The organism is Bacillus sp. RC251 (assembly GCF_044908765.1).
Lineage (GTDB): Bacteria > Bacillota > Bacilli > Bacillales > Bacillaceae_G > Bacillus_A > Bacillus_A wiedmannii.
The window spans coordinates 1-57,671 of sequence record NZ_JBIYDP010000015.1; the positions used below are offsets into that span (position 1 = coordinate 1).

Here is a 57,671-nt window from a genome sequence, read left to right on the forward strand (position 1 = left end):
CCATGATAAGGCTATGTGGTTTCAAGTAAGAGTTTATAGCCATGATAAGGCTATGTGGTTTCAAGTAAGAGTTTATAGCCATGATAAGGCTATGTAGTTTCAAATAAGAAGCAGCTGGGGTATTTAAGTTGTGACTTAAAGTAACAAGTTTTCTAGGCTTTAAGTAAAAAATCAGTGTGTTTAACTAATTTACTTTTTAAAATTGAAATTGTATTGTAAAGTAGTGATTTTACAAATAGAAGCAGTTTTATATAATTAAAGACAAGTAAAGAGGATTTAAATGATCCACAATAAAACGAGTAAAAACCAACAATTGTGCGGATTATTCAGATAACATTTCAACTTAAAGGTTATGTGGTTTTTCATCTAAATGGGAAAAATAAACGCATTTTGATTCAGTCATTCGTTTAAAGTGAACTTCCATCAGTGGGAGTCTTATAGCCTGCGAATTGTGTTATGAAAAATGGACTAAGAATTTAATCTTAGTCCATTTCTTATTTTATATCCATTTTGTATGGAATGTACCTTCTTTATCTACTCGTTTATACGTATGCGCTCCAAAATAATCGCGCTGCGCTTGTAACAAGTTTGCAGGTAGTTTGGCAGTACGATAGCTGTCATAATAAGAAATTGCTGCTGAAAATGCAGGTATCGGAATGCCCTGTTGTACCGCCATTGAGATAATTTGGCGTAATCCGCCTTGATATGACTCTACAATCTCTTTAAAGTATGGATCAAGTAAAAGGTTCGGTAGATCAGTGTTTGTCTCATAAGCCTCTTTAATGTTCTGTAAAAAGGCAGCACGGATAATACATCCGCCTCTCCAAAGCATAGAAATGCTGCCAAAATCAAGGTTCCAATCATATTCTTCAGAAGCTGCCTTCAATTGCGTGAATCCTTGTGCATAAGAACAAATTTTACTCATATATAAAGCTTGGCGCACTGCTTCGATTAATTCAGCTTTTTCAACTCCAATTGCTGTTTTATCTTTAGGGCCAGATAAAACTTTGCTTGCGTTCACACGCTCCTCTTTTAAAGCAGAAATGCAACGTGCAAATACAGATTCCGTGATAATAGGGAGAGAGATACCTAAATCAAGTGCGCTTTGGCTTGTCCATTTCCCTGTACCCTTTTGTCCTGCAGTATCAAGAATAACATCCACTAATGGCTTACCAGTTTCTTCATCTTTCTTCTTGAAGATATCGGCTGTAATCTCGATTAGATAGCTATTCAGTTCACCTTTATTCCATTCAGCAAATATTTCATGGAATTCTTCTGCAGTCAAATCAAGTGTTTGTTTCAAGAAGAAATATGCTTCACAAATTAATTGCATATCGCCATACTCAATACCGTTGTGAACCATCTTTACATAGTGGCCTGCCCCATTAGGTCCGATATAAGAACAGCAAGGCTCGTTATTCACTTTTGCAGAGATGTTTTCAAGCATATCCTTTACTTTTTCGTATGCATCCTTCTGTCCGCCTGGCATAATAGATGGTCCCTTCAATGCACCCTCTTCGCCGCCTGACACACCTGCACCTATGAAATTGATTCCTTCTTCGGCAAGACGTTTGTTTCGGCGAATTGTATCGACAAAGTATGTATTACCACCGTCAATTAAAATATCACCTTTATCGAGGTAAGGGACTAGAGAATCAATCGCCTTATCTGTAATTTCCCCTGCATTAACCATTAATAAAATCTTTCTAGGTGATTCAAGTGAGTTAACAAACTCTTCAACTATATGAGTACCTACTAAGTTTTTACCACGGTTTTCCTCAATGATTTCATCAACTTTTTCCTTTGAAATATCATATAGGGCAACAGAATACCCTTTGCTCTCAAAGTTAAGTGCGAGGCTTTTTCCCATAACGCCCACACCAACAACTCCAATTTGTAACTTTGCCATATTCCATCGTTCCTTTCCATGTATGTTACTCTGTATTATAGTATATATACCTAAAATAACACTTTAATCAAATAATCAATCTTTTTCATTTCAATAGGCTCCGCCAGTATTCGTGCGAAAGGTTATAGGGACACGGCACATCACTATCAAGTTAAAAAATAAAGAGAAATTTTCATCCTTACTAATCAATCATGAAAAATTACATTAAACAGCTTCCGTATCCCTTGTATTGTTTAGAAAGATCTATACAAATAAACTTAATAATAAAGTAAATCCTAATCCAGCTACAGAAACGATAGTCTCAAGTAAAGTCCATGTTGCAAATGTTTCTTTCATACTTAAACCAAAGTACTCTTTAAACATCCAGAAACCAGCATCGTTTACGTGTGAAGCAATTAAACTACCAGCCCCTGTTGCAAGGACAACTAAAGCAAGGTTAACATCAGATTGACCTAACATCGGAATCACTAAACCGACAGTTGTTAATGCAGCAACCGTAGCAGACCCCAATGAAATACGTAAGATGGCAGCGATAATCCATGCGAGCAAGATCGGTGATAATGAAGTTCCTTTGAATAATTCGGCTACATAGTTACCAACGCCGCCATCAATTAATACTTGTTTGAAAGCTCCGCCTCCACCAATAATTAAGAGCATCATCCCAATATTTGAAATCGCTGTTGTACAAGATTCCATCACGCTTTTGATTGGAATATTTCTTGCCAATCCCATTGTATAGATCGCAACTAGTAAGGATATCAACATGGCTGTATCCGCATTCCCAATAAACTCGATTGCTGCTAGTAAACTATTATCTGTAAATCCCATTGTTTTTTGCAGTAAAGTAATAATTGTAGCGACTGCCATTAAAAGAACAGGCAGTAAAGCGGTAAAAACGCTGATTCCAAAGCCAGGAGTTTCTTCAAGTTTAAATACTTTCTGCTCACCTAAAGATTTGATATTACCGGTTTTTGTGAATGCCTCAGGTACTAGTTTTTTTGCAAGTTTAGTAAATACAGGTCCAGCTAATACAACTGTTGGAACCGCTATCATAAAACCGTAAAGTAATACTTCACCGATGTTTGCATGCAATTCACCTGCGATAGCAGTTGGCCCTGGGTGTGGCGGTAAAAATCCGTGTGTTACAGATAAAGCTGCTGCCATCGAAATACCGAGATATAAGATAGAAACTTTTAATTCTCTTGAAATCGCAAATACAATCGGAATTAATAATACTAATCCTACTTCAAAAAATAATGCAATACCGATAATAAATGAGGCAGTCACAACAGCCCATTGAATGTTCTTTTCACCGAATTTTTTCACAAGGGTCATGGCAATACGTTGTGCGCCCCCAGAATCTGAAAGCAACTTACCTAACATCGCACCAAGTCCAAAAACGAGTGCTAAATGACCAAGTGTTCCGCCTAATCCTGCTTCAATGGTTTTAAAAATTTTTTCTGGTGGCATTCCAAGTGATAAAGCAACCCCGACCGATACAATGATTAATGAAATAAAGGTATTTAATTTAAAGCGCATAATCAGTAAAAGTAATGCTAAAATCCCAATTGCTACAATGACTAATGGCATCGTAGTTCCCCCCTAATCTTAGCTGTATTTGTATTTCTCCCGCTATTCGTGGGCAGTAAGGCCCCCACCTCGAGATTTAGATAGAATCGAGGCGTGGGGATCACTGATGAAAGTTTTACTTTATTAAATTTCTTTGATAATTTGCAATTCGTGTATAATCATCTTCTAGCGCCCTTGATAGGTTAATAAATATCGGCAGTAATTGTCTGTATTCTTTTGTTGCTTCTTCTTTCGGTGTATGTTTGTAGGTACTGCCAACCATTTCGGAAACGATTTCAAAAGAATCAATTTTTCCTGTGGCATAGAGACCTAAAATACATGCACCTAGACAAGAGCTTTCGTAACTCTTTGGAACAACGACTTCAGATGCGAAAATATCGGACATCATCTGTCGCCAAACGTCAGACCTTGCGAAGCCGCCTGTTGCTTGAATACGGGTTACAGGACCATCCATGCATTCGGTTAACGCTAAGAATACAGTGTACAAATTATATATAACGCCTTCTAAAGCTGCACGAATCATATGTTCCTTCTTATGTGACATCGTTAAACCGAAGAAGGAGCCACGTACATCTGGATTCCATAATGGTGCACGTTCACCTGCGAGGTATGGATGGAATAATAATCCGTCTGCACCAGGTCTCACGCGTTCAGCTATTTTAGTTAATACATCGTATGGATCAATTCCTAGTCTTTTCGCAGTTTCTACTTCTGATGAAGCAAGTTCATCACGAATCCAACGAAGGACCATTCCGCCATTGTTTACCGGTCCACCAATTACCCAATGCTTTTCAGTTAAGGCATAACAAAATATTCTTCCTTTTTTATCTGTTTGTGGCTTGTCAATGATGGTCCGAATAGCACCACTTGTCCCAATTGTGACAGCAATCTCACCTTTTCGAATTGCATTCACACCTAGATTAGAAAGCACCCCATCACTGGCACCAATGACAAACGGTGTTTGTGAATCGATACCAATCTTTTGGGCTAAATCTGGATTGCAGTTGCCAAATATTTGGGTGGTTGGTACGAGTTCAGATAATTGAGCTGGTGTTATACCAGCAATTTTTAAAGCTTCCTCATCCCAATCTAGTGTTTTTAAGTTCATCATACCCATGCACGAGGCGATGGAATGATCAACAACATATTGATCAAAGAATTGTTTGAAGATATATTCTTTGATTCCAATATATTTTTTCGTTCTAATAGCAATTTCCGGATGATCATTCACAATCCATGTAATTTTACTTAATGGTGACATTGGGTGAATAGGTGTTCCTGTTCGTCTATAAACTTCATGGCCATTCAGTTCATCTTTGATTTTATGTGCCCATGCCTCACTACGATTATCTGCCCAAGTGATACAAGGTGTCAGCGGATGATCATTTTCATCCATAGCAATGACACTATGCATAGCACTGCTAAATGAAATAAACGATGGTTTTTTATCTGAATGCTGTTTCGTTATATTTGATATCGCTTGTAAAACAGCTTGGAAAATCTCTTCTGGATCTTGTTCCGCTGTGGATATATCCGGTGTGCGAAGTGGGTAACCAATATTCTCGGTTTGGATGACTTCGCCTTTTTCAGTAAATAAAACTGCTTTCGTACTTGTTGTACCGATATCCATACCTAACATATAGCTACTCATGTCCTTGCTCTACTCCTTTAGATAACATTTGTTGTGACATCCAGAGATCTTCAACTTTCCCTTGAACATCATCAAAGTTTTGATGTAAGGCCTCAATCATGAGGGCCCGATCTTTTGATTCGATTGCTTTTATATAAAGCTCATGATTTTTAATAACCCGTTCAAAGTCTTCGTACTTTTCCTTGAAACGATTACGCATTGATAAAAGGATTAAGCTTTCCATAACAGGCTTTAAATTATTCCAAATCATCAGGATGTAGGAATGCTCAATGGTTCGAATAATCGTTTCATGGAATAAGAGATCTTGATAAGAAAACTCATCAGCATCATTATACTTAATGGCGATTTTCATCATCTCCATTATTTTATTTAGTTCTCTTACTAAATCATTTGTGTCCATCTTTACAAGTCGCTCAAAGATAAACGTTTCTATAAGTAAACGAACATCATATATTTCTTCGATTTCTTTCTCGGTTAAACCAATGACAACTGCGCCCATTCTTTCTAAGCGAATAATATTTTCAGAAGCTAGTACTTTTAATGCTTCACGAACGGGTGACCGACTTACAGAAAAATCGGCAGCTAATTTATTTTCCGATAGGATGGTACCGCTTTCAATTCCGCCTGCAATAATGCGCATTCTCAGTTCGCTCGCAACACGATCACCTGCAGAAGCTTTTGAAAGCCATTTTTCAGGATAAAGAAATTCCATTGATTTCGTCATAAAATCACCTCGTGTTAATCAAGTATACTTGTATACAAGTATTATAACTCGGATTTTTAATTATGCAAGCGCTTTTATTGTTTGCTTTGGTTGTTTTAGAGGAAAGTCCCATAATTATCAAGCTAACAAATCGAGTCGCCCCAAAAACTACTATTGTTGATGAAGAAAATTTAGGGAATGGAAAACTGAAGAATACGATATCCAAGGACTTACCTCAACAAATTTAGCACTCGGGTTTACAACTTTTTGAATCAAAAATATAGATGTTAAAAATGTAACAGTAACTGAATTTGAGCATTAAAAGCTTTTAAAAATTGAAATTGTATTGTAAAGTATTGATTTTACAAATAGAGACAGTTTTATATAATTAAAGACAAGTAAAGAGAATTTAAATGATCCACAATAAAAAGAGTAAAAATCAACAATTGCGCGGATTATTCAGATAACATTTCAACTTAAAGGTTATGTAGCCATCATATAGCTATGAGGTTTCATAGTGTTAGGATTTATATTATATTGGTTATTAACATTGTTAGGAGGTACTTAAATATGGAGAAAGTATTAGTATTGTTCAGTGATGCCCTCCTACTTGCTGCTCCAATCTATGAAGAAAATAAGCAGTTATGGGCCAAATGGCAAAAATATTATAACGAAGTACAAGAGAATCACGATAAATTAGTAACATCAGCTAATATATCCCCTTCATTCTCAACACTTGTTTCTTGGCTGGGGCAGAAACAAGAACAAGGAATATCGTTGTTGAACATTTATGCGAATCTAGATAAATATAAAATTGAGATTCAAAATGTATTAGATAAAATCATTGAACAAGAGTTTGGAGAAAAGTTTGAAGCAGTTGAACCAACTCAAATTTTAAATCCTGAACATGGTCATATAAAAGAGTATATAGCAGATATACCTGAAGAATATTATCCTGTATCAAATGACGCAATGTACTATCAATTACGTGATGGAATAGCAAAAAATCAGTTTGAAGAAGATGAAGCAGCAGCAAAAACGGTACTACCATTAGAAACAAAAAATTCAAGCGGAGTTGCACAACTATCTTCACATAAAGATGAGGATTTGAGATTAGTGAATACAAATGAAGCAGAAAGATGGTCTATATTGGTTGATGGAGTAATTAGTAATATGGATGATCTTACAGCAGACTGTTTGGATACCATTACAATACAATGGTTAAATCAAGCTAAATCTCCAGATGAATTCATAGATTTTAGCTATGAAAATGTATTGGAATTATGTAATATGCCAAAAGCATCAGCAAACGGTGTAGAGTATTATCGTGCAGAAGATAAGATAAAGGTAGCGCAACGTATTGCAGCGTTAGCAAGCATCTTTATTTATTTGAATGATGATAATGAAGTTGTAGTATTGAACGATCAAGCTGAAACTGGGGAACAATTTGAGGTAAAACGTGAAGTAATCAAAAGACTATTCGTACTGGACTCTGTAGTGTTATGGAGAGATAAGAATACTAATGAATATATGGGGATAGAATCCTGTAAGATTAAACCAGGTAGTTTCTTATCAGGCTATTTGTATGGATCTAATAGCACAACTGCTTTATTATCGAAAAAAGCATTAGAGTATAATAGCTATAGACACAAGTTTCATAAACGTTTAATACGTTATTTATCCTGGCAGTGGCGAATCCGTCAACAATACAGTACTTTAAAAAGACCATACTCCATTGGTGGAGAAAAAGGGCTACTATCTGTAATGGGTATTACAACCACAAAGGGTCGCCCAACTCGAATTCGTGAACAACTAGAAAGTGTTTTAATTGATTTAGAAAAAGAAAAAGTAATTTCACATTGGGCGTATGCAGAGGAATTGGATGAAACAAAGATAGGAGAACGTAATTGGTTTAAGAATTACTATTCCAAATTAGGAATCATTATCTTACCACCAAAAGAATTGATGAATAATATAGATAGTATGGTAAAGAAAAAAGTAATAGGTATGCAAGAGAAGCAGGAGGACCATTATATTGCAGAGACAGTAAAACAAACTCCTGAAGGATCAGAAGATGTGATACGAGAAAAAATTATGTATCAGCATATGCATCAAAATAAAACAATGCGTGAGATAGCAGATGAAATAGGCTTATCCCCTGCTACACTATCAAGATTCTGTAATAACAAAATGAAGCGTATTTCAAAAAGTGTTAATGAAAAGCTAAACAAGTGGTATGAAAGACAAATGATTATAGAGTCTATGTAAAAAGAAGCAGTTACCTTTAACTGGAGAGGTACCTGCTTCTTTTTAGTTTGTTCATATTCTGCTTTTGCTTTGAAATAAACTTTGTCACAATATGTTTCACTAATTATTCTCAAGAACGTCGTGTAACCTCTCAGCAAACTTTTTATAATGCACTGTGTTGTATCCCGTATGGTGTCCGGGAAACTCAGCAAACTCTGTTCCGAGTTGTTTTGCTAAGTTGACTGCGCAATGGTAAGGAAAAAATTCTTGTGAAACACTTCCGCCGGCTGGAAGTACTTGTATCAATACAGATTTTAATGGAGTCTTTAATGCATCGATATTTAAAGTATATTTGAGAATTCCTGGGATTTCATACTCAGTGAAATACGTCGAATTATCGAGTAGCCGCTTTGTTAGTACATCTTTCGATAATCTGAAATTGGTATCATCAATATTTGACAATAACTTCATAACCTCACTTCGATGATTTTTCTTAAGGTCTTCCATGAATTTTATAGCTTGATTGAACTCATTTTCAGGTAAAAGTTGTAATAAAACTGGTTCGTGTGAGATTAGTAACTGTATCTGCTCAGGATGGCGTATGCACAGATCAAGTCCGATGACAGCACCAGAACTACTTCCGAATACATAAGCTGGTTCATCGGTCAGATTGGCTAGCAGTCGGTGAGCGTCTTCACTATGTGTGTTCACATGATAATCCTCAGTCTTATTCGCGAGATTGCTACGTGAATGACCACGACGATCGTAAGTAACAACTGTATACCAATTAGCAAGATGGTCGGCGATACTATGGAACTTATCGGCATCACCACCCCCACCATGGATCAAAAGAAGAATTGGACCTGAGCCACGCACCTCATAGTAGATGCTTGCTGCAAGTACTTGCAATGTTCCGTTTTTTACTATCCTCATTTGTACATCCTTCCTTTCTTCTGTCATTTCCCTTAACATTACACAATTGGCGAATGATATAAAATGCAGGAAATGACTAAGAAACAAATTCGCCATAAGAAAAAACAATGAGCATCATTTCATAAGTGTATCCTTTTTATTTATTTAGAGTAGACAATTTTTTGATTGTTTCAATGGAGAGGTGATATTCATCAGCTATTTGATTAATCGTTCTACCTTTTAATAGAAGCATTTCTGTCATCGATCAGCTTTCTTGTCCCAGATCGTATCCCCGTCTCTGATGAGGGGTTTTAGGTTTAGGAATATATATTGTTTCTCCTGGAACATACTTTTGAATTTCTAATATCAGCTTTTTAGGTAAAATAGCCGTTGTTTTTAAATAGCCCCTTTCTGCCAACTTCATACCTGTCCGTATTAATCCATAAACGCACTCGATTACTCGGTGGATATCATGTGTACTTTTGTACATAATAAGGTTGGCAAATGTTAAAGTCAGGAGGGTTTGTATGCAACATGATAAAAAAGATATAGAAACGTCTGGTTCTATTATGAAACCAAATTTTGCAGAAACTGATGCACAAAAAGTGAAACAAGAAATTCAAAATGATGTAAGAGAAGGACAAGGCGCAATGACTTCCCGAGAAGCAGGTGCAATGCGGGATTAAGAAACCACTCCTTACTGTTTTTTATTTAGTGAATGTTTTAAACAGTAAGGAGATAACCCATTAACGGCTTTTGTTTCTTAAAAAATCGTTTTTACTTTCATATAAAGTTTATTTCACGAAGTATCCCCATTAGAAATAATCTATATTTTGTTTGACTTTTTCAAAAAGAAGTTTAACTTGCCGTGATATAAGGAATTCCAAAATTGTCTATTGTAGTTATCATCATTTATTAATATGTTAGTATCAAACTCCACTAATTTGTTCTTCAAATCATGAAAAGTCCTTATTAGATTACAATCTTTGTAGTGCCCCTGCTCTACTAGCTGAACCCAATACTTTTTAAAGTAATTGAAGCAGGAATGCATTTTCTCTATAGAAGAATTAACAAAATATCTTTCTACTCTTTCCGTAATTTCATGTTCTAGCTCATATATTTCTCCTGTGGGCTGGTAGATAGTAATTAGATTACCTGAATCCATATTACTCCCGATAACAAGGTATGGTTTAAACTTCTCTAAACTCGCTAAAAATGCTTTAGTATATTCTTTATCCAATATCGATAAAGAAAAATCATTTTGTTTTGTCCATTCCACTACATCTAAAAGAAAACCATTTGAATAGGTGTAAAATTCTACATTGAGACATTCGAATTCATTTCCTTTAATTTGATGATTAAGTAAAAAGTGCATACTATCCATGGGCAAATTTAATTTGGCAATCTCCACTGTCATTCCTCCAACCCTTATTATGTAATCCATTTTCTGGTTCTTCACAAACTTAATTAAATTTTAGCATAAAGAAATGGTCTCCTTGGGGGAAGTTACATATGAAATAATAAAAAGGTATGAGTTTACGACCCACACCTTTTTACTAGTAGAAATATTCGTTATATGCTTAATGTATCAATCATGATTAATGTCACCTTCGATATATTGACTGAGTTTATCCTTAATTGCCGCACTTTCTGGAGTTACTTCTGCTACTTTACGATTGTGAAGACGAGAGCCCCCTTCCATTTCATCTAAAGGAAATGTATTTTCTTCTTCTTGAGGAACAGTGGCAGCCATTTGTTGTAACCATTGCATTGTTAAGTTAGATGTTGTATTTTTACCATTGATTTCTGCAGTTCGTTGAATTTCCTGTTCCTGCTGATTATGGGTAACAGTTGATGTGTAAGCAGGTTCTCTATATTGTGGTGTATGCTTCGCCCTTGGCACTTCTATTGGAGTTTCAGTAATAACTGATGCTTTTTTGTTAAGTTCAATAGGTTCTCTATGTTTACTTGTATTTGGTACATTTTCTTTATGAACATCGATTACTTCATTAATTTTTGCCGGTTCTTTTTTATTAGAAGTAGCAATTGGTGCTGTAATGCTTTCCTCTTCTAGTTTAGGAGCAGAATTTCTTGAGTAATCTTGCACAGACTGACTATTTGTTAACTCTCCTTCATTGTCAGTATCATCTTCATTAGTATAAAAATCGTAAGTATCAGGATTTAACGTTTGTAACCAGCCTTCTATTGCAGTAGGTGCTGTTTTAGGTGCACTCAATTCCTCAATTACAGCTTCTTCACTATCAACATTTGTATCTGTGACATAATCATTATACTTAATTTCCACATTCAATGACTCTTCACGAATTTTTAACCAATAAGCAGCTGCTTCTGCATCAACTTCAATCTTAGCTGTTTTAAACTCAGAGGCAGGAACAAAGTTAGCATTTACTTGTATTCCTCCTTGTGGAGCATTATCTTTTACGATTTTAGCGGCACACTGGAATGCTTTTTGAATTAAGATATCATTTTCAGAAAGAATGGGTACCTCTAGTTTGGAATAAGAGTAGGATGTTCTACGTGTACTTTGAGTTTTCGTTTCTGCTGTTACCATATCAATTTCTTGATCACCTTCACGTGCTTCATAAATTGTTTTCGTACCCATTAGCTTACTAAACAATTTAGCATCTTCATTTGTAACATCACCATAAACAAGTTTATTACGAAATGTTCCTAACAGGATATCCATGAATCTTGGGCCATGTTCAATTGCTAATTGACTAATTGTTTGTGCAATAACAATTAAAGGTGCTTTATATTTACGTGATTGAGCAGGAAAACTTTTAAATGCTTTATAAATATAATCCGCAAACTCATCGACTAAAACGGGATGGTAAGGAGATACGTTAGGCTTACGACGAAAAACAGCATTCTGTACGGCATATAAACACAATTTACCGAATACATCAGATAGATCAGAAAGTTCCCCTTTTGCTGTATTGACTAACAGAATACCTCCAAATTCCAAATGCTTCTCAAAATCGAAATCCGACGGACCGCATAAAACACGACGGAGCAGAGGTTGAGCAGAAATATCATTTAATGTGTTTCGTAATCCACGAACAAAGGTTGCTTGTTTATCAATAATCTTTGGTTGACCATAGTATTTCCCTTCAGTATGATAAACAACTTCCCCTCCCCCACGGCCACCAGAAATTTCAGGAACATAATTTAAATCAAACCATTCATCTGCTTGTTTCATTATGCGGAAATGGTTTCGTTCATCCCTATCTGGAATGGATTCAATATCATTCGGAAGTCGTTCTTTTAATTTGAGATGCATCTCAAACACGAGATTAGCATCATTATACATATCAATTAAATGCTCAAATCTAGCTTCAAAGTTAGAATCATGGAGTTTTAACAAATAAATATGTTGTTTAAGATGAGAACGCTCAGATTGAACGAAGAACGGATTCCCTGCTCCATTATCAGAGAGACCCGTTAATACTGAACATAACATCTCAGCAACTTTATCGACTGGACCACGTACAAAATTTATTGAAGGGGTATCAGGATTTGTTGGATCTAAATAGAAAATAACACTTTCGGGAATTCTGTGTGCTAATACCAAGTTATATACTTTTTCGCAGAAGTCATTAGATGGCTCGATAACTGTAAGACCATTAACTTGCGTTCCTTTTACATCCTCTGAATGATAATCTTTTCTTGCATATAAGGTTTTAAAGTTATTAATCATTGAAGCCATATAGTCAAGAATTTGATTGGCAATTGGCAAACCTAGTGCAGCTGATTTACCTGTACCAATGTTACCGATGATCATAATATTAAGCGTTAGAGACTTGCCCTGTATAACTGCCATTTCCCGTGTCGCACTATTAGGACCAAGAAAGATATCAGGGTCTGGCAATTTTGATGGATTTTTTTCAGTGAAAAACTTGTGTAATGAAGTAGCAAGTTTTCGTTGACGATCATCATTCAAAAAGGAAAGCATCCAACCAGGTATTTTAAATACGTATTCCCATTTTCCGAATTCATCTAAAAGCTCTTTTTTATGTTCGTAAAAAATCTTAAAGAGCCATAAGAGTACGAGAATAATAATAATTACAGGTATAGCAAATACAAGGTGCATGATATTACTAAAATTTGAAAGTATAGTATCCTCTAATCCTTTGTCATTTAGTGAAACTTCTCCAGCTTTCGAATGTAAGAATGGAATAAATATCTTAGCTAATGGAACGCTAAACGCCCATAAGTACTGGGCAACTATACCAATTAACATCATCGAAAAAACAAACCATCTACGCTTTATCTCCTGATAGGTCTTAACCTTGGTTGATAGTTGCCAAGTATAAATTAAAATCCAAAAGCTAAAAAAGGTTTCAATGTAATAATTAGTTTCGAACGGATTACCGAAGATACTTAAAGTAGGTAATGGAGCCCCCATTTGTATTGACCAGAAAGAAGCGTATTTATAAATTCCTCTAAACGCAAAATACCAAGCTAGCAGAAGTAGTAATGTCACAACATAGTAAGATGAGCGGGCTGCTAAACGATATTTCCAGCTTTTTGTAAGATCGATTGTAACTGTATAGGAATTTTTTTTGTTCTTTCCGGCTTTGGGATCCTCCCCATTACCTGGTGCATTATTGAGTTCAGCATTCTTTTGAACTGCATTCTCCAAATTCTTGTTTCACCCTCTCTTTTAACGAATAAAAAGCAGCGGTGAAATTAAGCAATTCAGCAGAAGTAGCCAATAATATATTCTCTGGTGCTATGGAATTGTGATACAGATCAGTAAAAATGGCTTGCTGCCCATGCTCTAATTCATCCGCTTCATATATCCCCAAAATTTTAATTGGGTTTAGTGTTCGGTGTTGATTTTGCATGGCCAACAATCCTGATAATTGTTGTAATTTTAAGTGTGTGTTAACCTCCCCTACCTTAAGTATTGTTAATATACACAATATTTCTAAGTAATCTAAAGATTTTTTTTCTTCATCAGGTGCTTTTTTTCGTAATACCAAAATGTCTTCTGTTAGCTCAAGTAGTTTAGAATGCTGAATCCCTTTCGCTTGCATTTCGTTTTTATTAGATATCCACTCTACCGAATAAGGGAAAGAAGAATTTATGTTCAAACGTTCTGTGATTTTTTTGAGCAGATGACTTTTGCTTAAACTATTAATTTCGCGAATTTCTTGAAGAATATTGTTTATTACAAGTTCCGATCCACCCATGTTGCATACGTAAACATCTAGGTTATTCACTACACTTAAACGTGGTATATTGCTGAAAGCTTTTTTTAAATTTGTTACACGTGTAGTCCTTTTTTTGTAGGTAGAAATTGTGTGATAAGAATCATCGATTACTGAAAATAACACGTAAAACTGTTTAGACGGATTAGAAGCAGCGATATCAAGATATTTTTTCAGTTTGTTTTCTAGAAATGGAATGTTTTCTGTTCCTGTATCAACTTCAATATTGATAATAGAATTGTTACATGTAAGAACCCAATCAGGAATGATTAATGGATTTCCCTTTGAGTCTGGATAAAACTCTTTAGATGGACGAAATGAATAAACGAGTTGAGGTAAATCTTGTTGGAAGGAAACGGTTTGAAGTTCTGGCTGAAACATTTCGCGATACTCTTCATCTTCGTATAAGAAGTAAACATCATTTGAATCGGAATACATTAGGTTGGGTAAATGTAAGTTTTGCTTCACAATTGAGTTTAATGGAAAAAGATAATCGCCATTACCACCTACAATTGCACCGGTATGTTCATTTTGGGATTCTGCTTCAAGTAGATTTAGCACAAATTGTGTAATAGCTATATTGTGTTCATAGTGCCTTTTGGTAACAAACGAGGTATTGCAATCAGTAATTAATTTTAAACGATGTAATATTTCTGCTCCTTTTGAAGCAATAGAAACGAAATCCAATGTAAAGCCGCGCTTCTTTCTCACACTTATATTTTCTTTTTTTATTAATTTCATTTTTGCCCACTTTGTTAACTTGGATGAAAATGTGGTTCGACTTATAGGTCCTCCACTTATCAATTCGTAAAATTTTCGTAATTGAATTTGAGATACTGTTCGTTGTTCATATAAAAATAAGACTGTAAAAATGTCAGAACGATTAAAATAAACTCCACGATCATTCTCTCCAACGATATATTTAACGGCATGATCAAATGATTTTTTCAATTTTAAACACTCCCTTGGAATGGAAATAATATACGGAAATCTGCATAAAATCGGGTGCAATTGTCATGAAATAAAAGTAATTAATGTTGGATAAATTAAGCAGTTCAGAACATAAAAATGATTAGTGTATATTTTAACTGAAATTTGCAAAAAAGTAACCCATTATCCCCTATGAACTCTTGGTTTAAAGATACATATTATTTCGTCAGGTGTGAGTAATAAAATCTAATGTTATCAAGTGAGAATTTGCTATTAGAGTTCGTCATATGTATTTCGACAGTGATAAGAGGACATATGACGAACTCTAATGATAAAAAAAGGGTTCGTCATATGTATTCCGTCATATGTGTTTAGAGTATCAAAAATAGATAAAATGTACAGTGAATATACTTTTGCATAGATGAAACAATCTATTACACATACTTACATTTAATTCTGTTGCGGTATGTGTTAAACAGAAGGAAAATTCACATCATAAAAGAAATAAGTAAATAAACATAATAAAGTAAATGAAAATTGTGTATATTTCATATTTTGCATGTTACAATTTGATGTAAGGGGTGAAAAAATGCGGAATTGGAACACAGAATATGGGTTAATAACAAAGATAATACAAAGTGAATTTGAAACGGACTTTCTTTATAATAAAGTAACTAACACGTTAAGTAACGAACATGAGATTATTCCAACAAGGTTTGCAGCTCTAGATCCTTATAAAACGTATAATACCGCACAAGTTAGTAGAATTTTGAGGATAAAATCTAATCAATTAAGGTATTTAATTAACAGATACGGTGAATACATCCAATTAAGAAAAAAAAGAACTAAATATATTATTTCATTTAAAGCTGTATATAGGATATATTTAGTGCATCTATGCTCAACAAAGAAATTAATTAGTTCATCTGAGTTTAATCGCTTCATGACCTTACATGTTAGTTATAGTGATTATATTGATATGAAATTGACAAGTTATACTGACAAGTTTGTAGAACTTAATTTCAAAGAGAATCAAATGAATGAAAATGAATCACAATTTTATGTGCTATTCCTACAAATCTCAGAAATAACTTCCGAATTAATAAAAGAAATAACTACATATAACATGACATTGACATCCCCTTTCCTTTCTGTAGACAACCAACAGAAAAATGAGTTATTAAAAAAGAAGCGGGATCATAAAGATCTGTTTAATAAACTAAGGGTTTTATATAAAACTATATAGTTAAAAGAGTAATACTCAAGAAGTATTACTCTTTTTTTAGGGTTATATACACGTTTTATTTATAAGTCTTTTATATAAGTCTTTCAAATAGGATGTATGAAATTTATTGGTGATATTTTATTGACATGAAATTAATATGAAAGTATATAAAGCCTTTAATGATAAGTGTTTTTATACACATCTTATATGTAGTTCGTATATATAAGACGTATAAATCTAATGACCATGATAATAGAATGTTATTTTAGAAGTATTATATATCGGAATTATAATTCTAGATAAAAATATACATAAATACTGCACCCATATTTATAATTTAATAGTTATTGTTAGTTATATGAAACCTGATATTAACATGTTTTGTTCACCGCTTATATAAACGACTTTCATGTACGTCTTATATAATTGTTATTGGTATATAAGACATTAGTTCAATTTTACATTTTGTGAATCTTATATAAGCCTTATATATAACAACTTGATATAAGTCTTATATATAATGACTTGATATACGTCTTGCAATGATGTAATATATTTTTAGGAATAATTAACCAACGTTTTAAGGGGGGAACAACTTGAACGAGGTATTAAGTGAAAAATATAAACAAAACAAATTTACTGAAGAAGTTGTGGAAATGTTTGCAGACATTATTGAAGAAGACGAAATACTCTACAATGTATTTCATTACATAGGATCTCAAGTAAACAAACAATACCAAGAAACAAAATATATGAGAGGTATTTCAATAAATGAGATAGTAGAAAGTGTTGTTATTGATAGGAGAGTAAAGAAACCTAAGGGTAAATCCTATTCATTAGAACTTGAAAGAACTAACATTTCAAGAAGATCAGCGGAAGGTAGTGTTGCTACTTTAGCTTCAATGTCATTAATAACAGAAAAAATTATGCATCCGTATAAGTTTTTAATTTCAACTATTAGGGGGCAGCAAGTATTAGTTGAATTAAGCAAACGTAAAAAAAGTAATGAGAATAAGGGAGAGATAAAATAATGGCAAAAAACTTTCTGAAAAACGAAGTAGCAGTGAAAATGACTATGGTTGGTTTTGGTCAAGCTGGAACTAGAATGGTAGATAAGTTTGCTGAGTATAAGCATACAGACGGTACAGCAGTTTATAATTGCCTAGCATTGAATAGTAATGATGGGGATTTAGCAGAACTGAAAAACGTGCCAAAAAGCAACCAAGTTTCACTAAAATTAGGTGGTTTGGGTAAGAATCCTGAGCGTGCTGTAAAGGTGTTAGAATCTAATGAAGAAGCTAAGGATAAACTAAAAGAATTTATAACGGAACGTGTCAGACCAACTGATGAGTTAGTGCTATTTTTTGCAGGTTTAGGGGGTGGTACAGGTACATCTACAATTATTCAAGCAATTGAAGAATTCACTGCTTTTCATAATAAACCTGTAATTGCTGAAGAACTGAAAAGTATGGCAATGAAAATTCCTAGAGAAGAATTAATCAAAAATCAACAAAAGTATGCAAGAATTGCTTTCAATAATGCAATTGAACGTAAAGATTTTATTAAAATGGGTATTGTGGTTACACTTCCAGTTAGAGCAGATGGGCCGGATGTACTAAGACAGGTGAATAAATTTTCACAAGAAATTTGGAAGTTAGCTAATGATCCAGCGAAAGGCGTTGCATTTGTTGTATTTGCAGACAACCAACATTTCTATGATGAGTTTAAGGGATTAAACGAGAATGAGAAAAAAGGCATCGGAAACTCACGAGACTATGCAAATCAGCGTATTGGAGATATTATTCATGAGTTAAATACAGCTGCAAACGGTTCAGGAACATCAGTAATTCTAGATTCTCAGGACTTTAAACGAATTTTACTAGAAAGAACAGGTTGTTTAGTAATTAATAAGGTTTCACGTAATATGAATCAAATTGAAAACAGTAAAGAAATTGTAGATATGTTCTCAGAATCATTGAAAGGAAGCTCATTCCATCACCCTATTGACCTGATGAAGACAAATGAAAATGGAGATTTAGAGGCATCAAAGGTACATCATTTTGGGATGTTAGCAATTTTAGATGAACAGAAGAACCTTGATGATTCATTTATGGATGATGCAAAAGTAGAAGTAACAAATAAACTACCAATCAATGGAACTGTTTTTAATGGTTATTTAGTTAGTAAAAATGACTTTATGGGTAGCGTGTATACTTTCTATAAGACAGATGCACTACCATCTCGATTATCTAAAGGATTAGTAGAAGAATATAATGAATTTAAGGAAAAACAAAGTCAAATTCAATATACAAAGTCTCAAATTACTACTATTGAAGCGCAAGACTCGGACGATGATTTCAATATTAACTTTGGTGATTACTTTGAATTAGAACCAGAGAAAGATGAAGAACCGCAAAAGCTAAATGATGAAGAATTAGCGGCATTTATGGATCCTGATAAGATGTTCGGAACAAAATAAAAAATAAGCCTGGAATTTTCCAGGCTTATTTTTCTGTTTTCATTACATTTTGCATGTATTCAATCATGTTCTCATCAATATAGCTTTCTATGAAAAGTTGTTTTCTCGCAAGATCTTCCTCTTTTTTAAACCAACCCACTTTTTTAATACGAGTTTCTTCTGGCTGTGTATTCCATTCTTTTTCAGCTTGTTTTCTTAACTCTGTACGCGCTCTATGTTGAATAATTATATTATCTAGTCTTTCTTGTCTTTGGCGCTCTTTTAACCTCTCAGGGTCTTCTGGTTCAGGTAGCACCGCACGTATAGCATCTTCGAACTTTCCTTGATACTCTAATTCAATGTTTTGTAAATGCATTTGAATTTTTTGTTCTACTATTTTTTCAATAGTCGCTGCAGCTTCCTGCATGTTTAATTGGGATGAGACTTCACTGGTTTGATTTTCTGGAGAAACAGGTCTTAGTTCAAATTGATGTGGTAAAAGCTCAATAATTGCATCTAGCGACCACTTTTCATCCCTTTTTAGTTTGATAAATAAAGCTATGTCTAAATCCAGTGTGTTATATAACTTTTCGTTTGTATTATTGGTTCTTAATGTTCCGTGTAACCCCTTTTCTTCTAGGATATTGAACCAATTGTATACAGTGTTATGATGTCGACCTACTAATTTAGAAAACTCTGTTATTCGCCAAGCTTTTTCAAAAGTATCTTCATGACTAGAGTTTGTATTATTGGACTCCATATGTTCAGTTGTATTTTTGTTATCTTGTTCAATCATCGTTATACCTCCTTGAAATATAATGGCCATAGCAAAATGTAATTAACATATAAAATGAGATTAACATGTTAAGTATCTTTCGGCGATATAAACCTCAACACCTTTGTTGATTGACATTCACATGAAATGTGTCATTGATATATAAAGCATCACTTGTTAACATGAAGTTGATAAATCAGATTTTGAATTAAATATTGTTAATGTCCTGTTGATAATCCGTTAGTTATTAATGATTATTGTTGCTGCTATGAAATTAACAAATTAGTCTACAATATATTAATGATAAGAAAATATTAGTGATTTGTAAATAAATTATAAGGAAATAGCATTAAACTTAAAGACTTAAAAGCTAAAAAGTATGTATAAATGTAGAACAAAAAGCCCATACTAATAATAAAGAAAGGGCTATATTTATTATAATTCATGATAATCGGTAGTAGAAAGCTAAGAAATGTATAGTTTATTGGCTTCAGTAGGTCTTTAGAATGCACATGAAGGTTATTGAATTACTTTAATATAAACTCATTTTTTATAGGAGGCACCGCCCTTTACAAGAGATCTCTATATAATCAAAATTGATTCATACAATTGGTACTTTTAGATCGGAAGTAATAAAAAGCGATTTATTATTTTTGGCTACTATCAAAATGCCTTCAAGAATGATATCCTCCCGACTTATCCAGGGGATTTTTAATAGACATAGAATCTAAAACTCTATTTGTATGTATATTCTCAACGTTAGAATCAACAATTGTTAATGTTATGTCAATATGCGTTAATGATAAATTGATAGGACACTAGCATTAACAGACAACAAACTCTATTAACATGTCAATCTCAGGTTATATATCAATGATAAATAAAGAGAAAACTGTTTTTTTTTGATGCTAATAAGAAACTATTGATTGTATGAAGTTCTTGCTATAACTATAGTACTTTTAGAGTGTTTTTTGATATTTCGATAGAAATCAGTTGTGGCAGATAAATTTTAACTAATGCAGATTTTGAAATCCTCAGATCTGCTTCTATGCGCGCTTTAACTTTTTAATTGTTAATGTCATATTAATATTAAACGAAAATTGTTGATATAACATTAACAATTTAGATGGCATTTCTCTCTACGCTTAACTTTATAGACTATATGTCAATGATAAACAAAGGATGAAAAACATTGAATTGCTGTCGTCATGTATTATTACGATTAGATTTTAACTTTTTTTGATAGTGTGAAAACATTTTCTAGGATAGATCATCACTAGATTCACTTCGAGCAAACCACCACAGAAGAAAATTCTCACCAATATAGATTTTGAAATCTTGAAGACCATAAATACTTCTTCTTTTTGGACGCCTTATTGTTAATGTCATATCAATATCAATTAGAATAATATTGACAACAAAAGGAAATAGGTACTTAACATGTTAATCTCAGGTTACATGTTAATGATAAATAAAGGGAAAACTATTGATTTTTTGGGTGTTACTAATAAGAAACTATCAATTATATGGAATTTTTGTTAGTTCCTTATCACGATTATAGTACTTTTAGAGTGTTTTTTGATATTTCGATAGAAATCTGTTGTGGTAGATAAATTTTTAACCAATATAGATCTTGGGTCTTCGAGATCTGTATTTTTGCGTATTTCAACTACTTAATTGTTAATGTTAAATGTAAATTGTTGATATAAGATTAACAATACAGATAGTATTCCTTTCTATGTGTTGTTTTTTAACTATATGTCAATGATAAATAAAGGATGAAAATCATTGAATTGCTGTCATCATTTATTACCCAATTGAATTTTTAGCTATGTTTTGATAGTGTCAATTCATCCTAGAAAATGTTTCGACACTAGATTCACTTAGAGAAAACTACCACAGAAGACAAAATCCAGCCGATATAGACTTTGAAATCTTGAAATAAATAAACATTCCTTCTTTTTAACACCATATTGTTAATGTCATGTCAACCTTAATCAGAATGGTGTTGATAACAAAAGGAAATAATCACTTAACATGTTAATCTTAGTCGACATGTTAATAACAAACATGGGATAAAAAATCAGTTATCTTTTCAGCGGTATCAACATGAGATTGATAGTTTTATGTTGTTTCTTTTTATATCTTACTAGCATTGAAATATTTTCAATGCTAGTTTATTAATTAACATACTTCCGTAAAATCTGTTTCAATGGACTAATGTTCAACTAATATAGATTTTGAAGTTTAGATAGGTATAAACATTTTTGATAAGTATCCGCTTGTTAATGTTAATCGGTGAATACTAGTGATAAAGTTGGCACGCTTCATTTAACATGTTAATCTCACTTGATATGTCAATGTCAAATATGGAGAAGATGTATTGATTTTCTGTGGATATTGACATGAGATTGATAATTATATGGTTGTTTACAAAAAAACATTATGGTAAACAGTAATGCGTTTAATAGCGCAATTAATTGGTTAGTAGGGAATATACTGTATCAAAAAAATTCAGCAGAGAAACATTAATCAACCGTTAATAACGGGGATCCTTATAGCTTGGTAAATATAGATTGCTAAAATAGCATCTGATTCTGAAGAAGTTCTCGCTTCAAAGAGCCCAAAAGGGGTTAAGGAGTGAGATGCTCATGTATAATTATGGTGTGAAGTTTAATAAAATCTGGAAATTATTTGATTAAATTGATAATTTTTAGTATATTCTTATTATAGCTTGTAAATTTTTTTATTTTCTAGTGATTACATAAAGCCCTTCGGGTTACGGATTAAATTACACGTTTGTGTGGTATTTAACCTCCGTATCCCAAAGGGCTTTTTTATTTGATTAAGGAAAAAGGAGATATGTGATGTCAATTGAAAGGTTAGCAGCAAGTAGAGTATTAAGACCAGTGAGAAGCATGAATAAGGGGCGTAATGAGAGATGGTTTGAATATTATAGAACAACATGCCCTATATGTGGTAAGCAAGGATGGTGCATGGTTAATGATTCTGAAACCAAAATAATATGCGGACGAATTTCATCAGAAACAAAATTCGGGGAAGCAGGCTATTTACATATAGTAGCTGAAGATCAAAAAAGGGGATATGACTTTTCTCAAGATCAGATGATTAAGGAACATAGGAAGAAAAATGATTACACCCTTGATATTATTTACACTTTATTCCTAGAATTTCTAGACGTGCGAGATGAACATATTAAAATGTTAAGGGGATCAAAACGCAGGATTACAAGAGAAGTTATAAATGTTAGAAATTACAAAAGTTTTCCTCTTAAACCTTGGGATACTACGAAAGAGCTAATAAAAAAAGTAGGGGGGAAAACAAGCTATATTTTTGGAATTCCAGGATTTTATGCAAATGAAACAAAGGATGGAAGATATTTCACGTTTGCAGGAAGGAGAGATTCTTTATTAATACCGCAGAGAAATATATATAATCAGATATGCGGTTTTCAATGTAGAATTGATAATCCTGAATATATGACAGTTGTAAAAAATCATAATCCAAGCTTTAAGGCAGAAGTTATTGAGCGACCCAATACCATAGAGGTGACCTATAAAATCAATGGGAAGATAGAGTCTATATTTAAAGGTAAAATCGATGTTAAAGAATGGTATGAAATTAATTATGAGGGTGAAAAATTAGGTGAAGTACAATTAAAGTTAGAAAGTAAATATATTTGGATCAGCTCAGGTGGAAAATTCCATGGAACAGGAGTTGGGAACCCATTGCCAATACATGTAGCAGTACCTAGTCGAGAGTTGAAAAATTGGGAACGTGGAGAATTAATAAAAAAGAATAATGTATGGATTTCAGAAGGGAGTCTAAAGTCTGATATTGCTGCAGAAAACTTAGACGAGCTTCTAACAAATGAGGAAAAAGTAATGTATGGTACCACAGTTGTATCAATACCTGGGGTTAAAGTATGGAGAATATTAATTGAACCATTAAAAAAAATGGGAGTTAAACAGGCGACGTTCGCTTTAGATATGGATATGATTACAAATTCAGATGTTCAGCGGTCGTTATTAGAATGTGCGCAAGCGCTTTATCAAGAAGGGATAAGTATTAATTATGCAAGTTGGGATATTAATCTTGGAAAGGGGCTAGATGATTTATTGTTAAACGATTATATTCCAGCAATAGAGAAAGTGAGATAAACGCTATTTAAATTATAATAAGTTAAAAAACATATTAATAAGCGATAGAAATGATTAATTACTTTTTTACACCATAACTAGAATGATTGTTTTTTTATAGGTAAATTTATTTTTTACTCTTTCTAAACGGATGTTTTGTATAGAAGAATACAAAACATCCATCATTTTATACGTGTTCTTGATAATCATTAGGATTTAATTTGTATATATAATTAGTTTAATCATAAGGAAATGATGGATATTTTAATATATCGGTAATTTTTTTAAATTTTTAGAATAATTTATTTTACATTTTGTTATAATCCTATATCATATACATACAGGATAAATTTGGAAGAGTTTTAGGGACGAAGTTTCGTATCTATGTAATATCGATAGTAGTTTTTAATTACTAAATAATACTATTCATGTATACGAGGTGAAACAAATGGGGAGACGGGTAAGCGAGAAGAAAACGAAAGAGCAGTTTTTATATGAAAGAAGAAGACAATTAGAAATAATGGAAGGCATTGGTAGCATCTGCAAAGGATGCGATATTTATATAGAATTGAGAAAAACGAAAGCACATAAAGAAGTGGCCAATACATGCGCAAGGAATTGTAAGTTGATTAGTAACGTACAAAAGGAGACAAAGATGTTTTTAGAAACCATTCGTTAAAAATGAGAAGGGAGGAATAGGTATGAAACAATCATATAGCAGCTTGAATCGCGATGATTCATTAAATAAAACTATAACACAAGGTTCTACTGCAAGAAGTATTAAGCCAATGGCTAATCTAGAAGGAAACACTTTTGAAATTAAGGGAATTGGGAATTATAAGGTACTATCAAAACAAGAAAGTTTAAAATTATTTCAGCGGTACAAACATGGTGAAAAGGATCTACGTGATTATTTGTTTCATGTGAATGTAGGACTAGTATTATCTATTGCAAGAAAGTACAAAAACAAGCACCCTGATATAGAGTTTGATGATCTGGTTCAAGAAGGTAATGAGGGAATGTTACGGGCAATGGAAGATTTTAATCCGGCTTTAGGTTATTGCTTTTCCACGTACGCTTTTTGGTGGATACAAAAAAGCATGTTAGGAATTATATGTAAAAAAAAGTCTGGGCCTTTTAAAATCCCTAATTCTGTGAATCAATTTAATTTAAGATATGTCGAGTTAGAAGATAAATATCTACAAATGTACAACAGAACCCCTTCAGTGGAAGAAGTAGTAAAAGAGTTAAATGTAACTAGCGAAACAGTCATTAGGCACAACGTATATTATAAGCGAGCTACTACTATGACTTTGGATATAGATACAATAAATGAAGATATAGGTATATCAAATCCATTCTATGATGATAGTTCAGCAATTCCGTCAACAAATGAGATGGTAATTGAGGACTTAAATTACGAGATATGGTTAATATTTGATGAAGTATTAAACCCAAAGCAAAAGATGGTACTAAATCTATGTTTTGGTCTTCTAGATGGTAAAGTGTATTTGCATAAAGAAATTGCAAAAGCACTTATGATAACAACTGAAAGAGTGTCACAAATAAAGGATGAAGCAATTAAAAAATTGAAGAAATGTGACTATAAAGATGAAATTTTTAATCTACTACATGAAAAGTTGAAAGTAATGGATGAACTTAATATGGCGTGAAAATATATATTCGTATTTATCGGAATATACAGTATAATGAGCGGGTTGTATCTTTTTCTATCTAAAATCTGGATACAAAGTGATGTATTAAGGGTATAACATGCACTTCGAACTTCTCACCACTTAACGTCCTTACGGACTGTTTGAAGTGGGAGATTCCTGCGAACACCGATGTATCCACCGGTTATCTTAGCATGCTCTGCCCGTAGTCCCTACAGTGAAAACATAAGTATCTTGTACGTTGACTTACCACGTTTCCTACTTTAGCTTGGTTTTCGCAAATTCGGCAAACGTGGGGCGCAAGAACGTTGAAGATATGAGGTTGGTTGCAACATTTTTCTGCAACCAACCTCATATCTTCAGTTTTCAAAGAGCAATCTGTACAAGTATATGGTAGTAAACATGTTGGCTTATGCCAAGCGACATTCATCTCCCGCCTAAAATTGGTGTTTCATACTCTCACATTTTAAGGAAGGAGTTTTCTGCCGGAAAACGATAAACTCAATAGATGATAAATAAAAAAGGATAAATGGGTGCTACCTATTTATCCTTTTTTTATTTATCATGCTTAAAAAAATAATATTATCTCTAATTTTCCTTAGTTTTTCTGTAGAAATATCTCATGATTAATTATGAAGGATGAATAATTTAATTACTCTCATTAATGAGGTACCGATAGAAAGGAGGCCATTGTTGTTATATGCAAAATAATAGAAAAAGAAACGTAATTAAGGAAAGGATTAGACAAGAAAAAGAACGACGAGAACGATTACTAGCAGAGGAAGAAGAACAATATGAAGATATCTATAAAGATCCAATAAGTGAGCAAATACAAAAAGAGTATTTAGAACAACCGCAGAACCAACGTGAAGAAAGTGTAAATGTAAATTTACCTAAAAATGAATCTTCAAATAGTAACCCAGCTCTTGATTGGATTACTACAATTCAAAAACAGGCAGGCACTTCTGAAAATGATTTAAAAATAGAAGAAACGGAGGAAGAAGCAAGGGAACTTGAAGAAGCGGAAGCCCGTAGAAAAGCAGAAGAAGAAGCGAGAAAACAGGCAGAAGCGGAAGCCCGTAGAAAAGTAGAGGCAGAAGCAAGGAAACTTGAAGAAGTAGAAGCCCGTAGAAAGGAAGAGGAAGAAGCAAGAAAACAGGCAGAAGTAGAAGCCCGTAGAAAAGCAGAGGAAGAAGCAAGGAAGCGTGAAGAAGCGGAAGCGCGTAGAAAAGCGGAGGAAGAAGCAAGAAAACGTGAAGAAGTAGAAGCGCGTAGAAAAGCGGAGGAAGAAGCAAGAAAACGTGAAGAAGTAGAAGTACGTAGAAAGGCAGAGGAAGAAGCAAGGAAGCGTGAAGAAGCGGAAGCGCGTAGAAAAGCGGAGGAAGAAGCAAGAAAACGAGCAGAAGCGGAAGCCCGTAGAAAGGAAGAGGAAGAAGCAAGGAAGCGTGAAGAAGCGGAAGCGCGTAGAAAAGCGGAGGAAGAAGCAAGAAAACGAGCAGAAGCGGAAGCGCGTAGAAAAGCAGAGGAAGAAGCAAGAAAACGAGCAGAAGCGGAAGCGCGTAGAAAAGCAGAGGAAGAAGCAAGGAAACAGGTAGAAGCACAACGGAAGGAAGAAGAGAAAAAACTTGAGGAAGTAAGAAAAAGAAGACTAGAGGAAGAAAAGAAAATAAAAGATGCACAAAAGAGACAAAAAATAGTTGTGGCTAAAAGCGAACCCGAAAGTGATGAAATTAATTTAAATAATGAAAGAAATCAACTAAATGAAACTAAATTTAAACAAGAAGAGAAAGTCGCAATCGATAAAAAAGGAATCTTAAATAATATGAAAAAATATAAGTACGCTATTATAGGAGTCGCATCAATTGTTTTATTAGTAGTAGCAGGATTTGCCTTTAGTAATATGAAAAATTCACAGGCTGCATCTGCAAATAATGTAAATAGCTTAGAAGTTAATGCGAATCTAATAAATGGGTTAAGGTTATCTGCAGTTCAAAAATATCAAGATGCTGCCTTGGAATTTGATAAAGTCGATTATAAAAAATTAGGAAAAGAAGATAAAAAGGCGGTTTTATTTACGTATCTATTAAGTGGTAAAGCACAGAAGGCAATTGACTTAGAACAAGATTTTGCAGAATCAGTAGTTTCATATTATATAGCTGTAGATAATTTGAAAAAAGTAAAAGAATTAAAAACAAAAAATCCACTAATTAATTTTGAAATTGCTGCATTAGATAACAAGCATGAAGAAGTTATCAAATTAAGAGATCAAGTACCACTAGATGGCAGAAGAGAAGGGATTATTGTTAATAGTTATTTGAAATTAAATAAATCCGAGGAAGCTAAAAAGTTTGCTCAAAAGGTTGGAAATAAAGATTTACTCGAAAAAATTAATAATTCTACACCTAATAGTTCTGCTACTTCTGTAGCAACTATAAGTGCAGGTTAGGTAATAGGGAGGAATTGATTGTGCCTTTAGATTATTCGAAAATTTTAAAGAAAGTGTTACTTACGACTACTGTAACTACCTTAAGTGTTGGGGTAGTTACAGGCTGCTCACTGTTTTCTTCTGAAAAGAAGAGCACTAAAACAGCATCAGTATCTAAAAAGAAAAAGGATAGTGAAAAAGAAAAGAAAAAAGATGAGAAAAAAGAAGAAAGTAAGAATGAACCGACTGAAAATCTAAATACTAATGATTTTGATGAAATCATTGATAATGCAAAACGTAGCTCTGACCAAAATTTAGCCGGTATCATTGAAAATAACAAAGCCAAAAAGAAATTTGATGACTTAACAGATTCAATTGCAACTGCAGCTATAAACTCAGATCGAAACTTAGCGTCAGTTATTGACGGTGATAAATCAAATAATCGTTTTTCAGATTTAAATACTTCAATAGCATCAGCAACAAACAATCCTTCTGTCTCGGATAATAAGGATAGTAAGAACTTTGTATTTGGTGGCGATCTAAATATTAATGATGGTGTAGCTATTGCAGATAACTCAATACCTCCAATTAATAATGATAAAAAGCCACCTACTTCTGGTAACACTAGTGGCGAGGAAGTGAAACCGCCAACAGGTGGTGAAGGTAATCATGGAGGCGGTACAAAACCACCAACAGGCGGAGATGGTAATGATGGTGGAGGCGTTACAAAACCACCAACAGGTGGAGATGGTAACGATGGTGGAGGCGGTACAAAACCACCAACAGGCGGAGATGGTAACGATGGTGGGGGCGGTACAAAACCACCAACAGGCGGAGATGGTAACGATGGTGGGGGCGGTACAAAACCACCAACGGGCGGAGATGGTAACGATGGTGGTACAACAAAACCAGAAAAGGATACAGTGGCACCAGTAATTACAGCGAAACAAGGTGTAACTGTTTATGTAGGAGATAGTCTAAATGCGGGAGATTTAGTAGAAGTAAAAGATAATAAAGATGCAAACCCAGTAGTAACAGTGGGAGCGTACGATACAAGTAAAGCAGGGGAAATTCAAGTAACAGTAACGGCAACAGATGCATCAGGAAATAGCTCAAGTACAACAGTAACCGTCAGCGTAGTAGAAAAAGAAGAAGAGAAAGATACAGAAGCACCAGTAATAACAGCGAAACAAGGTGTAACCGTACATGTAGGAGATAGCTTAAATGCAGGAGATTTAGTAGAAGTAAAAGATAATAAAGATGCAAACCCAGTAGTAACAGTGGGAGCGTACGATACAAGTAAAGCAGGGGAAATTCAAGTAACAGTAACGGCAACAGATGCATCAGGAAATAGCTCAAGTACAACAGTAACCGTCAGCGTAGTAGAAAAAGAGGAAGAAAAGGATACAGAAGCACCAGTAATTACAGCGAAACAAGGTGTAACTGTACATGTAGGAGATAGCTTAAATGCAGGAGATTTAGTAGAAGTAAAAGATAATAAAGATCCAAACCCAGTAATAACAGTGGGAGCGTACGATACAAGTAAGATAGGGGAAATTCAAGTAACAGTAACGGCAACAGATGCATCAGGAAATAGCTCAAGTACAACAGTAACCGTTAAAGTAGTAGAAAAAGAAGAGGAAAAAGATACAGAAGCACCAGTAATTACAGCGAAGCAAGGTGTGACAGTACATGTAGGGGATAGTCTAAATGTAGGAGATTTAGTAGAAGTAAAAGATAATATAGACCCAAATCCAGTAGTAACAGTGGGAGCATATGATACAAGTAAGCCAGGTACAATATCAGTTCAAGTAACGGCAGCTGATAATGCGGGTAACAGCTCAACTGCAACGGTAACAGTAAAAGTAGTAGAAAAGGAAGAAGAGAAGGATACGGAAGCACCAGTAATAACAGCGAAACAAGGTGTAACCGTACATGTGGGAGATAAATTAAGTCCAGGAAGTTTAGTGAATGTAAAAGATAATAAAGATTCAAATCCATTAGTAACAGTAGGAGCATATGATACAAGTAAGCCAGGCGCAATATCAGTTCAAGTAACGGCAACCGATAAGGCAGGAAACAGCTCAACTGCAACAGTAAATGTGGTAGTTCTTGAGAAAGAAAAGCCAGAGCAAAAAACAGCTGAAACAACATTTAAAGAACAAGGTAATGGATTACTTGCAGCAAATTCTAATGATGTAGCTAAATAGGTTTTTACCAAAATGATAATATGGTAAAAGTAAAGGATCTCAACTACTAGTAGGGATTCTTTTTTTATTAATTAATATACGGAAAATTCTATTATTTTATCTTGTAATGGATTTATACTATTTTCTTAAAACTTCCCAAGTCTATTGAATGGCTTATAGCGTAGAACCGCCTTGCCTTCTATATTATTCAAAGGTATAAATCCTATTTCTTTAAATCTGCTGTCTAAACTTTCCTCACGATTATCTCCTAATACAAAAATTGTATCATTCGGAACCCTATCGAAACCGTAATTACTTTTTAATGAAAAATCAGCTGTCTTACCTTTTGAGTATAGATCTTTTACCACAAGTCCATTTATATAAAGCTGTTTTGATTTATCATTTTAGCCAAGAAGACTCCTTCCTCAAGGAACGCGAAGTGAGTAGGTGGGAGATGAATTGGCTTTGGACAAGGGATGGCAGAAAGCCATCTTAATTGTTCAACATACATAAACTGTTACTCCACTACCCACCGAATGTATGTTTGTTGTATAATAGAGTCATATCGAAATGGGGGTGAAATGAATGATGATCAATAAAGCATATAAATTCCGTATCTATCCAAATAAATCACAAGCGGCACTAATCAATAAAACGATTGGTTGTTCTCGTTTTGTATTCAATCACTTCCTATCTCTATGGGATCATGCATATAAAGAAACAGGAAAAGGTATGACATATGGTACATGCTCTGCGAAACTTCCTACCTTGAAGAAAGAGTTTGTTTGGCTAAAAGAAGTGGATAGTATTGCGATTCAGTCGTCTGTTCGCAACCTTGCGGATGCTTATACACGCTTTTTCAAAAAACAAAACAGTGCCCCGCGTTTCAAATCTAAGAAGAACAACGTACAATCTTACACCACAAAACAAACAAATGAAAACATTGCCATTGTAGAAAACAAAATGAAATTGCCAAAACTAGGTCTTGTTCGATTTGCCCAAAGTCGTGAAGTAAAGGGACGTATTTTAAATGCTACGGTTAGACAGAACCCTTCTGGTAGATACTTTGTGTCATTGTTAGTTGAAACAGAAGTGCAAGAACTTCCGAAAACAAATTCTTACATTGGAATGGATGTGGGACTAAAAGATTTCGCCATTTTATCAAATGGAAAAATCTATAAAAACCCGAAGTTTTTTCGATCATTAGAAGAGAAGTTGGCAAAAGCACAGCGTGTTCTTTCTAGAAGAATGAAAGGATCTTCTCGCTGGAATAAACAACGGTTAAAAGTAGCTAGAATTCATGAATACATGACGAATGCTAGAAAAGATTACTTGGAAAAAATCTCGACTGAAATCATCAAAAACCACGATGTTATTGGTATAGAGGATTTGCAAGTATCGAATATGTTAAAGAATCATAAGTTAGCAAAAGCGATTAGTGAGGTATCATGGTCACAATTTCGAACCATGTTGGAATATAAAGCAAAATGGTATGGCAAACAAGTCATTGTCGTATCGAAAACATTTGCTTCAAGCCAATTATGTTCTTATTGTGGGTATCAAAATAAAGACGTTAAAAATCTAAACCTACGTAAATGGGATTGCCCTTCTTGTCATACACATCATGATAGGGATATTAACGCAAGTATTAATCTAAAGAATGAAGCGATAAGGCTTCTAACCGCAAGGACTGCGGGGTTAGCCTAATAAATTAGAGTTCAATAGAACTCTTTACTTAGGAATCCCCCACTTCTAAACGAAGTGAAAGTGGGGGTAGTTCAAATTCTATTGTATCTCCAGGTAAACCAATTACTCTTTTTATAATTGTTTTATTATTAGAAGTGTTTTCTAGGGGGAATTAACAACAACTATATCAAATCTTTGAAGATCTTCTATTGAATGGGTGAGGTGATTAATTAAAACCTTGTCATTATTAAATAAGGAGTTTTCCATAGAAACTTCAGAAACCTTATATGGAAAAAAAAACGAACTGTCTTAGTAAAAGTAAAGTAACGCCAATTATAAATATTAATATTGGAAAAACAGAAATTAGACGTTTTTTCAATTTAAGATCAAACTCCATTCTGAAGGTTTATAATATGCATCATAACATAGATTTAACGGATTAAATATTCTGAATATTGTTGTTTTTGTAGGTGTAATTTGTTAAAATTAAGTATACCTTTTTTAATTTCAATTTTTTATATCTATAACTACTATAGCCCTTTCGGGGTTTCGATTTTCAAAGATAGTTTAAGTTTTTTACTTTTACTTTCTTTTTAAACATAACTCCGAAAAGGGCTTTTTTGCGTTTTTTGGAGAACATCACATTGTGAAAGGATGAAGATTAAGAGATTATTTTTAGTGTTAGGCGTTTTAGCTATGATGTTTGTTTTTTATAACACCTTATAAAGGATGAACCTCAAACAGAAGCTTTAACACCAATCAAAGTAGAAAATTTGAAAGAAAAAATTCAATACGATTATTTGTTTGAAAATGAATTATTGCAAAATGTGATTAATGACTTAGGAGGGCAATTCAAATTAATATTTGATGATATTGATAAGAATGGCCACTTAACCATTTATCAAAATAAAAAAGAACTAGAAATGTTTTTAGGAAATCATGTAACTACTGCAGAATTAGCTGATGAATTTACATCAGACTATTTTAGTACAAATAAGAATTACAAAGTTACTTATAAAAGTAAACCAAGTCTATTTAATTATGAAAAACCAAGAACTGTTACAAAAGTAAAAAAAGGATTATTTTTGGTAAAACAAAACGACTTAATTCTGGAATTTAAATATGTACCAGAAATAAATGGATTTCGAGTTTCTGAGATTACATATTTAAAATAAGAAAATATCGGGGGATTTACTATGTTATTACAAATCAGAACTGTTATTGCTGATGCATTAAGAATTGATGAAGAAGTGAATGGTTTTTTGAAGTATTGTGCTAATCATGGAAAAATAGTTGGAAAAATAACACCAAGCGGATTCATAGAACGTGAACAAGGCCAACCGCTTTTGGTTATGGTAATCGAATATGAAGAGAAAAATTAACTGTAGTTATGAAAAAGGTGAGGATTAATTCCTTGTCTTTTTTATTTTCTAAGAAAGGTGAATATATCGAGTATGAAAATAATAAAAAAATGGCCGTCTTTAATAACAAAGAATTCTTTGTTAGAAATGAATAATCGAGAATCAGATGTGGCGGATTTAATGGTCCCATATTATTATTTCTTATTTAAGCGTAAGGTATTGTGGTTAGTACGTGAGACAGGAACTCGAATAATAAACTTATACAACTATGAAAATGAAGAGGATAAAAAAGTAGCATTTGAGATATTGGAATTCTATACTCATCAAAATTGTAGTGTAATCTACAGCATAATTGATGGCAAATTAAAAAAAATAAATAATAATCAGGCTTTCGAATTATTAGAAAGTGTAAAAGTATCGAAGAATTTGATTTGTTAACTTGAGAAAGTTAAATAACAGAATAAATTTTCTGAATTTAAAGATAAAACAAACTTCAATGTGATATAATTTAGTTGCATTTTTTTCTTTTTCTTTTTTATATCACTAATTACTTATAACCTTTCGGGTTAATGAAATTACACAAAAAGGAACTTTATGTTACTTTATTTCATTGTGTAAACAATTCATTTTCCTGGAAGGTTATTTGTTTTTTGCCTGAAAGGGGTGATGCTATGTTATAGCAACTAATTATTAAATAGAAACTGCTGCTGCAATGTCAAAAGTTTTACGAAAAGGGGTGCATATTATGTTGGTTACAGTAATTGTGTCAGTTGTGGCTGGTATGGTCTCAGGATTGGCTAGTCATTACATCACAAACAAAAAGTTTTTGTTGCCTCGTAAAAGCAAGCTTGCATTTCACCCGGGTTTCTTGGGAGAGATGTTTGTAGGCAGTATTGCTTCACTCGTTGGTGTTGCAATGTTTAACCCTGAAACAATGATGGATATTCTTAAGGTGAGTATTCTTGCTGGGATTTCAGGGCAAGCTTTCCTGCTGCACAATCGCTTGGCAACGGAACAAGTAAAAACCGACGAGATTCAGTCGATTTCAAAGAAATTGAACGAACTCGAAAAAAAGAATAAGGAATAATAGAGGAGTAATCTGGTATAAATAGAAATAGAGAGATGAGGAGATTTGGTTATGTAACGGCCAAATAAAGAGAGTTGAGTTGAGGTGAGCCCGATGTCTCGAAAGGAAGTTTTTGATTATCTAGATGATCAAGAAAAGGAAGATTTAGCAGAATGGACAGAAGAGCTTAAAAATGCTCAATCTACGAAAGCAGTTAAACTTTATTCAAGTAAGATAAAGGAACTGCTAGGAAAGATTGAACAACGAATGATTAGTTCAGGAGAGGAAGCAGCGACGGTTAGCTTCTAATTGAATAGCAAGAAATAGAAAAGCTGGTGGGGGATTTATCCATCAGCTTTTCTTTATTATTAAAAAAATTATGAGGAGTGTTTACTATGAGTACAGATTTATTACAACAATTATTAGAGGTTGATCAAAAAGCAAGAGAACAAGAAAGAATTCATTTAATACAAAACTTTTTCAATTTAGGTGTTTCAATTAAAATCATAGCGGAAGCAACTTCAGTAAGTGTAGAGGATGTAAAAAGAATAATTAAATAGTAAATGTATAAGGTTAAAAAATTGTTTAATGCCCTATTTAAATATAAGTATTGAGTCAATGTATTCATCTCAAAGCGTAAAAAAAAGACACAATGGATAGTGTCTTTTTTACGTTGACATGCTATGAAAGAAAATGTAGTTATTAATCAAAGTTTGTTGGACTCTTCTAGGTTGATATTAGTATAACATTATCATCAGTAATTTTTAATATGTTATGGTTAAAGTCATGTTTTTTCTTCCTATATATAGTGCATAATTTGAGATTGTATAATGTTTTTCCATAAATCCTCCCTCATTGAAGTAGAAGGAACATCTATATTAGGAGACAAAAAAGGAATATTTTTATAATACAACCAGATTTTATAGTAAAATAGGTCTCATGGTATAAATGTACAATTTAGATATTTGCCCAATGAACCAAATGCTTTTAGAACTGAGAAAGACCTTAAAATAAATAAGTTATATATTTTAAGACAGTAATGCTTCAAGTAGTATAAATTGCAACGTCAATAACTTAAATGATTTAAGATTTACACTATATAAAAGTTAAAGTATACGATTAAGGAAAAAAAGGATTTGCAGTGTGCTGCATATTTAGGAATTAATCTTACGTAGGGGGTGCTTATATGAAAAGCATGAAAAATGTAATATTGCTAGTAGTATGTTTCATATTTTTAAGTGGTTGTAATTCAAAAAATGAAGCTGAGGTACAAGAATATATAAAAGAAAAGCACGGAATCGATGTTGATATAACAAACTGGGGCTCAATAAACGAGAATAATTTTGGTAACACTTACCATACCGTGCAAGAAAAAGATAACAAATATCTAAAGTTTCGAGTAAAGGTACAAGGTTTCCTCTATTCATCTATAGTAGGTGATGAATACAAATATGGGGAAAAAACATATGAGGAATATAAGAAATTTCAACCAACACTAGAAGAAATTAAAAAATTAGGGTACGTGGAAATTGAAGAGGAAAATGCTCTTCAATATTTGTTAGATAATGAAAATCCAGAAGAAGGAAGCCCGACAGATGAATTGCTATTAACTTTGAAAATGAGCAAAGAGATTGACTTTAGTCAATTGGATACCGTAGAATTAGATCGTTTATATGCACTATTTCAACTCATTCAGAAGAATAATAAAAAGATAACAGAACTAGAGATTAAGGATCAAAATGGTAAATCTTTAGGTGGACCTTTTAAAAATGTACAAAATATAATAACAAAAGAAGAACTGTTATTAACAATGAAAACTACAATGTCAGATACCATAAACAAATATTGGGAAGGTTGGATTAGAACGCACACCAAAGCAGTAGATAGATTATATGAATTGCAAAATGATCGATTTCAAATTAAAGGTATTACTTATATAAGTTCGGATCATGAGGGACTTCGAGAATATATAGTGATTTTAAAATTTAATAGCGACGGTATATTTGAAAACAATCCTCCATTAATTGAGGATTTAATCAAAGTAACCAAAATACTTAAAGAAGAACTGTATAATAAAAATTATGCCATTGATTTAACCAATAAGACTGGAACATTATATACAGGTTGGTTATCATCAAAAGAAATTAAAGAAGCGAATAACATTGAAGATCTTGTAAAAGAGGGGTTTCCTACGAATTAAATGTAAAGTCCTAATTATGTTTGTTATTTGAAGTGAATGCACAATATTTCGAAGTCCCAACCCATGCCCAACTACGTAATAATTTTATAACAACCCAGGCTAAAAATCTCATGTATTTTAGATAGAAAAGGGCTTATATTTTCGTTTTGAAGCATTTACTTTTCATAGCTTGCTGGTGATGTAGTGCTATCTCTTTATGTTATTATTAATTGCACTAGGAGCATAGCAACGTTATAATAATCTCTAATTACATATAATGAGGTGCAGAAAATGAATAAAACAGAATTAACAAAAGTAGTTGCGGATAAAGCAGAACTTACACAAAAGGATGCTGCTACAGCAACACAAGCTGTATTAGACGCTATAACAACAGCTCTTGCAAATGAAGAGAAAGTACAGATTCTTGGATTCGGTACATTTGAAGTACGTGAAAGATCTGCACGAACAGGTCGTAACCCGCAGACAGGTGAAGAAATGCAAATTGCTGCCTCAAAGGCACCTGCATTTAAAGCTGGAAAAGAATTGAAAGAGGCAGTGAAATAAGTATCCTAAGAGAAAAAGGATCTGATACTCATATCGGATCCTTTTTATTTGTAATACACCAATTTCTAATTTAAAGTGTAAAAGGACAATAAATCTACTGAATTTTTAAAACCAAACATAAGCATAACCCCGTTCTAATTTAAGGACGGGGTTAAAATATAGTTGTTTCTATAGTGTTTTAAGAAAAGATTGTACTTTTTAATAGACTACATGCTACTGAATTAAGTGAATAATTCTTTGTGATAATTCAACTTAAAATTCTATTCTTTATTTTTTTTCGCTGCGTAATCACCATAAAAGTAAGTGTTCTCTAACTCACCGTATTTAGGAGAAGCAATTATAGTGTATTTACCATTTTCATCAACTTCAAACAAAGCTACATTATTATATTCCGATCCCCCATTTGAATCATCTACTAACATATCTATGTTGTATATCCCTTTTGTTAATACTCCACTTTTTTGAAAGTCCTCAATTAGATCTTGGGCCTTTGGAATAGTTTTAGACATGTCAAATTTAAATAGAAAATTTACTACACCTAAATACCTGACATTATAATTTTCACGTCGGGGGTCACTTGGTATTAATGTAGGTAAAAGTTTAGTAGTATCTATCTTTTGGGTCTTTTTAAAATCATCAAGTAGTTCTTGAGAATAAATTATATTAAACTCAAGGTTGTCGTAAGGAAATACATAAACAGGACCATTCTCTACCGAAATAAATTTATTAGGATATTTCACTAATCCATATTTTTTTATGATTTGTTCAATTACTTGAACTACTTCTGGATGTTGCTCAATATATGCACCCTTGAATTGTTCAAGATAGATATCGTCACTTTCATCTTCTAAAATTTTAAAGGTATATTTTTCAATCATTAAGAATGGATACGTTCGATATGGCTTTTTCATTTCTACATAAGTTTGATGGCCAATCCCATTAAAAGTATTATCTGTCCGAATAACAGAAAACTCATCTTGTATTCCATAGTTTGATTTTAAATATTCTTGTATTGGTTGATTCAGATCATCTTTAGAGAAACTAGAGAAACATCCACTAAGAATTAGGAGTGGTGTACTTACTAAGATAACTTGAATGAATTTTTTTATACTCTTCATTTTTTACCCTACATTTCTAAAATTTTATTAATATTATAACATTTTCCATTAACCTAAATTGCTACGTTGACTTAAATACACTTCTTCATAATCTTAACGAAACAATTAATAAAATCACTCTATAATCTGGCCCAATTATTGAATAACATGACCGGTATTTTTACAACAACCCTATTATTTCTGTAGAAAAGGAGATTTCATGTGAGGGATATCGTGAAAATTTAAGAAAATTTCCAGGTTAAGAGTATGCAAATTTTTATGCGGATTTTCGACTAATTCAGTAACAAACGAGAACTCTAAAACCGAGCTAGGATAGGAATGTACAAATTAGATCTATAGCACAAAAAAGAAGGTTCCTCTGTGAGAATATGGTTCCCCTTTTCGGTGCTACCGATAATAAGACGTTATGTTAACCAAGCATGTATATCCTATACATTCAAAAATCCTAACAAATCGATTCTCCCAAATGGTACAATTAAGAAAAAAGAAGTAGACAGGTTATAAGCCAAAAAAACAGGTTAGTCTTATATCATCGATTTAACATGGCTAGCAAGTATTGCATTACATTACTTTGGGAAAACCTTGCTAAGTTGATTCCAAATCAGGTTACTTCCTTAAGTATCTATATCGTTATGAATTTGATTGCACTGGGAGCCAATCTAAAGGATTTTATCGGATTAAAAAGAAAAAATATTCAGAGGAAATCACATCTCCCTCAAAATAGGGTAAAGTTTGCTGCGCAACATGAATTTCATTGAATTAAGTGTAGGAGGAATTTGGATGGATAAAGTACAAAAAAATAAAAATAAAAACAAAGCCCTGTTGTTATTGATTTATCTTAGTTTAGGATTGAATCTCATCACAGCTCCATTAGCATTGTTTATAGGCGGGATGACAACAGACCCTCCAGGCAGTACTGAACTTGATTTTTTGAAAGGATTTCTCTTCATTCAAGCAATACCACTTTTTATACTGTTTATATTTTTGGCATGGTACTCTATCCGTAAGAGTAAATATGCTTATGCTGGAATAGCCTTTTTTTTGTCTGTTATCATACTAGGTACCCCTATTGTTTGGATATATGATATGTATAATTCTTTCGCTAAGAAGGTCTTTTTAATATCTGATGATTACAAAGGATGTGTGGGTGTCCTTTATAACATCAAGGATGCACCACCCCTAAAAATTGAAGATAAAAAAATTATATATCAAGTAACTAAAGATGGACTATTGAAAACATCATCGAATGAAAGGATTGGTAAGAAAAGTGACCTTGATTCTGGATGGTATAATGTAAAATACTATTATGTAGACAAAAGCGGAAACCAAGTTAAGAGGTTAGAAGAAGGCAAAGATATTCACAATACATCACTATCATCGCAAGCTGGATTGACATATTCGCAATTCTTTATAGGAACAAAGAAAGAAGCAGACAAACATCCACAATTCTCAATGTGTTTTAACGAAAAACAACAACTACAAATTGATCATAAGTAAGTCATTTATTCATATCGATGATTAAGAGGAAGCATCTGCGGTAGCCCCAAGTCGAGTATAATCCTTTATTAATGTGTTTTATACATCCAATCATATTTAATGGAGTGGTTTTGAAAGATGGAACTTCCGCTAACGATAATTATGTAAATGAGCTGTCCATATGGGCAGCTTATTGTATTTTTTGCTTAGCGTGGTTTTTTTCAAAAATGCTGGCGGTACCCCATGCCCATCAAGCTAAGGTTGGGTATTCCATGAACTTCCGTTCTTGTTGCCTACATGCTTGATATTTTGTTTATTTGTTTTTAAAAATACGCATTCCAAATAAACCTTGATAAGGTGTATTTTTAAAGGTTATGCAGTTTTCTGCTTTTGATTGGATACAGTGCACTGATAAACAACACCTAAAATATCAAAGACTGTCTTTTTCTCATATCGATGGGATTTCCGTCCGTTTTTCTGTAAGAGGTCAAACAGACGAAGGAAAATTTTTGATACTTTTTGGGTGTCTTGTTGTATAGCTTCATATACTAAGTACAGATGATCTTGAATCATATAAATTGCTTTATATTCACTTAATTCTTTTTGTTTTTTTTGTAGTAACAGCCGTCGCATTTTGAACATAGTGGAAGAACAAAGAAAAATAGCGATTAACTGTCCATAAAGATGACATTCTAGACGCTCTCGCTTAATATTGTGACAATGATTGATACCAAAAAGAGATTTCCATGTTTTAAATACAATCTCTATTTGCCAACGTAGAGAGTAAATCTCGTGAACATGTTCCATCGGAACAATTTCCCATGGGATGTTGGTAATATAAACATTGATTTCTGTTAAACGTTTACTTTTTTCAGAGTATGTAACCCCTTTTTTCTTTTCAACATAAGTTTGCTGTTTCCTACGTTTATGAACTTGAGTTGATGTGAGTCTGTATATTACAACTCGTGAGGGTAATTTTTGTTGTCCAACATAGGCATTTCGAATTTCATAAGTATCTCCCGGTTTTATCTGATGCATGATATGTTCAAGGTCAAGTAAAGCATATAAAGATTGCTTTTTTACTGTCCCATCCCGAAAGAATTCTGGAGATTCATTTTTCACATATACTCTATTATTTAATTTCAACCGCGAAACATAGAATACCCCTCGTTAATCCATCTGGTCTAAATCTTTTAGAGAAAAGTATCCTAAATCTCGAATACATAAATCTCCTGGTCGTAGGGTATCCAAACATTCTGTACCAAAGGTTTTATCATTATTTTTACCTGGTTCCATTTGAAAATTGAGGAATTTCCCACTATGTAAATCATACTCTAGTTGAATCTTAATACCAGCTGTTTGTGCACATCCTCCTGAACCAGGATAAATAGGGGCTAAATGGTTGGGTACTTGAAAAATAGTAGCATCTAAAATACGTATACGTTGAAAATAAGAAGTGTATTGGTTTAGGATTTGAGACGAATCGTTTAGTTTGCTTTTGATTAAAAGGGAAAATACCCGCTGTAGAAAGAAAACAGCGCATCGGTTAAAACGTTGATTAAGTCCTTCAGGACTCATAAGTGTAGCTGTATTTGCATAAAGCTGAATACATAATCGATTAAGAGAATCGCTTGCTACCTGCTGACTAATCCAGATACATAAAGCGGCCAAATCTCGTGCGCCATACTTACTTTTACGTTTTACAAAACCTGTCTCTTGTGCAAGTTGTTGAAGAATATGTGGAGATAGATATCGCTGTAGTTCTTCAGCGAACAAGTGAAACTCATCTTGAATCGATAGATTCATACAAATACGCCATCCTTTCTGTATATTTCTACAAAAAGAATAGCGTATTTTCATTGTTTTTTGGGGTTAATTTCTTAATTTTCATGAGAATGTATTTACAAACCCAAAATATGGTTGACAATTAAGGATTACATTCGTAATATTGATTTGTAGATTACAAATGTAATACAAGGGGTGAAATTTTATATAATGAAAGAATTACCTAAAATATCGGAAGCTGAATTAGAAGTTATGAAAGTTCTTTGGTCAAAATCTCCTCAAACTGCGAATGAAGTGATTGAAGCGCTAGAGGTAACGACGGACTGGAAACCGAAGACGATTCGAACGCTTATTAATCGATTAGTCCACAAAGAAGCTGTTTCTTACCATCAAGACAAAGGGCGTATGTATGCCTATTATCCTTTGGTGTCGCAAGATAGTTATTTACAAGTAGAAACAAAATCCTTACTCAAACGGTTCTATGGTGCGGCATTTAAACCTTTACTTGTGAATTTCTTAAAAGAAGAAAAGCTGTCTTCAGAAGACATTAACGAACTTAAACGAATTCTGGATGAGAAGAATGAGGAAAATCAGAGGAAGGATAGATCATAATGATAGATATGTTTGTAAACGTCTATCTACCTCGCTTTTTTGATTGGGTGATAGAAACCTCCATTATGGCAAGTATATTAGTTGGTCTAATCTTATGTGTAAAAATCTTACTTAGAAATAAGTTAACCCCACGATGGCAGTATCTATTATGGATGATATTAATTGTAAGACTTTTATTGCCATGGTCACCAGATAGTTCCTATAGTATCTATTCTATCCTTTCGTACAGTAATGGAACTCCAGTTATCTTTCACCAAGACCCTGTAACTGTTTCTCCTACAAAAGAACTTATGCAAGGATCGGCAGATATAGGTGATACAAAGGTAATCACAAATGAAGATACCTATACATCTAGTCCAACACAAAAAGCTGAAGAAAGTAAGAAACAAACGCACAATAATGAAAAGCAAGATGATGAGACGTTTTCATTTTATACAATCCTTTTATATATTTGGCTTACTGTAGTTATCATTCTGAGCTTTACTACCATCATTATGAATAGGCGTTTATTACTCTACATAAAAAAACAACCTGTAATTACAGAACAAAGAATTGTTAAAATCTTTAAGAACTGCAAACAATCTATGTCCGTTCAACAGGATATCCCACTACTTTTGGCTGGGAAGATTTCAAGTCCAACTGTGTTCGGATTTATTCGGCCAAAGGTGCTATTGTCAAGTGTACATATGAAAGTACTAGATGAGCAACAGTTGCGATACATTTTTCATCATGAATTGGCTCACATCAAACGAAGAGATGTCGGAGTAAATTGGCTTATACATGGCTTACTCATTCTAAATTGGTTTAACCCAATTCTTTGGTATGCCTACTCATGTATGCGAGAAGATCAGGAACTGGCATGCGATGCGTTCGCTCTTACATTTATAGATTCAGAGGAACAAATTGCATATGGTCATACTATTATTAGTCTTTTAGAACATTACTCAAGTTATTATCAAGTACCAGGCTTAGCAAACTTAAGTAGAAATAAAAGAACATTAAAAAGGAGAATTCTTATGATTAAAAAGTTCAAAAAGAACTCTTATCGTTGGTCTGCATTTGGAGTTGTTGCTTTTATCGCTGTATCATCCTTCTCTTTATTAAATGCACGTGCAGATGAGCCAAATAAGCATCAGAAAGAACAAACATTAGAAAAAATCAAAACAAAAGAAACCCAAAAAGAAGAAGATGTTGCTATTCATACAGTTGTAGAAAAGATAATCGGTACAAAAGAACAGGCACATGCTGAATTAAAGATTTCAGAAGAACAATATAAAGAAATGATTGACAAAATAGCAGCGGCTAAAAAGTTTTTGACAAAAAAAGAGTTTGATACATTAGTGAAATTGCAAGAAGATTGGTTTACTCTCCAAAAAAAAGAAATAGCTTTAGGGGGGATGTTAAATGAAGAAGAACAAAATAAACTAGAAACAAACGGGAATTCTCAAGGTCCACTTTGGGTAAAAGTTAGAAAACATTTCCCATCTACAATAGAAGATGCGAAAAAGCTAGTTGATTTTCCGATAAAAAAACCAAATTATATGCCAGAAGGATACCATCTAGTGAAAGAACAGGTTGACTCAGACATTACAATAGAGAAACCAAAACCTGTAGTTAGAACTGAATATGTAGATGGGGATGATGGTCAAATCATCATCGAACAATCAGAAGTCCTAGAAGCAAAAAAAGATCCTTGGAATAGAAAAGGATTCCATATGTTTGAAGAATATGAACTACAGTTTGTACAAGGTATGGAGATGCTTGGTGGAAACCAAGTGACCTTTGGTAAGTCCAGTGATAGTAATATAATAGGAATGAAGATGATTGTTCCTGCGAAAGATGGAAAAAGTGCGTATCAAATAGTAATCACCGTTAGTATTTTAAATAAAGCTGAATTAGAAAAGGTTATGCTTTCCATGCTGAAATAGGAAATAGTGTTCTAGTTTTTCTTGACCAGGTCAAAATATGAAAGCGATAGAGAGAGGAAATAAAATGAATATAGTGAACTTACGTCCTAAACAGCGCTCTAAGTATCGTATTATGCTAGGAACATGGTATTACTCTACAAAGAGGTACATCCAGTGGTTAGCAGACGGAAAAACATACGCAAAAACTTTACAACAAGAAAAGTTACCCTGTACAGCAATTCAGCACCGAACGATACTACTTCGTAAGCTCAAGGATGTAGATATGTGGTATCAACAGAATAAAGTTGTTAATTTAAAGATTGCCATTAAACAGCTAGATGGTATCGTCATTAGACCGGGAGAAACATTCTCTTACTGGCGTTTAATAGGTAAGCCTACTAGGAGAAAAGGGTATGTAGAAGGTATGATACTACACTATGGATCTTTTCAAGCAGGCATTGGAGGAGGGCTTTGTCAGATTTCAAATTTAATATATTGGATGACCTTACATACACCACTGACAGTAACAGAGCGATATCGCCATAGCTTTGATGTCTTTCCTGATTCCAAGCGGACTCAGCCGTTTGGAAGCGGAGCGACTTGTTCCTATAACTATTTGGACTTACAAATTAAAAATGAAACGGACCAATCGTATCAACTTCACCTTTATATCACAGATAAACATTTAGTTGGTGAATGGAGAACAGCCTATCCGCAGCTTTATCAATATGAAGTTTATGAAAAAGAACACTCAATCCAATCTGCATACTGGGGTGGTTATATACGACATAATGTTATTCAACGTAGAGTATATAGCCAACAGAAACAGTTTGTAGAAGATCAATATGTAACGGAGAATCACGCTATAATGATGTACGAACCATTATTAGCTTGTAATAACGCGGATAGTGGAGATTAATATAGCACACCAGTAGTTTATCCGGTTCTGGTGCAAAAAATAATGTCATTGTGTACACTGGCATTATGCATAAAAAGTACGTCACTCTTTCTCGTTAATATAAAAGAATAGTAACGTGCTTTTAACTTCAAGAATAGTCTAAATCCTTAAGTTGATGGATGTGTATGGTGACCCCTAATAGGAATGTTTACTTACTTGCACTAAAATTAACTTATTCTTCAAACCAAAACAGCACTTCAATAGGTGCTTTTAAAACTTTCGCAATATCATAAGTAAGTTTGAATGAAGGATTATATTTACCATTTTCGAGATTACCAATCGTTTCTCTTCTAACACCAACCTTGTTAGCTAAATCTTCTTGAGACATATTTAGCCGTACCCTATATTCTTTCATTCGAGTCTTAACTGGCATTTTGCATCCCTTTCTTTTCTCTATGTTCAAATATTTCAAGACTAATTAGGAATGTACCGAATGGTATGAAAAGCGAAATTGTAACAAGGAATCTAATTACAGCTAAATTTTCCAAAATCAAAACACTTAATGTTACTATAATGCCCAGTATGAGTCCTACAAAAAATGCTCTTGTAGCGGCGATACGAACATGCTGTATAAAGAGCTCATCAGGTACAACCTTTGCATACATAAAGAAGAAAAAGAAACCGAAAAAATAACCTACAACCGATGAATAATCACCTAAAAATGCGAACGGGCTTAAAAAGCCAAAAAAACCGAGAAACCCCAAATAAGATAATTTATTTTTCATTTAATCCCTCCTGCGTGATGTATTTCACTCTTTATGATAAAAATATATCACATTGATTAAGAAATAAAAAGGTCCTATGGTTCATTTTTATAAAAAGGCACGATTTTTTTATAAACAGTTAATCTTTTTTCAAAACGGTTAAACTTTGTTATAAACGATTCAACTTTCTTTCAAACCCACAATTAATTACCAAATAATTGTGGTTCACCTTGAATAGAAAGAATAACGTTTTTTTACACTTGGGGGTAGTCGGATTTCTTAAGTTGATGGGCATGTGGCGGTACCCAAAATACCAAATATATTCATGAAATAATTGATCTACTTATAAAAAGGTATGTAGAAAATGAACTATCTTCGGATCAAAAAAGAAAATTCGAATTGCTGACGGAATTATAAAACAACAAAAGTACCACTACATTAGAGGTACTTTTTATTTTGTATCTTTATTGTGAATTTGAAACAAAGTTGTATAAACCCTTTATCTTAAAATTTAGTTATTTTTAAATATAAATATTAAAAATACACCAAATGAGGTAAATTCTATGAAAAAGCTTTGCACTATTTTATTCTCTATCTTTTTACTACTTATTCTCTCTAGTTGCGGACGAGATATTTTAACTAAGGATACTATTGAAGACGGGTTCACACATCGAGTAGACTTTGAAAATAAGTTAAAAGAATACTCAAATGGCATGATTGAGATAGAAGATTCAAATATAGAGTATCGTGATAAAGAAAACGATCGTATCTATAAAGCAGACTGGAAAGGATTTGAAATTTATTCCACAATGGGTAAAAGTGATTGGCTGTCAAACTCCTATACGATTACAACTGAAAAACTGGTATTTGAGGATAAGACAGCTAATGAGCAGTATCGAAAACTAATGGAAATCATCATTCGTATTGCAGACCCAAAACTCACTATTGAAGAAGTAAATAAGCTAATAGATAGTGGAGTAGACTTAAACGAGGTAAAAGATGGGAAGGGTTTCTACTACCAACTAAAGGTAGGTCAAGACCCAGTAAACAACATTGACTTTATGATTGTACCTAAAGGTGGATGGTAATTGAAGAATGAATAGAAAGAGATAAGATTCTTAGTTGCGGTCTTAGTTTTTTGTTCTTTTAACTGATATCATTTTTGAAAAAACATGTTAAGCAAAATACAATGAGCTGTCCATATCTGCAGCTCATTTACATACTTATCGTTAGCGGAAGTCATTTTAAAATTCTATGTGTGGATTTTTTCTTTGCCCTTGCGGATAAACCACCATATCAAAGCTACAAGTAGTAGGAGGAGCGGTATTCCCTGAATAAAGAGAAATCCTTCCCAAAAATCAAGTTCAGTACTATATGGAGAGTCTGTTGCCATCACACCTATAAATAAACCCACTGGAATTGTGCATAGATTTACCCCTAAACTGACCATTATGAATGTTAGATTTTTATCCTTAGTTTTCGGTGAATCAGAATTGAAGAATGAGAATACTGCAAGGCCGATTATAAAATACAGTATTACATAAAGCTGATTAAGATATCCCATAATATTCCTCCGTTATCCTAATTGTACCATTAGCAAGGCCTATTTTGTGTACATTTGGATGAATAGGATATGCATATAAAGTTAACATAACGTAACATTATTGATAGCAAGAAAAAAGTGGATCCCTACTCTCACAAGGAATCCACCTATTCATTATATGCTTCTATATTTGTTTTGTTTTCTTTGCTAGTGCCAACTTCAAAAAAGCTGCAAGTAGTATGAGAAGCGGTATTCCCTGAATGAAGAGAAATCCTCCCTAAAAATCAAGTGCAGTACTATCTGGAGGGGCTGTTGCCATCCCGCCTATAAAAAAAAGCCATTGGACTTGTGAGTAAATTTATCCCTAAACAGACCATTATCAACGATAGGTTTTTAGCCTTAATTTTTGGTGAACCAGACTTAAAAAATAAGAATATTGCAGTGCCGAATATAAGAAACAGTGTTACATAAAAATTTAACATAATATCCCTCCATGACTTTTTTACAAATGGCTGTATTTACGTGTGCATACAGTAATTTTAGAATGGCTTATCTGTTCACTAAACAAAAAACATAAGAGGCCTCACCATACATGTCCATCTCCCGAAAAGAGGGAATAAGAAAAAATAACGTTTTTTTGTACTTAGGGGTAGTGAAAATTCTTAAGTTGATGGCGATGTATGGTGACCCCTAATACAACGATTATTGTATTTTAAATAAGGAACGACTTCTCACAAGAGAGTCCCTTTTTCATCTTTAAAAATGGTAAAATGTAGTTTAAGGAAGGGTAAGAATGAAAAATGAACATAGGGGGATTTAAATAAGGGATGGGAAAAAAACCTAACTATGATTGTATGAAGTATATAATAGAAAAGGGAGAACTTGAATGAGGAAACCAAAAGTAACTGTTTTTATCTTTTTACTGAGCATATCACTATTCCTATTAAGTGGTTGCTCTATAGACACAAAACTATTAGAAAAACCAATAGGAGATTATTTGTCCGAAAACTACGGGATAAAGAATGGGGATTTTAAAATTCTTGCTGCTGATAGTGGGTTTGGAGCTTCTGATCAACAGACTTACGTGGAAATAAAAAAACCATACCGCACTCTTGCTTATTTACTTGTAGACAAAGAATCATATGAAATAGTTAAAAATGGAAGCGATGATGTTTTTCTAGAAATATTTAAAGGAGCTTATGTTGAACAACATCGTGATGTTTTGAAACAATCCGATAAGATAATAAAAAAGTATAACTTATTAAGTGAATTCTCCTATCGTAAAAATAAACCAAATTTCTATTACTATTTAGATATACATATAGATAAAGAAAAAGAAAAGGAATTAATTGAAAATTTCAAACGTGATCAAAAAATAAACACTGACAATATAATGAAAATGTTAAAAGATAGTAAACCTAGAGATCATGCTAATTATACAGGAGTTATCAATTTTAATTACTATTACAATACCTACAAAAATAGTGAAACTGTTCCCAATGCTCAAAGTATTATCGATGATTTCGAAAAGAGCCACGTGCTAACAGAGGGCATTTATAAGATAGCTGTTGTGACCATGTATTCCAGCCCTAATGAAACAACCATAGGAGGAACGGACAGTCGTAATAATAATGTCATGTTTACCGTGGATAAACAAGGGAAATTTGAAATATTAAAAACAACTGTAGATTCTTGATAAAATACGTCAATTGTTGTGTTTTAAAAAAGGGTCCACTTCCCACAAGGAAGAGGGGGCACTGAAAAAGTCCTCATGGTTTAAAAAGTGAAACCGACTTATGAGCAGCCCTTTCCTTTTTGAGGATACAAAAAAAAACGCCCATCCATCTTTAAAGAAATAAAAAAACCAGCTATATTATGCAAGGTTCTGGTGCAAAAATAGAATAAAAGATAATAAAGCGCATAGATTCCTAACGGAATCATATCTTATGTTGCAAGTCCAAACAATTGATGGATGAATTCTTTCTGATTTTGGACAGACTGATCCTGTAAATCAACCTGTTCTTTTTTAATCATATGCATGGCTTCTACTCCAGAAAGAATGGATGTAGCTGTGTCAAAACATTTGAATCCTAGCATAGAGCGTACTCGTTTCTTAATAAAACGATGATCTTGTTCCACAATGTTATTCAGATATTTTATCTGCCTGATTTGGATGCCTAGTGGCATCTTTTTTTCTTCCTTCAATTTTTCTATGGCTATTGGATAAGCTGGATTTTTATCAACTGTAATCACACGAAGTTTAGAGGCATGGAAAGACCGCAAAGCTTTCTTGAAGAATCGCTTTGCAGCCTTTTGGTCTCTTGTTTTGCTTAGATAAAAATCGATTGTGTTTCCTTTCGAATCAACAGCACGGTACAGGTACATCCATTGTCCTTTAACTTTGATATATGTTTCCTCGACTCTCCAAGAGTCATTGGTTTGCTTGAGGTGACGACGAATTCGTTTGTCCAATTCAGGACCATACTGATGAACCCAACGCATAATCGTGGTATGAGAAATAGATAAGCCCCGTTCCTCCATCATTTCCACCAAATCACGAAAGCTTAGGTTGTACCGTAGGTATCATCTTACCGTTAATAAGATAATATCAGTCTGATAGTGCTTCCATTTAAACGGATTTTCCTTTTCCATACTGATCACGCACCTTTTTTAGAGTTATACTATCAGTATGTCCAAGATTAGGAGATTACTTGCAAGGATTTTGGAGTTTTTGCACCAGAACCACCACTTTAATTTAAATAATTTATATTGAACTCCCATTCAAGTATTATTTTTCCTAATGAATAATTGGTATATTCTGTCTTACTCCACCTTTTCGGGGGATGGGCAAAAACACCCATATAGTGTCTCATTATCAGTAGCAAGAAAAAAGCGGATCCGTACTCTCAAAAGGAATCCAATCTCTCTTTTTCTATAACTATATTTTTATATGGGGTAGCACCCCATCGCTATCAAGCTAAAAAGGACGGGTTACCTCAAAACAATAAAAACGAGCATAATACACAAAATTTTCGTTTTGGGGTATTTCAAAAAATTTTAAGTTGATGGGCATGTGCCGTACCCCTATTAAAGTGGAAATTTCTCAAACGAAACTTTAATATATATAATTAATATTCTATTCATATTAAAAAATTGAAAAGAGGTGGCACTTTGAACAAATGGGCTATATTATCTTTATTGTGTGTACCCTACGCTCTTTTAACTATAATAAATGAGGATACATTAGAGATAGGTGGATCAGCAAATATCTTTTGGAAAATTGGTTTATTTGCACCGCTTATAGGCGTTTTATTTTCAGCTGGAGCCAGTAAGACTTACCAACGCGTTATGCTTGCAATATTTAATTTAGGTTACTATTTTGGGCTTTACATCTATATGCTATACACTTTTTAAAATACTCTTTTTATATTCGTTTTGTAAAAATATATTTAGGGGAGAAAACAATGAAAAATAAAATACACTATTTATCAATAATTTTCACAAGTCTTGTTTTTTTATTTTTATTTATAAAAGCATTAGGATGTATCTTTTGGATAAATGGTGCACCAATAGACAAATGGGTAGCTTGGATTAGTTTATTTGCTATTCCTACTTTCATTTATTATTCTTTTCCAGGGCAAAATTTCAAAAAAACACAAAAAATGGTAACTGTAATTATCATAATAGTTCAATTAATATGGCTAAAATGGGCAATTAATCAATCTAAATATTATGTATATATTAACAGTAATAACATTCTCCCATCTCCATATATAATTCAGGAGACTCCAAATTCAGATATTCCTATTTCTCTTGGCCAAAGGCTTTTAACTGACTATACATTTTATAAATCAATTAATTCATATCTATATGTAAAAGAAAATGTCACAGAAAGTGATCGAGGCATTGTTGATTGGATAAAACATTTTGATAGCAAAATAAAAGAAGAAAAAGACGGGCGCATCTATATAGAGACTTATAAGGGAAAATTATTTTTCAAGTAAATTGTAAAAGGGAGAACTCAATGTGAAATCTCCCTTTTAAGACTCTCAATCGCTATAGGATAGACCGGATTTTTGTCTACTGTAATCATATTGGGTTTTGGAGCATGAAAAGATTGCAAAGATTTCTTAAAAAAGCCATTGATACTAGCTATTATTTTTGGAGAAACAACTTACAAAAAAGATAATTATAAAAAGTCGATTCCTTATTTGAGATAAGGAATCGACTTTCAAATAAATCATATACTCGTTCTGGTGTCGATATGTATTTATTACAAATTACCTTTAACTTTTCCAACGATCTCGTTTATCGTATTTCGATCTAGCTTGTCACTAATTTCGAATAGCTCACGATCTCCTACTAATTGTACGCCTACGATGTCGTTGCGGTCTTTACCGTATTGCACTTCAATAATAGATCCGCGCTCTATTTGTTTCCAAATGTAACCAGCTTCATCTTTATTGTCTAAAGTAATACAGTCCTCAATGTTTTCATTGATTCCAATTAACATATTATCGTCAATATACCCAATCTCGTATTGTTGACGCTCTTTCGCTTTGCCGCTTACTAAAATACCCGCACGACCATATGAGTAATCCAAATAGTCTGCTTTCGGCTCTTGTGCCTCAGCTTTTTCAGTAGTGCCACAACCGGTAATAAGACCAATTGGCATAACTGCAATTAATACTACTCTAGTAAATTTCTTTATCATCTAAAACCAACCTTACATGTTTAAGTGAAAATTCCATTTATTCCCTCATTAAAGGATAACATGATACTACGGGGAAAGCAAAACGAAAAAATGAGCTGACTTCTCAAAATAACTAACTATAGAGAAAGAAAATTTTTATTTAGGGGGTACTTCAAAATCTTAGTTTGATGGCAATGCGATTTTACTTCCGCCTGCTAAAAAACATTCGTAATGATTGTTAATATTTGTTAACATTAAACAAGAAGTGCTTGTGAAGGATAACATTCCTTTCATAATAGTGCTTTTTGTTTTTTGATTTATTTTATAAGGATAAGAGGGAAGATATATGCGTTCTAAGAAGTACAATACCATAGCATCAAGCTGTCTAATTTTGTTTCTTGTTTGTTGGATCCTGCTATCTACATATGGTAAATACAATTATACTGTTGGTGATTTCACTCCAGCTGATGTGAAATTAACCGTTGGACTGGATATTTTACAGATGACTCTCCTTTTTATGTCTTTGGTCTTCGGCTTGATAGCATATGCTTTACAAGACGAAGGAGGCTACGCAGGGATTAATATTATAATATCCCTCGCTTTGTTTGTTTTAACAGGTATGAGTGATATTTTAACAATTTATATACTGTTTACTGAGCCTGTCCATTTACAAATGTTATTTAAGTAATAATCTTACTTGAGCTTGAATTACCTTACCGAAATGAAGAAATAGAAGTACTATAAATGTACAGAGATAATAAAGTTGTTTTAAAAATACCGGTCATTTTATTCAGTAATTGGGCCAGATTATGAAGTGATTTTATTAATTGTTTCGTTAAGAATGTAAAGAAGTGGACTTTAGCCAACCTGGCAGTTTAGTTGAATGGGAATGTTATAATATTATTAAAATTTTAGAAATGTAGGGTAAAAAAATGAAGAGTACTAAAAGATTGATTCAAGTTATCTTAGTAAGTACACCAATCCTAATTCTTAGTGGATGTTTCTCTAGTTTCTCTAAAGATGATCTGAATCAACCAATACAAGAATATTTAAAATCAAACTATGGAATACAAGGTGGGTTTTCTGTTGTTGAGACAGATAATTATTGGTTTCAAGGGGTTGACCATCAAACTTATGTAGAAGTGAAAAAGCCATATCGTGCTTATCCGTTTCTAATGATTGAAAGAGGTACTTGGAAAATTTTAAATGATGACAGTGACGATATCTATCTTGAACAATTCAAGGGTGCATATATTGAGCAACATCCAGAAGTAGTTCAAGTAATTGAACAAATCATAAAAAAATATGGATTAGTGAAATATCCTAATAAATTTATTTCGGTAGAGAATGGTCCTGTTTATATATTTCCTTACGACAACCTTGAGTTTAATATAATTTATTCTTAAGAACTACTTGATGATTTTAAAAAGACCCAAAAGATAGATACTACTAAACTTTTACCTACATTAATACCAAGTGACCCCCGACGTGAAAATTATAATGTCAGGTATTTAGGTGTAGTAAATTTTCTATTTAAATTTGACATGTCTAAAACTATTCCAAAGGCCCAAGATCTAATTGAGGACTTTCAAAAAAGTGGAGTATTAACAAAAGGGATATACAACATAGATATGTTAGTAGATGATTCAAATGGGGGATCGGAATATAATAATGTAGCTTTGTTTGAAGTTGATGAAAATGGTAAATACACTATAATTGCTTCTCCTAAATACGGTGAGTTAGAGAACACTTACTTTTATGGTGATTATGCAGCAAAAAAAATATAAAATAGAACTTTAGGTTGAATTATCCCAAAGTCCAATCGCTTATTTAATTATGTAGACGAAATAATTATTTTCCCTAAAAAATATTGGGGACTTAAGGGGATAGAATGAATCTTCTTCAACAATTGGGCGCTATTTTTGAATAAACCTTAGATTTTCAAACGACTTTATTGTTATATTTTTGAGTAAAGTTAAGTATCTTATATCGAAAATTAAAAAACTATATTTTAACCCCGTCCTAAATTTAGAACGGGGTTATGCTTGTTTTAGGTTTAAAAATTTAATAACTTTGTTGTCTTTTTACAATAAAGGGTACCGCCCACATGCCCATCAACTTACGAAAAATAAAAGCCAAAACGAAAAAAATTAGCTGACTTCTCAAAGTAACTACCTATAAGGGGGCACCATATCATTTAATGTTAAGACTTGTAGCGCTTAACCATAAATACACATAAAAAGAAACCAGGCGGTAGTGAATATCAAAAATATTAAGGAAAAGTGTATATTAGGAACCAACAATTTTGCGTGATCTTTATTTTTTTTCAATGCCATAGTTGAAGAAATAATGGCGATAACTAATGGGAGCATTAAGGCATAAATTATATATGTGAGATCACGTCCAGTATCTAAATATGGTTCACCAGGGTGAATATAAATAAGTTCATAATGATAAGTAAAATAAATATACAAAGCTATACAAAATATGAAATTTGCTCCTACGGCAACCCCAAAAGTTGTATTGTTTAATCTTTTCATCTGTCTACTCCTTTAAGTAATCCCTTCCTAATATTACAGCAAATAAGAAAATTTTACATCGTAATATTATGTTGAATTCAAATAAAAAAGGGTTCAGTCGAGATGCGTGTAATTTAAGGTTATGGGCTATATTTTATTTCCATTATCAGATTTCGGTGTAACAAAAAGCTGTTTTACTAATAATGTTACGAATTATTTTTGATACAGTATTTTGTTACAGCTAGTTCAATAATTAGGATATTTCATATTTTCAAACACAAAACGTAACAATAACGAACGCGTTTATGTTACAAATGTCTCTGAAAAATAACGTCTGGAAAAAAATGTATCACTATGACCTATTTTTACACGTATCTCGGCTGTACCCCATCCTGGGGAGCATAAAAAAAACAACAAAATACTAAACTTTAGAAGTTAAATAAAGGATAATCAAAATGTAAAAGACAATCAAGTTATTAAATTTTAAAACCTAAAACAAGCATAACCCCGTTCTAAATTTAGAACGGGGTTAAAATATAGTTGTTTCTGTAGTACTCACATTTCTTTAAACACTACAGAAACAACTACGTTATTTTTTAAACATTTTTATTATTTGTGAACACCAAGGTTTCCAGTAGGAAGTGTCTTAATTTAAAATTGGTGATGTGCTAGCCCTTATGAGGGCATTTCGCAGGACTGTTCCAATATGTGTTACTATTTAGTTGTTACATCAATAAATACTAAAATAAGGTAAAGTGTATAGGGATGAAGAGACTAGCGATAAGTTTAGTATATGAAAAAACTAATTTTACTGGTCAGTGAAGGGGGATCTGTATTTGATATGTTAAAAGATGATATCATTTTGGATAAGCTGCAGCAATTTGTTTCTGGGGAATCTATGCAACGCCAAAGTACGAAGAGTAGCCTTGCTGATTTTATACTGTCATCTGGTGAAACGTCGAAGGCAGCAATTTGGATAGTTAGCTATATCGAGAGCTTATGTCATGACAAGCATGATAAGGGTGTTTACACTCAAATGAACAACCCTGAATTAATTGCTGATTTGTTAGAAGTGGCTTATGAAAGTCTGAGTAGGGACGCTGATCTGCAACCATACGTTACGCAAATCGCAAGATTATTGTATATTGACAAGAAGGCACGTGACACGTTAAATTCTGAACGATATGTTCAGTATTGGGCAGCTGTGATGTTGGATGAATTAATTTCCTTAAACGTTTCTCTGCCACCAGAAGTAGTAGAGCTGGTGTTATCGGATTATTATAGATCGGATATACCAACAAAAGAGTTCATTTGCAGTATATGGAGGAGAGTGGCTGAAAGAGGCATTAATATATCCAATCATATAAATTCACTTGTCATTAATGTTAAGAACCACGAATCTTCTACTCTCACTAATAATAGTATACTAGCTTTATGGGCATGCATTCGCAGGGGATTCTTTGATACACCTATCCCTTATAGTAATCAAACTTATCACGTATGGCTTTGGCACATGACTACAAGCTGTGTAGATAAACTGAAGAAAACATACGAGGAACCTATCCGCTCAGTGGCAGTGGGCTGTCTTCTTGAAACTGCAAGGATATACCCGGAGGTTCAATCTTTGATTCTAGAATGCATGGATAAATGGGGAATTGCAGAACCAAAGCGTCCACGTAGTGATTTTCAACGAGATTTAAAAGAGCTTTTTTTACGTTGCGAAAATCATCCAGGCATAAATTGCTTACCAGAGAATTATGTTATTACTAAAAGAGGAATCATGTCGAGTGCTAAATCTAACTCGTAATTCAAATAACGTAAGTATCGTAAAAATCGCTATTTTTTTATAGTCTATTTACGCAATTTATGTTATCTTTTCATATGTTAATTACTTACAATTTTTTGAGAGGGGTATATGTCAATGAAACGTAAAATTTTATCTTTTTTAGTAGTTCCAATGTTAATGTTAACTGGGGTTGGATGTGAGACTAAGGTTAAGAAAGATGAAGCAATGGAAGCTTCTGTTAAACAAAATAAAAAAGAAGACTTTAGTAAGAACCTAGAATATTTAATGAAAGATTTCTCCGAACAATCTAAAGAAATAGACGGTATTGTAAAAAGTAGCAAGTCAATGAAGAAAAAGTCAGAAAAGTTAAAAGAAGTATCTAAACCTTATTTAGAGTTAGTGGACAAAATAAGTAAGTTAGAGTATGAAGAAAAAGATCACCCAGTACAACAAAATGTAGGTGTAGCGATGATTCATGTAAAAGATGGAGTGGCAATCATACAAGAAAGTTTAGATAAGGGTAAAGAAAATGAAGTTGATGCTGGGGTTGAAAGATTAGAGACTGCTTCTAAGTTAATAGATAAAGCAAACAAGGAATTAAAAAAATCTAAGTAACCTAACTATAGGAAATAATGCAGAGATTATGATTCTAAGAGGATTATTCTTTTCTTTGTGTATAATCTATATATCCATAGAGTAACGAGAAGATAGAGCTTTTCCTTAGCAATTAGGTTGTTTCTACGCGTTATTACGTATTAATATAATGATTTGTTTTTTTCTCAGTTATGCAAACCTTGATGCTGGGTAAATAAAAAAGGTGAATCCCTTGTGATAAGGAATTCACCTTTTATGGTTTTAAAATTCAATAAATGTTTTTAGCTATCGCATATACACGATTTCATTAACTTTAGGGTTAATCTATATACTTACTTTAAGAATAAAAAGGATAAGATGCTTAGGATAATCATTGAGGATAAATTAAAAACCCCATGAGCTAACCAAGCTGATAGGAATCCTAATCTTAAAAAAAGTAAAGCATTAATTATACCTGGAATGAAATATGCATAGAAATTTGATATGTCAGGACCATGTAATAATGCAAACCCTAAATTAGTTATTAATATCCAACCCCATATATATAAGGGATTTTTATGTGTAAATAATTGATTATAAATTTTTTCAACCCATGAAAACTTTACTTTAAGATCAGCGAGTGCCAAAAATATTCCGGCGTAAAGCAAATATCTGAAAAATATTTCTTCTTGAAATGGTCCAATAACAGTAACTAAGAAAAGAAATCCTGCTTTTGTTATTTCTGTTGTATATGTTATTTGATCTGTTCCTCTGCTAATCATTTCATGACCTAGCAGAGTAGGAATAAAGCTTATAGAAGTCACGATAAATTGCATTAGTATGCCAATTATGATTGGGAGACCTATAGTTAAATATAGTTTGTTTTTATGGAGAATAAAGCGACTTTTGAAATCTTTTCTTATTGTAGGGAATATGAAAATCCCCGCTAATAAAACTGAAAATAAATAGAGAGACTCAATAGCATTTTTATTATTAGAAAGTCCTAATCCTGATAGTTTATCTGCTAATACAAGAAGTAAGAAAAGTAAAACAAAAGTAA

Annotated in this window: 45 protein-coding genes and 9 pseudogenes (1 of these 54 running past the window's edge); 31 read left to right on the plus strand and 23 right to left on the minus strand. The window is 33.1% G+C overall.

The annotated features are described in order from the left end of the window. Positions 1-499: 499 nt before the first annotated feature. The 4 genes from gndA to gntR form a co-directional block, all read right to left on the minus strand. Complete coding sequence (gene gndA / locus ABH961_RS26585; protein WP_016514213.1) at positions 500-1,909, minus strand: NADP-dependent phosphogluconate dehydrogenase; 1,410 nt, start codon at positions 1,907-1,909, stop codon at positions 500-502. 243 nt (positions 1,910-2,152) lie between these two features. Continuing rightward, entirely contained in the window at positions 2,153-3,499 is a 1,347-nt protein-coding gene (gene gntP, locus ABH961_RS26590; RefSeq protein WP_064472945.1) for a gluconate permease GntP, read from the minus strand. Positions 3,500-3,614: 115 nt separating this feature from the next. Further along, positions 3,615-5,150, minus strand: coding sequence for a gluconokinase (gene gntK, locus ABH961_RS26595; protein WP_098069353.1), 1,536 nt, complete (start codon positions 5,148-5,150; stop codon positions 3,615-3,617). Further along, positions 5,143-5,874: a gluconate operon transcriptional repressor GntR gene (gene gntR, locus ABH961_RS26600; RefSeq protein WP_098069354.1), complete on the minus strand. Its 732-nt coding sequence runs from the start codon at positions 5,872-5,874 to the stop codon at positions 5,143-5,145. Before gntR ends, gntK begins: the two co-directional genes overlap by 8 nt. Before the next feature lie 549 nt (positions 5,875-6,423). On the opposite strand from gntR, the gene ABH961_RS26605 reads away from it, so the two are divergent. Further along, positions 6,424-8,121, plus strand: coding sequence for a helix-turn-helix domain-containing protein (locus ABH961_RS26605; RefSeq protein ID WP_404520375.1), 1,698 nt, complete (start codon positions 6,424-6,426; stop codon positions 8,119-8,121). Between the two features lie 99 nt (positions 8,122-8,220). Here ABH961_RS26605 and ABH961_RS26610 read toward each other — a convergent pair whose 3' ends face one another. Both ABH961_RS26610 and ABH961_RS26615 read right to left on the minus strand, forming a co-directional pair. Continuing rightward, a complete protein-coding gene (locus ABH961_RS26610; RefSeq protein WP_404520377.1) occupies positions 8,221-9,129 on the minus strand; it encodes an alpha/beta fold hydrolase in 909 nt (302 codons plus the stop codon). A gap of 40 nt (positions 9,130-9,169) precedes the next feature. Then, positions 9,170-9,436, minus strand: a pseudogene (locus ABH961_RS26615) (CD3324 family protein). 103 nt (positions 9,437-9,539) lie between these two features. Between ABH961_RS26615 and ABH961_RS26620 the strand changes: the two are divergent. Beyond that, positions 9,540-9,698, plus strand: a complete 159-nt coding sequence (locus ABH961_RS26620) for a hypothetical protein (RefSeq protein ID WP_179864138.1) — start codon at positions 9,540-9,542, stop codon at positions 9,696-9,698. A gap of 140 nt (positions 9,699-9,838) precedes the next feature. Here ABH961_RS26620 and ABH961_RS26625 read toward each other — a convergent pair whose 3' ends face one another. From ABH961_RS26625 to ABH961_RS26635, 3 genes are all read right to left on the minus strand, one after another. After that, positions 9,839-10,429 carry an SUKH-4 family immunity protein gene (locus tag ABH961_RS26625; RefSeq protein WP_098080357.1) on the minus strand — a complete coding sequence of 197 codons (591 nt, stop codon included), beginning with the start codon at positions 10,427-10,429 and terminating at the stop codon, positions 9,839-9,841. A 171-nt stretch (positions 10,430-10,600) separates the two neighbouring features. Further along, positions 10,601-13,675: a type IV secretory system conjugative DNA transfer family protein gene (locus ABH961_RS26630; RefSeq protein WP_404520379.1), complete on the minus strand. Its 3,075-nt coding sequence runs from the start codon at positions 13,673-13,675 to the stop codon at positions 10,601-10,603. Further along, positions 13,647-15,197: a replication-relaxation family protein gene (locus ABH961_RS26635; protein WP_404520380.1), complete on the minus strand. Its 1,551-nt coding sequence runs from the start codon at positions 15,195-15,197 to the stop codon at positions 13,647-13,649. The genes ABH961_RS26630 and ABH961_RS26635 overlap by 29 nt, the downstream gene beginning before the upstream one ends. Positions 15,198-15,735: 538 nt before the next feature. On the opposite strand from ABH961_RS26635, the gene ABH961_RS26640 reads away from it, so the two are divergent. The 3 genes from ABH961_RS26640 to ABH961_RS26650 all read left to right on the plus strand — a co-directional run bounded on the left by ABH961_RS26640 (position 15,736) and on the right by ABH961_RS26650 (position 18,880). Beyond that, positions 15,736-16,422, plus strand: a complete 687-nt coding sequence (locus ABH961_RS26640; RefSeq protein ID WP_404520382.1) for a hypothetical protein — start codon at positions 15,736-15,738, stop codon at positions 16,420-16,422. A gap of 575 nt (positions 16,423-16,997) precedes the next feature. Next, positions 16,998-17,432 carry a hypothetical protein gene (locus ABH961_RS26645; RefSeq protein WP_064472955.1) on the plus strand — a complete coding sequence of 145 codons (435 nt, stop codon included), beginning with the start codon at positions 16,998-17,000 and terminating at the stop codon, positions 17,430-17,432. Beyond that, positions 17,432-18,880, plus strand: a complete 1,449-nt coding sequence (locus ABH961_RS26650; RefSeq protein WP_064472956.1) for an FtsZ/tubulin family protein — start codon at positions 17,432-17,434, stop codon at positions 18,878-18,880. Before ABH961_RS26645 ends, ABH961_RS26650 begins: the two co-directional genes overlap by 1 nt. A 25-nt stretch (positions 18,881-18,905) precedes the next feature. Here ABH961_RS26650 and ABH961_RS26655 read toward each other — a convergent pair whose 3' ends face one another. Further along, positions 18,906-19,655, minus strand: a complete 750-nt coding sequence (locus tag ABH961_RS26655; protein WP_064472957.1) for a MerR family transcriptional regulator — start codon at positions 19,653-19,655, stop codon at positions 18,906-18,908. A 2,846-nt stretch (positions 19,656-22,501) separates the two neighbouring features. Between ABH961_RS26655 and ABH961_RS26660 the strand changes: the two genes are divergently transcribed. From ABH961_RS26660 to ABH961_RS26680, 5 genes are all read left to right on the plus strand, one after another. Continuing rightward, a complete protein-coding gene (locus ABH961_RS26660; protein ID WP_088080898.1) occupies positions 22,502-23,815 on the plus strand; it encodes a DUF3854 domain-containing protein in 1,314 nt (437 codons plus the stop codon). A gap of 427 nt (positions 23,816-24,242) precedes the next feature. Further along, positions 24,243-24,473 (plus strand): hypothetical protein, encoded by a 231-nt coding sequence (locus tag ABH961_RS26665; protein ID WP_000533695.1) that lies wholly within the window; start codon positions 24,243-24,245, stop codon positions 24,471-24,473. 22 nt (positions 24,474-24,495) lie between these two features. After that, positions 24,496-25,467 (plus strand): sigma-70 family RNA polymerase sigma factor, encoded by a 972-nt coding sequence (locus tag ABH961_RS26670; RefSeq protein WP_098069359.1) that lies wholly within the window; start codon positions 24,496-24,498, stop codon positions 25,465-25,467. Positions 25,468-26,167: 700 nt separating this feature from the next. Next, positions 26,168-27,913, plus strand: a complete 1,746-nt coding sequence (locus ABH961_RS26675) for a hypothetical protein (protein ID WP_098137230.1) — start codon at positions 26,168-26,170, stop codon at positions 27,911-27,913. Positions 27,914-27,933: 20 nt separating this feature from the next. Further along, positions 27,934-30,102, plus strand: a complete 2,169-nt coding sequence (locus tag ABH961_RS26680; protein WP_404520385.1) for an adhesin — start codon at positions 27,934-27,936, stop codon at positions 30,100-30,102. 125 nt (positions 30,103-30,227) lie between these two features. Here the strand turns inward: ABH961_RS26680 and lepB (ABH961_RS26685) are convergent. Beyond that, positions 30,228-30,479: pseudogene (gene lepB, locus ABH961_RS26685) on the minus strand (signal peptidase I); the annotation flags it as partial. 187 nt (positions 30,480-30,666) lie between these two features. On the opposite strand from lepB (ABH961_RS26685), the gene tnpB reads away from it, so the two are divergent. Then, positions 30,667-31,788 carry an IS200/IS605 family element RNA-guided endonuclease TnpB gene (gene tnpB / locus ABH961_RS26690; RefSeq protein WP_098643229.1) on the plus strand — a complete coding sequence of 374 codons (1,122 nt, stop codon included), beginning with the start codon at positions 30,667-30,669 and terminating at the stop codon, positions 31,786-31,788. Between the two features lie 70 nt (positions 31,789-31,858). Here tnpB and lepB (ABH961_RS26695) read toward each other — a convergent pair. Continuing rightward, positions 31,859-32,164, minus strand: a pseudogene (gene lepB, locus ABH961_RS26695) (signal peptidase I); the annotation flags it as partial. 257 nt (positions 32,165-32,421) lie between these two features. Here lepB (ABH961_RS26695) and ABH961_RS26700 point away from each other — a divergent pair. The 8 genes and pseudogenes from ABH961_RS26700 to ABH961_RS26735 all read left to right on the plus strand — a co-directional run bounded on the left by ABH961_RS26700 (position 32,422) and on the right by ABH961_RS26735 (position 36,937). Then, positions 32,422-32,942: pseudogene (locus tag ABH961_RS26700) on the plus strand (peptide ABC transporter ATP-binding protein). Positions 32,943-32,963: 21 nt separating this feature from the next. After that, on the plus strand, positions 32,964-33,149 hold the full coding sequence (locus ABH961_RS26705) for a hypothetical protein (protein WP_064472998.1): 186 nt from the start codon (positions 32,964-32,966) through the stop codon (positions 33,147-33,149). A gap of 72 nt (positions 33,150-33,221) precedes the next feature. Beyond that, on the plus strand, positions 33,222-33,566 hold the full coding sequence (locus ABH961_RS26710) for a hypothetical protein (protein ID WP_064472999.1): 345 nt from the start codon (positions 33,222-33,224) through the stop codon (positions 33,564-33,566). Between the two features lie 307 nt (positions 33,567-33,873). Beyond that, complete coding sequence (locus ABH961_RS26715) at positions 33,874-34,215, plus strand: DUF4257 domain-containing protein (RefSeq protein ID WP_000961794.1); 342 nt, start codon at positions 33,874-33,876, stop codon at positions 34,213-34,215. A gap of 93 nt (positions 34,216-34,308) precedes the next feature. Then, a complete protein-coding gene (locus ABH961_RS26720; protein ID WP_000087401.1) occupies positions 34,309-34,503 on the plus strand; it encodes a hypothetical protein in 195 nt (64 codons plus the stop codon). A gap of 86 nt (positions 34,504-34,589) precedes the next feature. Next, positions 34,590-34,754: a hypothetical protein gene (locus ABH961_RS26725; protein ID WP_176359490.1), complete on the plus strand. Its 165-nt coding sequence runs from the start codon at positions 34,590-34,592 to the stop codon at positions 34,752-34,754. A gap of 626 nt (positions 34,755-35,380) precedes the next feature. Continuing rightward, a complete protein-coding gene (locus tag ABH961_RS26730; RefSeq protein ID WP_064473000.1) occupies positions 35,381-36,394 on the plus strand; it encodes a hypothetical protein in 1,014 nt (337 codons plus the stop codon). A 270-nt stretch (positions 36,395-36,664) separates the two neighbouring features. Continuing rightward, a complete protein-coding gene (locus tag ABH961_RS26735; protein WP_001043938.1) occupies positions 36,665-36,937 on the plus strand; it encodes an HU family DNA-binding protein in 273 nt (90 codons plus the stop codon). A gap of 260 nt (positions 36,938-37,197) precedes the next feature. Here ABH961_RS26735 and ABH961_RS26740 read toward each other — a convergent pair whose 3' ends face one another. Next, positions 37,198-38,055, minus strand: a complete 858-nt coding sequence (locus ABH961_RS26740; RefSeq protein WP_088123259.1) for a hypothetical protein — start codon at positions 38,053-38,055, stop codon at positions 37,198-37,200. A 780-nt stretch (positions 38,056-38,835) separates the two neighbouring features. On the opposite strand from ABH961_RS26740, the gene ABH961_RS26745 reads away from it, so the two are divergent. Continuing rightward, positions 38,836-39,552: a DUF6843 domain-containing protein gene (locus tag ABH961_RS26745; RefSeq protein WP_098192050.1), complete on the plus strand. Its 717-nt coding sequence runs from the start codon at positions 38,836-38,838 to the stop codon at positions 39,550-39,552. Positions 39,553-39,903: 351 nt separating this feature from the next. Here ABH961_RS26745 and ABH961_RS26750 read toward each other — a convergent pair. Continuing rightward, positions 39,904-41,337, minus strand: a pseudogene (locus tag ABH961_RS26750) (IS4 family transposase). Between the two features lie 186 nt (positions 41,338-41,523). On the opposite strand from ABH961_RS26750, the gene ABH961_RS26755 reads away from it, so the two are divergent. The 3 genes from ABH961_RS26755 (at position 41,524) to ABH961_RS26765 (ending at position 44,754) form a co-directional block, all read left to right on the plus strand. Then, a complete protein-coding gene (locus tag ABH961_RS26755) occupies positions 41,524-41,928 on the plus strand; it encodes a BlaI/MecI/CopY family transcriptional regulator (RefSeq protein ID WP_371399502.1) in 405 nt (134 codons plus the stop codon). Continuing rightward, positions 41,928-43,856, plus strand: coding sequence for a M56 family metallopeptidase (locus tag ABH961_RS26760; RefSeq protein ID WP_098831908.1), 1,929 nt, complete (start codon positions 41,928-41,930; stop codon positions 43,854-43,856). The genes ABH961_RS26755 and ABH961_RS26760 overlap by 1 nt, the downstream gene beginning before the upstream one ends. 64 nt (positions 43,857-43,920) lie before the next feature. Then, a complete protein-coding gene (locus ABH961_RS26765; RefSeq protein ID WP_098068025.1) occupies positions 43,921-44,754 on the plus strand; it encodes a VanW family protein in 834 nt (277 codons plus the stop codon). A gap of 211 nt (positions 44,755-44,965) precedes the next feature. Here the strand turns inward: ABH961_RS26765 and ABH961_RS26770 are convergent, their stop codons facing one another. Next, positions 44,966-45,166 carry a helix-turn-helix transcriptional regulator gene (locus ABH961_RS26770; RefSeq protein ID WP_098068024.1) on the minus strand — a complete coding sequence of 67 codons (201 nt, stop codon included), beginning with the start codon at positions 45,164-45,166 and terminating at the stop codon, positions 44,966-44,968. Continuing rightward, positions 45,156-45,518 carry a DUF3796 domain-containing protein gene (locus tag ABH961_RS26775; RefSeq protein WP_098068023.1) on the minus strand — a complete coding sequence of 121 codons (363 nt, stop codon included), beginning with the start codon at positions 45,516-45,518 and terminating at the stop codon, positions 45,156-45,158. Before ABH961_RS26775 ends, ABH961_RS26770 begins: the two co-directional genes overlap by 11 nt. 542 nt (positions 45,519-46,060) lie before the next feature. Between ABH961_RS26775 and ABH961_RS26780 the strand changes: the two genes are divergently transcribed. Continuing rightward, positions 46,061-46,585, plus strand: a complete 525-nt coding sequence (locus tag ABH961_RS26780) for a hypothetical protein (RefSeq protein ID WP_098068022.1) — start codon at positions 46,061-46,063, stop codon at positions 46,583-46,585. A 164-nt stretch (positions 46,586-46,749) separates the two neighbouring features. Here ABH961_RS26780 and ABH961_RS26785 read toward each other — a convergent pair whose 3' ends face one another. Continuing rightward, positions 46,750-47,061: a hypothetical protein gene (locus tag ABH961_RS26785; RefSeq protein ID WP_098192052.1), complete on the minus strand. Its 312-nt coding sequence runs from the start codon at positions 47,059-47,061 to the stop codon at positions 46,750-46,752. 163 nt (positions 47,062-47,224) lie between these two features. Further along, positions 47,225-47,522: pseudogene (locus tag ABH961_RS26790) on the minus strand (hypothetical protein). 404 nt (positions 47,523-47,926) lie between these two features. Between ABH961_RS26790 and ABH961_RS26795 the strand changes: the two are divergent. Then, positions 47,927-48,736 carry a hypothetical protein gene (locus ABH961_RS26795; RefSeq protein WP_404520390.1) on the plus strand — a complete coding sequence of 270 codons (810 nt, stop codon included), beginning with the start codon at positions 47,927-47,929 and terminating at the stop codon, positions 48,734-48,736. 248 nt (positions 48,737-48,984) lie between these two features. On the opposite strand, the pseudogene ABH961_RS26800 reads toward ABH961_RS26795, so the two are convergent. Next, positions 48,985-49,692 (minus strand): annotated as a pseudogene (locus tag ABH961_RS26800) (IS6 family transposase). Between the two features lie 519 nt (positions 49,693-50,211). Between ABH961_RS26800 and ABH961_RS26805 the strand changes: the two are divergent. Continuing rightward, positions 50,212-50,454, plus strand: a complete 243-nt coding sequence (locus ABH961_RS26805; RefSeq protein ID WP_001045664.1) for a hypothetical protein — start codon at positions 50,212-50,214, stop codon at positions 50,452-50,454. Between the two features lie 50 nt (positions 50,455-50,504). Next, entirely contained in the window at positions 50,505-51,044 is a 540-nt protein-coding gene (locus ABH961_RS26810) for a hypothetical protein (protein WP_000790910.1), read from the plus strand. Positions 51,045-51,073: 29 nt separating this feature from the next. Here ABH961_RS26810 and ABH961_RS26815 read toward each other — a convergent pair. Together ABH961_RS26815 and ABH961_RS26820 are read right to left on the minus strand one after the other, a co-directional pair. Further along, positions 51,074-51,178: pseudogene (locus ABH961_RS26815) on the minus strand (IS6 family transposase); the annotation flags it as partial. Between the two features lie 135 nt (positions 51,179-51,313). Beyond that, on the minus strand, positions 51,314-51,754 hold the full coding sequence (locus ABH961_RS26820) for a hypothetical protein (protein ID WP_000591644.1): 441 nt from the start codon (positions 51,752-51,754) through the stop codon (positions 51,314-51,316). Between the two features lie 325 nt (positions 51,755-52,079). On the opposite strand from ABH961_RS26820, the gene ABH961_RS26825 reads away from it, so the two are divergent. Then, positions 52,080-52,421 carry a hypothetical protein gene (locus ABH961_RS26825; RefSeq protein WP_001256766.1) on the plus strand — a complete coding sequence of 114 codons (342 nt, stop codon included), beginning with the start codon at positions 52,080-52,082 and terminating at the stop codon, positions 52,419-52,421. Positions 52,422-52,665: 244 nt separating this feature from the next. Then, positions 52,666-53,520 (plus strand): annotated as a pseudogene (locus ABH961_RS26830) (hypothetical protein). Positions 53,521-53,952: 432 nt separating this feature from the next. Here ABH961_RS26830 and ABH961_RS26835 read toward each other — a convergent pair. Next, positions 53,953-54,273, minus strand: coding sequence for a hypothetical protein (locus tag ABH961_RS26835; RefSeq protein ID WP_098191745.1), 321 nt, complete (start codon positions 54,271-54,273; stop codon positions 53,953-53,955). 820 nt (positions 54,274-55,093) lie between these two features. On the opposite strand from ABH961_RS26835, the gene ABH961_RS26840 reads away from it, so the two are divergent. Both ABH961_RS26840 and ABH961_RS26845 read left to right on the plus strand, forming a co-directional pair. Continuing rightward, a complete protein-coding gene (locus ABH961_RS26840) occupies positions 55,094-56,059 on the plus strand; it encodes a hypothetical protein (protein WP_098191746.1) in 966 nt (321 codons plus the stop codon). 108 nt (positions 56,060-56,167) lie between these two features. Then, on the plus strand, positions 56,168-56,653 hold the full coding sequence (locus ABH961_RS26845) for a hypothetical protein (protein ID WP_098643158.1): 486 nt from the start codon (positions 56,168-56,170) through the stop codon (positions 56,651-56,653). A gap of 311 nt (positions 56,654-56,964) precedes the next feature. Here the strand turns inward: ABH961_RS26845 and ABH961_RS26850 are convergent, their stop codons facing one another. Further along, positions 56,965-57,671 carry the 3' portion of a CPBP family intramembrane glutamic endopeptidase gene (locus tag ABH961_RS26850; protein WP_098191747.1) on the minus strand. 43 nt of this gene lie beyond the right edge of the window, so 707 of the gene's 750 nt are visible here — the last part of the coding sequence; its start codon lies off the right edge, out of view; its stop codon occupies positions 56,965-56,967.

What these genes read in the sequence shown, in the direction of transcription:
- gndA (WP_016514213.1), bottom strand. Translation starts at nt 1,909, where the DNA reads ATGGCAAAGTTACAAATTGGAGTTGTTGGTGTGGGCGTTATGGGAAAA.
- gntP (WP_064472945.1), bottom strand. Translation starts at nt 3,499, where the DNA reads ATGCCATTAGTCATTGTAGCAATTGGGATTTTAGCATTACTTTTACTG.
- gntK (WP_098069353.1), bottom strand. Translation starts at nt 5,150, where the DNA reads ATGAGTAGCTATATGTTAGGTATGGATATCGGTACAACAAGTACGAAA.
- gntR (WP_098069354.1), bottom strand. Translation starts at nt 5,874, where the DNA reads ATGACGAAATCAATGGAATTTCTTTATCCTGAAAAATGGCTTTCAAAA.
- ABH961_RS26605 (WP_404520375.1), top strand. Translation starts at nt 6,424, where the DNA reads ATGGAGAAAGTATTAGTATTGTTCAGTGATGCCCTCCTACTTGCTGCT.
- ABH961_RS26610 (WP_404520377.1), bottom strand. Translation starts at nt 9,129, where the DNA reads ATGGCGAATTTGTTTCTTAGTCATTTCCTGCATTTTATATCATTCGCC.
- ABH961_RS26620 (WP_179864138.1), top strand. Translation starts at nt 9,540, where the DNA reads ATGCAACATGATAAAAAAGATATAGAAACGTCTGGTTCTATTATGAAA.
- ABH961_RS26625 (WP_098080357.1), bottom strand. Translation starts at nt 10,429, where the DNA reads ATGACAGTGGAGATTGCCAAATTAAATTTGCCCATGGATAGTATGCAC.
- ABH961_RS26640 (WP_404520382.1), top strand. Translation starts at nt 15,736, where the DNA reads ATGTTACAATTTGATGTAAGGGGTGAAAAAATGCGGAATTGGAACACA.
- ABH961_RS26650 (WP_064472956.1), top strand. Translation starts at nt 17,432, where the DNA reads ATGGCAAAAAACTTTCTGAAAAACGAAGTAGCAGTGAAAATGACTATG.
- ABH961_RS26655 (WP_064472957.1), bottom strand. Translation starts at nt 19,655, where the DNA reads ATGATTGAACAAGATAACAAAAATACAACTGAACATATGGAGTCCAAT.
- ABH961_RS26660 (WP_088080898.1), top strand. Translation starts at nt 22,502, where the DNA reads ATGTCAATTGAAAGGTTAGCAGCAAGTAGAGTATTAAGACCAGTGAGA.
- ABH961_RS26665 (WP_000533695.1), top strand. Translation starts at nt 24,243, where the DNA reads ATGGGGAGACGGGTAAGCGAGAAGAAAACGAAAGAGCAGTTTTTATAT.
- ABH961_RS26670 (WP_098069359.1), top strand. Translation starts at nt 24,496, where the DNA reads ATGAAACAATCATATAGCAGCTTGAATCGCGATGATTCATTAAATAAA.
- ABH961_RS26675 (WP_098137230.1), top strand. Translation starts at nt 26,168, where the DNA reads ATGCAAAATAATAGAAAAAGAAACGTAATTAAGGAAAGGATTAGACAA.
- tnpB (WP_098643229.1), top strand. Translation starts at nt 30,667, where the DNA reads ATGATGATCAATAAAGCATATAAATTCCGTATCTATCCAAATAAATCA.
- ABH961_RS26705 (WP_064472998.1), top strand. Translation starts at nt 32,964, where the DNA reads ATGTTATTACAAATCAGAACTGTTATTGCTGATGCATTAAGAATTGAT.
- ABH961_RS26710 (WP_064472999.1), top strand. Translation starts at nt 33,222, where the DNA reads ATGAAAATAATAAAAAAATGGCCGTCTTTAATAACAAAGAATTCTTTG.
- ABH961_RS26715 (WP_000961794.1), top strand. Translation starts at nt 33,874, where the DNA reads ATGTTGGTTACAGTAATTGTGTCAGTTGTGGCTGGTATGGTCTCAGGA.
- ABH961_RS26720 (WP_000087401.1), top strand. Translation starts at nt 34,309, where the DNA reads ATGTCTCGAAAGGAAGTTTTTGATTATCTAGATGATCAAGAAAAGGAA.
- ABH961_RS26725 (WP_176359490.1), top strand. Translation starts at nt 34,590, where the DNA reads ATGAGTACAGATTTATTACAACAATTATTAGAGGTTGATCAAAAAGCA.
- ABH961_RS26730 (WP_064473000.1), top strand. Translation starts at nt 35,381, where the DNA reads ATGAAAAGCATGAAAAATGTAATATTGCTAGTAGTATGTTTCATATTT.
- ABH961_RS26735 (WP_001043938.1), top strand. Translation starts at nt 36,665, where the DNA reads ATGAATAAAACAGAATTAACAAAAGTAGTTGCGGATAAAGCAGAACTT.
- ABH961_RS26740 (WP_088123259.1), bottom strand. Translation starts at nt 38,055, where the DNA reads ATGAAGAGTATAAAAAAATTCATTCAAGTTATCTTAGTAAGTACACCA.
- ABH961_RS26745 (WP_098192050.1), top strand. Translation starts at nt 38,836, where the DNA reads ATGGATAAAGTACAAAAAAATAAAAATAAAAACAAAGCCCTGTTGTTA.
- ABH961_RS26760 (WP_098831908.1), top strand. Translation starts at nt 41,928, where the DNA reads ATGATAGATATGTTTGTAAACGTCTATCTACCTCGCTTTTTTGATTGG.
- ABH961_RS26765 (WP_098068025.1), top strand. Translation starts at nt 43,921, where the DNA reads ATGAATATAGTGAACTTACGTCCTAAACAGCGCTCTAAGTATCGTATT.
- ABH961_RS26770 (WP_098068024.1), bottom strand. Translation starts at nt 45,166, where the DNA reads ATGCCAGTTAAGACTCGAATGAAAGAATATAGGGTACGGCTAAATATG.
- ABH961_RS26775 (WP_098068023.1), bottom strand. Translation starts at nt 45,518, where the DNA reads ATGAAAAATAAATTATCTTATTTGGGGTTTCTCGGTTTTTTTGGCTTT.
- ABH961_RS26780 (WP_098068022.1), top strand. Translation starts at nt 46,061, where the DNA reads ATGAAAAAGCTTTGCACTATTTTATTCTCTATCTTTTTACTACTTATT.
- ABH961_RS26785 (WP_098192052.1), bottom strand. Translation starts at nt 47,061, where the DNA reads ATGGGATATCTTAATCAGCTTTATGTAATACTGTATTTTATAATCGGC.
- ABH961_RS26795 (WP_404520390.1), top strand. Translation starts at nt 47,927, where the DNA reads ATGAGGAAACCAAAAGTAACTGTTTTTATCTTTTTACTGAGCATATCA.
- ABH961_RS26810 (WP_000790910.1), top strand. Translation starts at nt 50,505, where the DNA reads ATGAAAAATAAAATACACTATTTATCAATAATTTTCACAAGTCTTGTT.
- ABH961_RS26820 (WP_000591644.1), bottom strand. Translation starts at nt 51,754, where the DNA reads ATGATAAAGAAATTTACTAGAGTAGTATTAATTGCAGTTATGCCAATT.
- ABH961_RS26825 (WP_001256766.1), top strand. Translation starts at nt 52,080, where the DNA reads ATGCGTTCTAAGAAGTACAATACCATAGCATCAAGCTGTCTAATTTTG.
- ABH961_RS26835 (WP_098191745.1), bottom strand. Translation starts at nt 54,273, where the DNA reads ATGAAAAGATTAAACAATACAACTTTTGGGGTTGCCGTAGGAGCAAAT.
- ABH961_RS26840 (WP_098191746.1), top strand. Translation starts at nt 55,094, where the DNA reads ATGTTAAAAGATGATATCATTTTGGATAAGCTGCAGCAATTTGTTTCT.
- ABH961_RS26845 (WP_098643158.1), top strand. Translation starts at nt 56,168, where the DNA reads ATGTCAATGAAACGTAAAATTTTATCTTTTTTAGTAGTTCCAATGTTA.